Here is a 57,463-nt window from a genome sequence, read left to right as displayed (position 1 = left end):
ACGAGCTGATCCGGCTGCAGCACGAGCTGCACAAGACGATCGTGTTCGTCACGCACGACTTCGACGAGGCGATCAAGCTGGGCGACCGGATCGCCGTCCTGCGGGAGCGGTCGCACATCGCGCAGTTCGACACCCCGGAGGCGATCCTCACCAACCCGGCGGACGACTTCGTGTCGGGCTTCGTGGGCGCGGGGGCCGCGCTGAAGCGGCTCAACCTCACCCGGGTCGGGGAGGTCGAGATCACCGACGTGCCGACGGTGACCGTGGACGACCCGCTGCAGAACATCTTCAACCGCTTCCGCGGCAGCGGCATCAACGAGATCCTGCTGCTCGACCGGCGCGGACGGCCGTACAAGTGGCTGCGGCGCGGCGACCTCATGCGAGCCCGCGGGTCCCTCGCCCGGGCGGGGACACCGGTCGTCGACACCGTGACCCGGGACGCCACCCTGCACGACGCCCTGGAGGCCGTGCTCACGGACGCCGGAGGGCGCGTGGCGGTGACGGGGCGGCGCGGACAGTACGAAGGCGTGGTCGACATGGAGACGCTGATGAACTCCGTGCACGAACTGCTGGAGGCCGACCGGCTGGACGCGCTGGCCCACCAGCACGACCTGGAGGAGGCGCGGACCCAGCAGACGCACACCGAGCAGGAGGGCTCGGCGGGCGGGGACAGCGGGGAGGCGAGGGCGTGAGCGACGACCCGAGAAGCCCCGGCAGACCCGGGACCTCGACGGACACCGAGCCGGAGGACACGTCGGGAGGCACGCCGGGAGACACGTCGGCGGAGGACACCGAGATGGCGGAGACCCGCCCGGCCGCGGCCCGGCCGCCCCGGGTGACCTGGCGGAAGCTGACCCTGCTGCCCGCGGTGCTGGTGGTCCTGCTGCTGGTCACCTGGCTGTGGTTCCGGCAGGCGGACCTGGACGCCATCTCCCGCAACGCGCTGTCGGGCGGCCAGGTGGCGAAGGCGCTGCGCCAGCACGTCGAACTGACCGTGATCTCCACCTTCTTCGTGCTGGTCATCGCCATTCCGCTGGGCGTGCTGCTGACCCGCCCGGCCTTCCGCCGGGCGGGCCCGGTGGCGATGGCGTTCGCCAACACGGGGCAGGCGACGCCCGCGATCGGGCTGCTGTCCCTGCTGGTGATCTGGCTCGGCACCGGCCGGACGGCGGCCCTCGTCGGGATCATCGCCTACGCGGTGCTGCCGGTCCTCTCCAACACCATCGCCGGTCTGAAGGCCAACGACCCGACGCTCCTGGAGGCCGCCCGCGGCATCGGCATGTCCCCGGCCGGCGTCCTGACCCGGGTCGAGCTCCCCCTCGCCGTCCCGCTGATCCTGGCGGGCGTGCGGACGGCGCTGGTGCTGAACGTGGGCACGGCGACACTGGCCACCTTCGGCGGGGGCGGCGGGCTCGGCGTACTGATCACCACCGGGATCACCAACCAGCGCATGCCCGTGCTGGTGCTCGGCTCGATCCTGACCGTCGCCCTCGCGCTGCTGGTGGACTGGCTGGCCTCGCTGGCCGAGGTGCTGCTGCGGCCCCGGGGGCTGGAGGCGGGCGCGTGAGACGGCGGTACGCGTCGCTCACCGCCGCCGCGGCATCCCTGGTGGTCCTGGCGGCCGGCGGGGGCTGCGGGCTGCGGAGCGGCTCCCCGATGACGGACGACGTGCGGCCGGGAACCGTCGGGCGCGGCGAGCCGCTGAAGGGCGCCGATCTGACGGTGTCGTCGAAGGCGTTCACCGAGAGCCTGATCCTCGGCGCGATCATGGGCATCGCGTTCCAGGCGGCGGGCGCGGAGGTCCTGGACCGAACGGGCATCCAGGGGTCGATCGGCGCGCGGGAGGCCGTGCGGACCGGGGACGCGGACGCCCTGTACGAGTACACGGGCACGGCGTGGATCACGTACCTGGGCCACAGCGAGCCCATCGCCGATCCGCGCCGGCAGTGGGAGGCGGTGCGCGACGCGGACGCGAAGGAGGGCCTGACCTGGCTGGCGCCCGCGGCCCTGAACAACACCTACGCGCTCGCCATGAACCGGTCCCACTTCGAGAAGTACGGCACGCGGACGCTCTCGGACGTGGCCGCGCTCGCGGAGTCGGACCCCGGCGCCGTGACCCTGTGCGTGGAGAGCGAGTTCGCCAACCGCGCGGACGGGCTGCCGGGCCTGGAGGAGGCGTACGGGATGGACCTGCCCGCCCGCAACCGCACCCAGATGGACACCGGCATCGTCTACACGCAGGCCGCCAAGGGCAGTTGCACCTACGGGGAGGTCTACACGACGGACGGGCGGATCAGCTCGATGGACCTGGTGGTCATGGAGGACGACAAGAAGTTCTTCCCCAACTACAACGCCTCCCCCATGATCAACTCAAAGACCTACGAGCGGTATCCGGAGATGGCCGCCGTCCTGGCCCCCGTCACCGGCAGGCTCGACAACGACGTGGCCCGGAGGCTGAACGCCCGGGTGGACGTGGACGGCGAGGACCCGCATCAGGTGGCGCTGGAGTGGATGGTGGAGGAGGGGTTCGTGGTGGAGGAGGACTGAGCCGGGAGCGCCATGACGGGCGCCGGCCGCGTGTCGGCGGCGATGCGCAGGGCCTCCACCAGTTCCCGGTACAGGGCGTCCGTCCTCAGCAGTTCGTCGTGGCGGCCCTGGGCGCGGACCCGGCCCGCCTCCATCAGCACGATGGCGTCCGCGTCGATCACGGTCGACAGCCGGTGGGCGATCGTGACGACGGCCCCGGTGGCGGCGCGGGCGCTGATGCAGTCGTGCACGGCGGCCTCGGTCAGCCCGTCGAGCTGGGCGGTCGCCTCGTCCAGGAGCAGCACGTCGGGGGTGCGCAGCAGGGCGCGGGCCAGGGCGATGCGCTGGCGTTCGCCGCCGGAGACGGTCGTGACCGACAGCGGTGTGTCGAGCCCCTCCTCGAGCGAGTCGATCTTCTCGTCGAGCCGGACGTCCCGCAGGACGCGGGCCAGTTCCTCGTCGCTCGCGTCGGGGCGGGAGAGCAGCAGGTTGTCGCGGACGGTGCCGGGCAGGACCGGGGTGTCCTGCTCCACGTAGGCCAGCCGGGCCCGGACCTCGTCGTACGAGCGGTCGCGGTACGGGCGGCCGTCCAGGAGCAGTTCGCCCTCGGTGGGCTCCAGGAACCGCAGGATCAGCGAGAAGAGGGTCGTCTTGCCCGCTCCCGACGGGCCGACGATCGCGATGTGCCCGCGCCGGGGGACCGTCAGGTCGACGCCCCGGACGGCGGGTGCGGCGTCCGGGCCGTACGCCGCGGTGACGCCGCGGAGTTCGAGGACGGGGAGGGTGTCGTCGCCGTCACCGTCACCGTCGGCGGTGGCGGCGGCGGCGGTGTGCGAGGCGGAGGCCGGTGAGCCGGCCGCCGGCGCCGTGGGGTCCTCGGTCCGCTGGCCGTCCTCGGTCCGCTGGCCGTCCTCGATCCGCTGGCCGTCCTCGATCCGCTGGCCGTCCTCGATCCGCTGGCCGTCCTCGATCCGCTGGCCGTCCTCGATCCGCTGGCCGTCCTCGATCCGCTGGTCGTCCTCGATGCGGAGGTCGTCGGTCTCCCGTATGCGTTCCGCGGCCGCCATGCCGGCCTGCAGTGCGGTGGCGTTCTGGCCGAGCTCGGCGATCGGGCCCATCAGCCCGAACGCGTACAGCAGGAACGCGATCAGGGTCGAGACGTCCAGCCGGCCCTCGGCGACCCGCCAGGCACCCACACCGAGGATCACGATGATCGCCACCTGGATGCCGGACCAGGTGATGGTCCCGGCCAGCGCCTGGCGCCGGATCGCGCGGATCCCGTACTCGGCGGAGGACCGCGCGTCGGCCACGATCCGCTCGGCGGTACGCTCCTCGGCCCGGCTCACCTTCACCGTGCGTATCGCGCGCAACGTGCCCTCCAGCACGCCGCCGAGCTGCCCGAGATGCTCCTGGGCCTGCCGCTGCGCCCTGGCGATGCCCGGCATCAGCGCCGCGAACAGCGCGCCGACCACGACCACCGCGGCCACGGTGGTGCCGAACAGCACCAGGTCGAGCACGGCCATCAGGACCAGGGTGCCCACCAGCATGACCGTGCCGTTGATCAGACCGACCGGGGCGCTGGTCGCGGCCTGGCGCAGCAGTACGGTGTCCGAGGTGACGCGGGTGACGAGCTCGCCGGTCGGGCGGCGGGTCACGGCGGGCACCGTGCCGCGCAGGAAGCGCCGCACCATCGACTCGCGCGCCCGGAACACCACGCGCTCCCCCAGCGCGCCCATCATGGTCCACTGCCAGTACGTGACGGCGCCGCCCACCACGGCCAGCGCCAGCAGCGCGAGCACGGGGCGGGCCAGCGACGAGGACTCGCCGAGCGCGTCGAGCACCCACTTGGTGACCAAGGGCGTGGCGAGCCCGAGCGCCGACCCCAGCAGGGCCAGCGCCAGTGCCCCCAGGAGCGCGCGCCGGTGCGGCCGGGCGAACGACCATACGATCCGCAGCCGCGGCGCACGCGCTGCACGAGGAGCGGAAGAGGCGGGATCGGAGGAGGGGGCGGTGCGGCTTCCGGCATCAGTCATGACTGGAGTGGAACACGAGTTCTGACGCCGCCGCATCCCTGTTCTGACGGGCGCCGGCCGCCCTGCTCAGCAGCTGGGCACCGAGCCCTTGCCCTGCTCCAGCGCCACCAGCGAGCTCACGGCACCCTTCAGGGTCGTCACCGGGATCAGGCGGAGCCCCTTCGGCAGTTCGGACTGCGCGTCGGCGCACTCCGCCCGCGGCACCAGGAAGACGGTGGCGCCGTCGCGGTGGGCGGCCTGCGTCTTGAGGGCGACCCCGCCGACCGCGCCGACGTTCCCGGCGGTGTCGATCGTGCCCGTACCGGCGATGACGCGGCCGCCCGTGAGGTCGCCGCCGCGGCCGTCGCCGTCCAGCTTGTCGATGATGCCGAGCGCGAAGAGGAGACCGGCGCTGGGGCCCCCGACGTCGGACAGCTTCAGGTCCACCTCGACCGCGTCCTCGTCCTCGCCCAGGTACGACAGCGCCGCCCGCGTCGCCAGGTCCTGGGACTTGTCCATCTCCGCCTGGTTGTACCGCTCGATCTCGGCGATGTCGCCGCCGCTGGGGTAGACCGAGTCGCGCGGCATCACGGCCTGGTCCGTACGGAACCAGGCGTCGACCACGTCCGTGACGCCCACGCGCGTGTCGTACGTGGTCGCCTCGATCGTCGTCATCCGGAGCTGCCCGCTCGTCCCCCGCGTCGCCGCGCCGTTGATCGTGATCACCGGATCGCCCTTGTTCTCGCCGAGGACGTCCACCGTCAGGCCGGGCTGCGCCACGGAGAACGGCAGCGGCGCGAACGCGGCCGTGGCGAGCAGGGCCACGACCGGCAGGAAGCAGACGGCGACGGCCTTCGGACGCGGAAGGCGGGAGAGGCGAGACAGCACGGGATCAATCTAACGCGAGGGCGCGGGGGCGCCGCCTGCCGGTGGGCACCTCGGACACCGACGACACGGTCCGGCGGCGCACGGCGGGCACAGCGGGTGCACCGGCACGGCCCGGCTCAGCGCAGCGCCTCGGCCACTTCCCGGGCCGCGTCGACCACGCGTCGGCCCACCCGCTCCGGTACGGCGTCCGCCAGCATGACCACGCCGACGCTGCCCTCGACGCCCGTCACCCCCAGCAGCGGGGCGGCGGCCCCGCTCGCACCGGCCTCCAGTTCGCCCTGCGTCAGCGTGTAGCCGGGCTCGGCGACCGGCTGCCGCCGGGCCTCCAGGATGGCGCGGCCCGCGGCGCCCCGGTCCAGGGGGTGGCGGAAGCCGGGGCGGTAGGCCACGTGGTAGTCGGTCCAGGTCGGCTCGACGACCGCGACGGCCAGCGCCTCGGCGCCGTCGACGAGGGTGAGGTGCGCCGTCGCCCCTATGTCCTCGGCCAGCGCGCGCAGCGCGGGCAGCGCGGCCTCGCGGACGAGGGGGTGCACCTGGCGGCCCAGGCGCAGGACACCGAGGCCGACCCGGGCGCGGCCACCCAGGTCACGGCGGACGAGCGCGTGCTGCTCCAGGGTCGCCAGCAACCGGTAGACGACGGTCCGGTTCACACCGAGGCGGTGCGAGAGCTCGGTGACGGTCAGTCCGTGGTCGGTGTCGGCGAGCAGTTTCAAAACGCGCAGTCCCCGGTCGAGGGTCTGGGAGGTCTCCGCGGTCACGACGCCCACTCCTTCGTGGTGAGGGCGGCGGCCCCCTCCGCGGCGGATGCGCCGCCGGTCCCTTCGGTGACGCGCGTCAGAGGCCGCCGGTCGGCTGAACCCGGAGGTGGTGCTCCGGGCGGAGTCGCTTCACGGCTGCGCTTCGCGGCGGCGCTGCCACGTAGCGTTAGCGTGTGGGGACAGTAGCGAGCCGGTCCGCTCAGCGGAAGTCACCGTCCAGAATCCGGTCATCGACCGGTACGGATCATCGATGTTTGTCCCGAAATAGCACAGGGCGCGCGGCACTCGCCGCGCGCCCCATTCACCACTTCTCACACGCCGTACGCCCCGACGCGACGGCCGTCACCGCATCCGGGTCGCCCACTCCTGCACCTTGGCGATCCGCTGGCTCAGCTGTCCCGCCGTGGCCTCCGCGCTCGGCGGTCCGCCGCACACGCGGCGCACCTCGTTGTGGATCACGCCGTGCGGTTTGCCGGACTGGTGCGAGTAGGCGCTGACCATGGTGTTGAGCTTCTTGCGCAGCTCCATCAGTTCCTTGTGGGTGACGACGGGCCGCCGCTCGGCCGGCAGCTCCATCAGGTCGGCCTCGGCGGCGGGCTTCTTCCTGCTGTGGGCGATCTGCCGGGCCTGCCGCTTCTGCAGCAGCATCTGCACCTGGTCGGGCTCCAGCAGTCCCGGGATGCCGAGGTAGTCCTGCTCCTCCTCGCTGCCCGGGTGGGCCTGCATGCCGAACTCGGCACCGTTGTACATCACCCGGTCGAAGACGGCGTCGGACTCCAGCGCCTCGAAGGGCAGCATGTCCTGCTCGCCGGTGTCCTCGTCCTTCTGCTGCTCCGCCTCCTTGAGGAGCTTCTCCTCCTCGGCGTACGGGTCCTCCTCCTCGCCGGCCTTCTTGGGCTTGTCGAGGACGTGGTCCCGTTCCCGCTCCATCTCGTTGGCGAAGGAGAGGAGATCGGGCACGGTCGGCAGGAACACCGACGCGGTCTCGCCGCGCCGCCGGGACCGTACGAAACGGCCCACGGCCTGGGCGAAGAACAACGGCGTGGAGATGGTGGTGGCATACACCCCGACCGCGAGCCGCGGCACGTCGACGCCCTCGGACACCATGCGGACGGCGACCATCCACCGGTCGTCGTTGTTGCTGAACTGGTCGATACGGTCCGAGGCCCCGGCGTCGTCGGACAGCACCAGGGTCGCGCTGTGCCCGGTGATCTCCCGGATGAGTTTGGCGTACGCGCGCGCCGAGTCCTGGTCCGAGGCGATCACGAGCGCGCCGGCGTCCGGTATGGCCTTCCTGACCTCGGTCAGCCGCTGGTCGGCGGCGCGCAGCACGCTGGGCATCCACTCGCCGCGCGGGTCGAGCGCCGTACGCCACGCCTGGCTGATGGCGTCCTTGGTCATGGGCTCGCCGAGCCGGGCCTCGATCTCGTCGCCCGCCTTGGTGCGCCAGCGCATGTTGCCGCTGTAGGAGAGGAAGATCACGGGGCGGACGACGTTGTCGGCGAGGGCGGACCCGTAGCCGTACGTGTAGTCGGCGGCGGACCGCCGGATCCCGTCGGACCCCTCCTCGTACGTGACGAAGGGGATCGGGTTGGTGTCCGACCGGAAGGGCGTACCGGTGAGGGCGAGCCTCCGGGTGGCGGGCTCGAACGCCTCCAGACACGCCTCGCCCCACGACTTGGAGTCACCGGCGTGGTGGATCTCGTCCAGGATCACGAGGGTCTTGCGCTGCTCGACCCGGTTGCGGTGCAGCATGGGCCGGACGCCGACACCCGCGTACGTCACGGCGACGCCGTGGTACTCCTTGCCGAGCGGTCCCGCGCTGTACTCGGGGTCCAGCTTGATCCCCACCCGCGCGGCGGCCTCCGCCCACTGCTTCTTCAGGTGCTCGGTCGGCGCGACCACGGTCACCTGCTGCACGACGTGGTGGTGCAGCAGCCAGGACGCCAGCGTGAGCGCGAAGGTCGTCTTGCCGGCGCCGGGCGTCGCCACGGCGAGGAAGTCACGCGGCTGCTGCTGGATGTACTTCTCCATCGCCCCCTGCTGCCAGGCACGCAGCCTGCTGGCGGTACCCCAGGGCGCGCGGCCCGGGAACGCGGGCGACAGATGGTGGGAGGAGGGCGTTGAGCTGGCGGCGGTGGTAGTCACGGTCTCCGGCTATGGGGGTAGAGCGGCCTGGTCACGTATGACAACCGGGCCACCTTACCGGCGCGGCGGGGACGCCTCCGTGCGAACGGCACGGGGGGTGAGGTGGATGGGATTCAGCTCACACACGGGGCCGTCAGCGCGCGAACCGTGGCAGCTGGGCAGCGATCTTGGGTACGTCCAGGGCTCCCTGGCAGACATCCAGTACGAATGCCTCGGCCTCGTCCACGTCGAAATCCGCGTCCAACGGGTGTCCGTTCAGGTGCAGGAACACCCAGGTCGCGTACCAGGAGAGGCGCTTGTTCCCGTCTACGAGGGCGTGGTTGCGTGCGAGGGACTCCATAAGGGCCGCAGCCTTCTGCCACACGTCCGGATAGGCGTCCTGCCCGAACACGCTCGACTGCGGCCGGGCGAGAGCCGAGTCCAGGAGCCCGTAGTCCCGCACCTCGGCCGCCCCGAGCCGCTCGGCGAGGTTCAGCAGCTGGGGCAGCGTGAGGTAGTGCATCAGGCGAGCCTCTTGTTCAGCTCGGCGCTGGCCTTCAGCACGTGGTCGGCCGCCTCGTCGAACAGTCGTGAGTGCTCGTTTATGGCCGCCATCACCGCGTCGTGCGCGAAGGTCTGCATACTGCGCCCCTCCGCTGCCGCACGCTCACGCAGCGCGTCCAGTTCTTCGTCCGTGAATCGCAGGTTCAATCCGGCCATAGCGTAACGGTACCGCGCGGTACCACCCGGTGTCAGCGAGAGTCCGCCCGCAGCCGCGTCGTCACCCACGCCCCCACCAGCGCCACCGCCGCCATCGGCAGGAACACCGCCGCGAACGCCTCCGGGTGGGAGCCCGTCGTGGCGGTGGCGGTGGTGACCGCGTGGCCCGCCGCGCCGCCACCGAGGGCCGCGAAGGCGGCGCCGCCCGCGGCGAGGAGCAGGACGTTGGACAGCCCGTCGGAGATCTGCAGCGCGGCGGAGTTCGCGCCCGCCTGCTCCGGCGCCGACAGCTTCAGCAGCAGCACGCTGGTGGAGGAGATGTTCAGCCCCATCCCCAAGCAGCCGAAGCCCCAGGCCACGGCCACGGTCCACACCGGCACCGCCTCGATCAGCACGCTCGGCGCGGTCGCGATCGCGGCGGCGACCAGGACCATGCCGGCCGTCATCAGCCGCTCCCGGTACGGCTCCACGCGCGGCCGCGACTGGAGGTACGACCCCAGCGCCCAGGTGGCCCCGCCCGCCGCCAGCGACAGCCCGGCGAGCGTGGGCGACAGCCCCCGCTGGGTGACCAGCATCAGCGGTACGAACGACTCCGCCGCGATGAACGACCCGGCCGCCAGCCCGCGCAGCAGCACCACGGACGGCAGCCCGCGCGCCGCCCGCCAGGTACCGCGCGGCAGCAGCCCCAGCACCGCGGGTACGAGCAGCGCGGCACCCGCCACGCCCGGCAGCACGGACAGCCACCGCAGGTCCTGCGCGGCGTACTGGAGCAGCCCGGCGCCGATCGAGATCGCGAAGGCGAGACGGATGCGGCGCCGGTCGAGGGCGGCGGGCACGGCGCCCTCGGGAGGCCCGGCCGCCAGCCGCCGTATCCGCGGCAGCGCGAGCGCCAGCGGGAGGAGCACGAGTACCGGTATGCCGAGGAACACCCACCGCCACCCCAGGTGCTCGGTCACCGCGCCCGAGGCGAGCGGCCCGATCACGGACGGCAGCACCCAGCACGCCGCGAAGGCCGCCATGATCGAGGGCTGGAGCCGTGGCGGGTACGCCCGTCCGACGACCACGTACAGCGCGACGATGACGAGTCCGCCGCCGAGTCCCTGCACGGCGCGCCCGAGGATGAACAGCCACATGGTCGAGGCGGTGCCGGACAGCAGCAGTCCCGCCCCGAAGGCGGCGATACCGGTCGCCAGCGGCCCGAGCGGCCCGCGCCGGTCGGACCACTGCCCGGCGAGCACCATCCCGAACAGGCTCGTCGTGAAGTACCCCGAGAACGCGAACGCGTACAGCGACACCCCGTCCAGCTCCCGCGCGGCCACCGGCATCGCGGTCCCCACAGCCGTCGCCTCGAACGCGATCAGCAGCACGACGGAGACGATGCCGATGCTGAGGGAACGGTAGGACCGGCCGAGCACGCCTTCGAGCCCGGAGGTCGCGGGCGCGGGATCAGGCGTGGGATCGGACGGGGGTTCGGCCTTGTCCGCGACGTCTGTGTCGCGCGGTTCGCGGGTGCTCATAGCCGTCAGGGTAAGGGGCGCCCAAGGGATTGACTCCTGTCGGAGGTCGGCGTTCCCCCGGGACCTTGGTCGTACGACCGCCGCGGCCCCGTCCGCTCGTCCGCGAACGGCGCGCCGAGCCGCATGTGCACGAGTTGCCCGGAACGCTCCGCGTCCCGGGCGGCGTACGTGGGCGCAGCCGCGAGCTCCTGAAGTGATCGCGAGCCTCGGCCGTATCAGCTCGCGGCCGTGGGCTTCCCCGACTCGGCGGCGCGGCGGTATTCGGCGTTTATGCGCCGGGCTTCTTCGAGCTGGTCCTCGAGGATGATGATGCGGCAGGCGGCTTCGATGGGGGTGCCCTGGTCGACGAGCTCACGGGCGCGGGCCGCGATGCGCAACTGGTAACGGGAGTAGCGGCGATGTCCGCCCTTGGACCGGAGCGGGGTGATGAGGCGGGCCTCTCCTATGGCACGGAGAAAACCCTGGGTGGTGCCGAGCATCTCGGCGGCCCGGCCCATCGTGTAGGCGGGGAAGTCGTCGTCATCAAGACGGTCGTACGAGTCATCTGCTGTCATTCGCACCTCTCTGTGAAACGCGTGGAGGGGCCTTGGTGCCGTACGGCACCAAGGCCCCGAAGGAACTGCTAGACCATCTGTCGGCCTCGGTACTGCGCCGACTTCCTGTTTCCGCCGGCCCGACCGTTCTTCTGCCGGGCGTGCGGGGATCGCGGTTGCTTGACCGGAGACCACCTCACTGTCGATGTCCTGCGGTACCCGGGCCCAGGACTTCGGCCCGGGCGATCCCGATGGCGCGGGTTCCTCCGTCCTTCCCTCAGTGATCAACTACTTACCGAACGGGTTACTGCGTACTGCTGGTGCTGCGGTACTGCTCACGGCGGCCCCTGATCACCGCGGGCCACCCGGTGCGGCCGTCAGCCCCGTCGCCGTCATGAAACAGCCCTGGCTCCGGAACTCCACCGCCGCACCGTCCTGCGTGCGAACTGCACGTGCGTGTACTGCTGCCCGGCAGTTCGTCTCTGCCGGGCCCTGTATCTCCCTGGGGTACGTAAGAAACCATAACCGTGCCATCTACGAATGTCTACTCCGGCCACCATAGATTTTCTCGTGTGTCCGGAGCTGGCCGCGCGAGCCGCGGGCGGAGGTGACGCTGCAGCCGGTTCATTCATGAACGGTGTATGGCAGTCGCATTGCAGCGCGGCCCGCACCCTTGAGCGGCCGGGCGGCCCCGCCTACGGTCGTGACATCGAGTTCGAGAGCGGAACGATCGGCTTCGCTCCCGGCCCGGCCGTGTGCCCGAGTGGTTCAGGGGCTCGCCTGCGCTGCATCCGACAGCGGGCTCCGCCCGCGGGGAGTTACGTGGGTCCGATCCCCGCCACGGCGACGAGACGGGGTCGGACTTGATACGGCCGTGTGCCCGAGTGGTTCAGGGGCTCGCCTGCAAAGCGAGTTACGTGGGTTCGATTCCCGCCACGGCCTCCACTGTCTGACCAGAGGCGAAAGAGCGGGGCGGCGGCCGGAACCCTCCGGGCGTCCCTCGCCTCCGCCGAACGCCGCCACCCTCGCCATCACTCCGCCGGTCGCCGGACCAGGAACTGGCGCAGCAGACCGGGCGTCGCCCCCTCGGCGAAGCGCAGTCCCTCGGGCAGCAGGACGTCCTTGACGTGGTACGCGCCGCGCCCTCCCGCCGTGGTCGCGGTGACCCGGCTCAGACCCGACCGGCGGTGCCACGCCCACCGGGTCACCTTCCAGCCGATGACCCCGTCCCGGCGGAGCGCGATCGTGCGGCGCTTGAGTGAGCCGTGCCGGGTGACCAGGTAGCGGCCGGTGATGCCGTGGCCGAGGGCGCGGAAGGCGTTGACGGCGAACAGCGCGCCCACTGCCCAGACGGCGAGCGCGGACACCCAGCCGACGTGGAGCAGCGGCACCTCGGCCAGCCACACGCCCAGCCCGACCGGTACCCCCGCGACCAGCGCACCCATGAGGAACGCCAGACGCAGTCGCCGGACCAGCGCGTGCCGGGTGTGCGGCACGAGCCGTACCGACACCGTGGGGCAGACCTCCTCGCGCAGCACCTCGGCCGTGACCCGGTGCGCCTCGCCGAGTGGGGCGGGCGGCAGCAGGGCGCTCCTGTCGGCGGAGCCGGCCTCCTCCTCGGCCGTTCCCGTCCCGGTGGCCACGGCGTAGGTGTACGCGCCGCCGCCCCCGCGCAGCAGCAGCGGCTCGGCCAGCTCCACGCCGCGCAGCCGCTCCTCCTCCAGGGTCACCGACCGTGTGACGACCAGCCCCCGCGTGACGCGCAGCGCACCGCCCGGCTCACGGACCAGCCGGAAGCCCCACCACATCTCGGCGTAGAGGCCGAGTGACCCGATCGCCCCCACCAGCAGCAGGGCCAGCGCGGACAGCACGACCACGGGGAGCGGGTCCGCCGTGGACAACCAGTCCCACAGCCGGGGGATCAGTACGGTGTCCGGCTGGGCGCCGACGAGGTCGAGCAGGTTGTAGAGCCCGCCCACGGCGGCGCCGCCCAGCAACGGCACCGAGGCCGACAGGACGGCGAACCGCAGCCATCTCCAGTCGATCCGCGCGAGGGTGTCGTACGCGTGCGTGCCCTCCTCCCCGCCGCGCACACGGCCCAGCAGCTCCTCGCGGAGGGACGCGGCGTCACCGGCGGCCAGCGCGTCCAGGGTGAGCGTGGCGTCGTCCGGGGAACCGGCCCGGTGCCCCGTGCCCACCCTCACGGTGGCGATGCCGAAGACCCGGTGCATCGGCTCGGCCGTGATGTCCACGCTGCGCACGCGCTCGCGCGAGACGAACCGGTGGCTGCGCACCAGCACACCCGTCCTGACCTCGATGCGTTCCGGGGTGAGCCGGTAGTGGGTCCTGTGCCAGCGGAGCCGTTCGTAGCCCAGCGCGCCGAGGACCGGCACCGGGACGGACGCGTGCAGCCACCACGGTGCCCCGCGCCACCACATGACGGCGGCGGCTGCGACGATCACCAGGGCGCACCAGGCGCCGAAGGCGCGGACGACGCGCGGATCGAGCCGCAGCCATGCGCCCTCCGTCTCCGTTCCGGCTGGTTCGGCCACCTCGCGCGTACTCATGTCGCGTCACCGGCAGTGGCCTGGGTGACCTTGGTCAGCTCGTCCACCAGATCGCGTGCGAACCCGTGCTCCAGGCCGTCGATTCTCACGGCGCCGGCCGCCGAGGCGGTGGTGACGGTCACGGTGGCCAGCCCGAACAGCTGTTGCAGCGGCCCTCGTACGGTGTCCACCGTCTGTATCCGCGACAGGGGCGCGATCCGCCACTCCTGACGCACCCACCCGGCGCGTGTATACACCGCGTCGCCCGTCGTCTCCCACCGGTGCACCCGGTACCGCCACACGGGCATGACCACCGCGGTCACCGCACCCGGCACCCCCACGATCGCCGCCGACAGCAGCAGCCACGGCCGTGCGGGCTCGATCAGCAGGGCCAACAGCACCAGCACGAACACCGGCGGCACCACGACCCCCACGGCCTGCGCGGCCCACCAGCCGATCGACCGGCGCTCCACCCGGTTGCTCGGCGGGCGCAGCACCAGCTCATCGGCGGTGGGGCGGGGAAAAGCCATCATCAGCTCCGGAGTCGGTTCACGGGTGGACGAGCTCACACCTTTACAATGCAGCTGCACTGTAACCGGGCTCGGACCCCGAAGCAATGCGTCCGCATGGCAAAAGTTCAGAGGGAGGCCCCATGCCCAGGATCGTGGATCACGAGGAACGCAGGAAGCGCCTGGTCGAGGCCGTCTGGGCGCTGTCGTTCCGGGGCGGCATCGAGCAGGTGACGCTGCGCAAGGTCGCCGACGAGGCCGGTGTCTCCATGGGGCAGGTGCAGCACTACTACCCCTCGATGCAGGCGCTGGTCCGCGACGCACTCGAACGTGCCGTGCAGGCGGTGAACGCGACCATCGAGGACGCGGTCCGGGCGGCCGGCGCGACGGACCCGGAGACCTTGCTCCGCGCGTGCCTCTACGCGCTGGTCAGCCCGGCCGAGGAGAGTCTGCGGCTCATGCGGTTCGGCCTGGCCGCGGCCGGGCGGGCGGCCTCCGACCCGACGATGGCCAGGCTCCTGGCTCCGGGCGACGACGACCTGATCACCTTCACCGCCGGTCTCCTCAGCGAGGCCCGCCGGGAGCGAGGGGGTGAGCCCCGGGGCACCGAGCACCTCGACGCCGACATCTGCTGGTCCGTCACCCTCGCCCTCGGCGTGGACATCGCCCTCGGGCACCGCTCACCGGACGCGGCGAAGGCCCTGCTGGACCATCACATCGAGCAGGTCCTGGACCCCGAGCGCCCCGCACAACACGCGGCAGCCGACTGCGGGAAATAAACCGGGAGATGAGCGACCGCATCCCCTGTTATGGTGCGCCGATGTCATCGGTCAAGCAGGTTCAGGTCACCTTCGACTGCGCGGAACCCGAGCGTGTCGCCCGCTTCTGGTGCGAGGTGCTGGGGTACGTCGTGCCGCCGCCGCCCGAGGGGTTCGCCTCGTGGGACGAGTTCGATCGTTCGCTGCCGCCTGAGCGGCAGGGTTCGGCGTTCGCCTGCGTCGATCCCACAGGTGTGGGTCCGCGGCTGTTCTTCCAGCGCGTTCCCGAGGGCAAGGTCGTCAAGAACCGGGTGCACCTCGACGTGCGGGCCGGCACCGGTCTCGTGGGGAAGGAGCGTCTCGCCGCGCTCGAAGCCGAGTGCGCGCGGCTGGTCGCGCTCGGCGCGACCCAGGTGCTGGTGCAGCATGCCGATGGGTTCAACGAGTCGTGCATCTGGATGCAGGACGTCGAGGGCAACGACTTCTGTCTCGACTGAGCGGCCTCCGTACGAGACTCCGTACGAGACAGAAGGGCGGCACCCGTACTCGGGTGCCGCCCTTCTGTGACGGGTCAGGCGCTCGGGACCTTCTCCGCCTCGTCGGCGGGAGCGACCGTGCCGTCCGTCGCCGTCGCCGGTGTCTCGTGCGAGACCACGTACCGGCCCAGCTTCTTCTTGCCCGGCATCAGGGCGCCGCTGACCAGGGCCGCGACCAGGCTGATGGCGGCCGAGACGACCAGGGCCGTGGACAGGCCGTCCATCCAGGCGGAACGGGCCACGTGGAGGAAGGAGTTCGCCGCCTCGCCGCCCGCCGACTGCTGCAGGGCCGGGAAGACGCCCTGCAGGGCGCCGGCCAGGCTGCTGTCGGCCACCTCACCGAGCTGCGCCGGGAGTGCGCGGACCGTGTCGGCGATCCCGTCGGAGTAGCCAGAGGAGAGCAGGGCGCCGAGGACGGCGATACCGATGGCGCCGCCCAGTTCGCGGGAGGTGTCGTTCATGGCCGAGCCCATGCCGGAACGGTTGCGCGGCACGCTTCCCATGACCAGCTCGGTGGCCGGGGGCATGGCCAGCGACATGCCGAGCGCGATCACGATCATCGGCAGCATCACGGCCCAGTAGCTCACCCCGGCGTCCCAGAAGGAGGCCAGGAAGAAGCCGGCGGCCATGAGGGCGAGACCCGCGGTGATGGTCCAGCGGGCGCCCCATGCCTTGACGATCACCGGGACCAGCGGGGCCAGCAGCATCATCGGGATCATCATCGGCAGCGACAGCACGGCCGCCTTCAGGGTGCCGTAGCCCAGGACGAGCTGGAAGAGCTGGCTGATCGCGTACATCGAGCCGATCAGGGCGAAGAACGCGATCAGGCAGGCGATCGTGGAGATGCTGAAGACGGGGTTCTTGAACAGCGTGAGGTCGAGCATCGGGTGCTTGACCTTGGTCTGCCACCACAGGAACAGGCCGAGGCCGACGACGCCCGCGATCAGGCCGGTGAGGACGAGCGGGTCGGAGATGCCGTGGGACGGGCCCTCGGTGATCGCGTAGACGACGCCGAGGATGCCGATCGTGGTCAGGAGGCCGCCCAGCCAGTCGACCGGGGTCTCGTGCTCGTCCCGGGACTCCGGCGCCAGCAGCTGGTTGGCCACGAAGGCAGCGAGGCCAAGGACGGCGCTGAAGACGAAGACCGAGTGCCAGGAGTAGTGCTCCAGCAGGACGCCGGAGAGGACCGAGCCCAGCCCGGCGCCGGCGCCGGCGACACCGGTCCAGATCGCGATGGCGCGGGCCCGCTCGCGGCGCGGGAAGACGTTGTTGATGACCGACAGCGTGGTCGGCATGACCAGCGCCGCCGCGATGCCCATCAGGCCGCGGGCGAAGATGACCTCGCCGCCGGAGTCCGCGAAGAAGCCCGCGTAGACGGACGCCACGGTGAAGCCGGCGAGACCGGCCTGCATGAGGATCTTGCGGCCGTAGCGGTCGCCGACCGAGCCGCAGGTGAACAGCAGCGCGGCGAACGTCAGCGCGTACAGGTGCATCGCCCACGTCTGCTGCAGCGTGGTGAGCCCGAGGTCGGCGCTCATGCCGGGCAGGGCGAGGGTGAGGCTGCCGTTGGCGAGCATGACGGTCAGCAGGCTGACGCACATCGCGCCGAGGATGCGCCAGCGGCGGTGGAAGACGTGCGGCGCGATGCCGTCCATGTTCTCGGCGTGCTCGGTCGTGGCGGTGCCGCCCCGGCCGGGCGGCTGCCCGTTTCCGGATATGTCGGTGGCGCTCAAGGGTGGTGCTCCTATGGAGGGGGAAACGAAAGCACCGGGTCCGGCGCGCTCTTCGTCGTAACGCGTCGGTCCCGGCTGGGCGGTGGCGCCGGCCTTATGCCAGCAAGGTGGTGCGCAGGGTGGTGAGTGCTTCGCTCATCGAGGCGGCCAGATCGGACGGCTTGCCGCCGCTGTCCGGCCCGTCCGGTGCGTGCAGCCAGCGCTGCAACGCGACCCGGACCACGGCCGTCACCACGGCGGCGACCAGTTCGGCGTCCAGGCTGTGCCCGACCCGTTCCGCCCGCGCCTCGATCACCGTGATCAGGCACCGGTCGAACTCCTCGAACCGTTGCAGCAGGACGGGCAGCAGCTCGGGGTTGCCCTCGACCAGCCGGTGCGACCGGACGATCTCGGCCCGCTCCGTCATGACCTGCCGCACGTGCCGGAGCATCAGCCACTTCAGCGCGTCGAGCCAGGACGACTCGGTGTCCGCGGCGAACGCTGCCGCGTCCTCCGGGGCGAGGGGCGGGGGGCCGTGGACGAGGGCGTCCTCCTTGGCGTGGAAGTAGTTGAAGAACGTACGCCGTGACACGCCCGCGGCGGCCGCGATCCGGTCGACGGTGACCGCCGCGGCTCCACGCTCCAGGGCCAGCCCGACGGCCGCCTCGGTGATCGCCGCACGCGTCTGCCTGCGGCGCACGGCCCGCAGATCCTCGCGTACGACATCCGTCGGCATGACCGTTCTCCTCGCTTCGCCCCGGTTCTGCTTGCACTCAGTGCAACCCCTGCACGGTGGGCAACGACTCCGTCGGGTATCCACATTCCCGGACGGTTCAGTTGTGTCGCACGTCACTACACCAGGGGAGCGCGCGTCTCGGCGCCGACGAGAGGGGTGGGCTACTTCTCCGCGACGAACGAACCCTGCCCGAGGACGGTGTACAGCAGCCCCTCTTTGCGCAGAGCGACCACGGCCTTCTGGGCCGTGGACTGGCTGACCTTGAATTCGGCGGCGATGTCCACCGTGCCCGGGAAACGCTCACCGGCCGCGTACCGCCCCGCGTCCAGCCTTCGGCGCAGTTCATCCGCCACCTGAGGCCACACAGGCACTGAGCGATCGATGTTCATGGAACAAGGTTCCGCGCTTACACGATTCTGAGCTACCGCGCTAGTGCGGTAGTGCGCTATCGCGGTAGCGCGTAAGCTGCAGCAGACAGAACCCCGGCGACAGCGCCAACTGTCCCGGGGCGTGGCCGATCACCTCAGGAGTGACCGACAAGTGCGAACCCTACTCACTTTCCTCCTCGCGTGGCTCCTGCCCTCGACCGGCAGGCACCGCGCCCCCAGCCACCCACCCCTCACCGCTCCACGACACGCGCGCCGTCCCCTCCCCACCCCGTGCTCCCCGTACTCCCTCGACCTGGACACAGTGATCCACGCCGACGGCCTCCCCCTCGTACGGCCCTACCTCACCCACCGGGCGGCAGCCGCATGAACCACTCCCCCACGCACCTCCGCCTCCTCCCCTGGACCGGCCCGGAGGGCAAACCCGCTCATCTGGTCACCGACGGCACAGCCACCCCGCTCGCCCTGCTGGCGGACGACATCGAAGAACAGCAGATCGAGACGGCTGTCGTCGTCCTCGGCCTGGCGCGGCCGATGCTCGAGGAGACGGCGAGCCTCACGACCGGCGAACTGCGCTTCGTCGTCCGGCGGCTCTGCGAGTCGCTGACGGACGTGCTCAACGTCGCCGAGAGCCGGGGGCAGCGCGTTCCGCCGTACGAACCGGACGGCGGTGCCGTGGTGTGATGTCGGGCCGTCAGGTCGTGTCGTCGCCGATGTCCGCCTCGGGGGTGATGGTTCCGGCGAGGACCTGTTCGGCCACGTGGAGGAGGGGGGCGTCGTGGGCGTAGGCGTAGGCGCGCAGGCAGGCGCTGGCGGTTGCGATGTCGGTGTCCAGACGGGCGGAGAGCGCGCCGATGGCCTGGTGGACCAGGACGGGGAAGCCGTGGGGACGCGGGGAGGCGGGGGGAGTGGTGGTGGGCAGGGATCGGTGCAGTAGCACGGTGCCGTGTTCGCACAGTGCGGCCAGGGTGAACAGCTGCGTGTACGCTGCGGCGTTCCCGCGATCCCCGTCGCTGAAGGGGCCGGGTTCGTGCCGGTAGTAGGAGACACAGCCGATGCGCGCCGGGCCGATGCCCAGTGGACAGGACAGCGTGGCACGTGCGTCGAGCGGGGCGGCCAGGGTGAGGTAGGCGGGCCAGCGGTCCCGTTCCTGGGCCAGGTCGGGGACCATGACCTGCCGGTTCTGGCCGAACGCATCGGTGCACGGGCCTTCGCCGGCGATGAGCTGGGCGTCCTCCAGGCGGTGACCGAGGTCGTCGGTGGCGAAGGCGACCTCGCGGATCTCCGCAGCATTGATCAATGTCACCACGACGCTGTCGGCCGGCAGCATCTGGGCGGCGACGTGGCAGGCCAGGCCAACGGTGAAAGCCGAGCCGTCCTGTTGGGCGGCCTCGGTCAGTAACAGGCGCCACAAGCGCATGGCTCGGTTGTTGTCGTCCATCTCGGGCTCCGGTGGCTCGCGCGGGTTCCGGGGCGTGCCGGGCGGTGCTCCCACGAGGAACGAATCAACTACGACCAGGGGGTCAGTGATCGCGGTGGTACACGCGCATGTCGCGACAGTGAACCGGTGAGCACAGTACGAACCGTCCGTTGCCCGACGATTCTCCGCTCTTCGTGTCAGACCCAGTCTACGGCGACGACAGGGATGGCGGATGGCCGGAGAAGCGAGTAGAAGAGGTGGGAGGGTCAGTGCGTGGCCGGGTGGTCTCCACCCAGTCCCCGTGCGTGCTTCCGGTCTCGGTCGCTGACACCGATGACGTGAAGGCGCTCCTCTCATGCCCGGATCCACGCCCGGCCCGCCGGAAGGGCAAGAGTCCGCGGAACTGCCGCGTGTGCGGCGGGTGGCTGACGCACTGATCGATCTGGCCGATGTCCTGGCCGCCGACTTCGATCAGGCGGATTTCCTGTACCGCGTCGCCGGGCACTGCATGGACCTGCTCGACATCAGTGACGCCGGAGTGATGCTCGCCGCGCCCGGTGAGCGCCTGCGGCTGGTCGCCGCGTCCTCGGAGCGCATGCGGCCGGTGGAGCTGTTCGAACTGGACGCGGGTGAAGGGCCCTGCTGCACCGCCTATCACGACGCCACGCCCGTCGACCACACGATCAGCGACGCGCCGCAGCCCCGCTGGCCCCGTTTCACCAGTCGCGCCCACCGGGCCGGTTACCTCTCCGTGCACGCCGTCCCGATCCGGCGGCGCGAGGACGTCATCGGCGTGCTGAACCTCTTCCGCGCACTGCCGGGCGCCCTGCCCGAGGAGGACCGGCACCTGGCCCGGACGCTGGCCGACGCCACCGCCATCTCCCTGACCCAGCGGGCCGCCCTCGACCACCACCGCACCCTGAACCGCCAGCTCCAGCACGCCCTGGACAGCCGTACCACCATCGAGCAGGCCAAGGGCTTCCTCGCCGCCACAGCCGGCACCGACGTCGATGCCGCCTTCCAGCGGATGCGCGCCCATGCCCGTCGGCACCAGATGCGCCTGGCCGACCTGGCCCGTGCGATCGTCGCCGGAACCATCATCCTGTCCCCGCCCGGCGCGGCCGGTGATCAGCCGTCCGGGCCCACAGGGGAGGTATAGATCATGGGCGGTGGTGTACGCGTCCGGCCTGCGAACATTGACGGAGCGCGCCGTCCGGGCGGACCGTGCGGCAGGGTGGTGGCGCGTGCGCGCTGTCGGGGCGCTGTGGGGGCTTCTTTCTGGGCGTGCCGGTCCAAGTGCAGTGCCGGCGGCGCGTGGATGGCAGGCACTCGCTGTTCAGCCGGGCTCGCGGGAAAGTGTCCGGACATCCTGTGTTTGGGAGCGGCGGCTTCGGGGAAGCCGCCGAGTGGAACCGTGAGGCCGTCCAGTGCCGGGGTGGAGCCGACCGCGCGATGGTCTCGGACGGGCGAGCCAAGAGAGGGGGCGAGCCGGAGCACCCTCCCGTCAGCGGACACGATCTTGCCTTCGGGTGAAGGCCGGTTCACTTTTTTCATTCCGCCGCCGCCTGGCGGAGTTGCCCGGACCCTGCGACCGTCACGGAGACGGACCCAGCGATGGGCGGTCCCCCCATGCACAACACCGAGCGCGACGCGCGTATCGCGCGAGCCGTCTACGACCTCGCTCACCGTCCGGCGGACTTCGATCCGCTGGAGTTGCTGCACGACCTGACCTCCCAGGCGGTGGAACTGCTCCCGGTGCGCAGCGCGAGCATCACCGTTCTGGACAACGACCGGATCAGCTACATCACCGCCTCCGACGAGATGACCCGCGAGCTGACCGAGGACCAGGTCGAACTGAACGAGGGCCCCTGTCTGGACAGTGCCCGTACCCGAAAGGCACTGGTCCCGACCGAACTGGACGAACGCTGGCCCAACTTCGCTCCCCGGGCCCACGCGGCCGGCATCACGGCGATAGCCGCGGTGAGCCTGCGCCTGCCCCAGATGCTGCTGGGCGCCCTCAACCTGCTCATGACCCAACCGCCCTACATGGGTACCTCGGACATGGAGTTGGCCCAGACCCTGGCCGACACCACCGGCAGCACTCTGGCCCACCGGCATGAACTGGCCGACAAGAACATTCTTCTGGCTCAGTTGCGCACCGCACTGGACAGCCGCGTGACCATCGAACAGGCCAAGGGCATGCTCGCCGGCCGCTTCGACATCGACATGGACGAGGCCTTCACCCGACTACGCCACCACGCCCGCTCTCAGCGGCGGAAACTGTCCGACCTGGCGGCCCAGATCGCCCGCGGGAACGTGCCCAGCGAGTTTTACTCGGTTCGGTGAGGCCCGGCCCAACCATCGCCGGACTTCTTTCACCCCTTCCTCCACCCGCCGTCTGCCGGAAGCCGTCTCGCCTCCGGTCTCTGCCGCTGCGGGCGAGGAAGCCTACGGCTGCCCGCCGGGGGGCACGATGTCCCGCGATGAGTTCACCCGCCTTCTCAAACGCCTGCGCCAAGCCGCCCATGACGGACACGATCTGTCCACCGTCTCCGCCGTCTACGCCGCCCGCCTGCTGCACCTGCAGGCCCTGACCCTGAACCTGCGCGCCGAGTCGGGCGCGCTGGAACTGCTGTGGGGCACCCTGGCCGACGGTCATCTCGGCGCCGACCTGGAAGACCTGCAGTACACCCTCGGCGAAGGCCCCACCCTGGATGCCGCCCGCACCGGGGAGGCCGTCACCGAGACCGATCTGACCACCCAGGCCGCCGCCGAGCGCTGGCCCGCCTTCACCGCCGCCACCCACGACACATCGGCCCGCGCCGTCATCGCCATCCCCCTGCTCCTGGGCGTGGCCACCACCGGCGTCATGACCGGCTACCGCACCACCACGGGCCTCTTCCCCATGGAGCAGCGCCTCGACCTCGAAACCTTCGCCCACACCGCTTTGCACCTGCTGTTGAACACCCCGCCCAAGGCCCTGGCCGCCGACACCGACCTCGAGCCAGTACCGCGACCGGACCTGTCCCTGCACCACGCCGTAGTCCACCAGGCCGCGGGCTTCCTCAGCAGTCGGCTCGACATCCCCATCGCGGACGCCCTGCTACGGCTGCGCGCCCACGCCTTCAGTCACAACCGTCGCCTGGTCGACGTCGCCCGCGACGTCCTCGACCAGCGCCTCGACCTCACTCCTGACTCCTGACACCACCAGGTCCTCGGCCCGCCGCCCGCCGCGGCCCGCGACCACTCACCCCCGAGTGATCTCAGTCCCGAGTGATCTCAGTTCCGAGTGATCCCGGTGGCGACGGCCGTCAGGTACGACTGGAACGGCGTCAGGTCGTAGTTCACGTCGAGTCCCCGCTCGCGGTGGACCAGCCACACCGTGAAGGCCAGCGTGGATATGTCCGCGTTGAGCGGGCGCAGCGTGCGGTCGGGCTCGCTCCAGCACAGGATCGTTCCTGTCGCCCCGTCGACGACGAGGTGCGTGTCCGGCGTCAGGCGGCCGAGACGAATCAAACGGTCCGCGTGCGCGGGCAGTTCGGTTCGCGGCGGCGGGGCACACGACTCCGCGTAGTACTCGGGGAGCGTCGGCAGCGCCACCTCCGCGTCGAGCTGGAACAGGAAGCCGTCCTCCGGCAGGCCGACCTCCCGGAGGAAACGGCGCGTCGGCTCGTGCGTGAGCGTCGCCGGGAAGTCCAGCTCCTCGAAGCGCACGGTCTCGCCGGCGCCGGGGCCCCCGCCCCCGGTGAAGGGGCGGGTCAGCGTGGCGATACGCCAGTACGGCGCGAGGTCCCCTTCGGGCCGCGCGGTCGTGGCCGCCGCCGCGAGTCGCAACACACCCTCCAGGGACGGGGACAGCGGGAACATGTTCGTCAGGCCGAGCACGCCGCACAAGGGCGCTGCCGGGGGCCGGGGCGCGGTGCGCTCGCCGCGGACCACCGCCTCCAGGTCCCTGTCCAGCGTGCGCAGCGACCCGAGCACCAACTGGTCCCGCAGCTCCCGCGCGAGCTCCCCGGCGCGGTCCACCAGCTCTGCCGCCCGGCGCGGCGCGCCCGGCTCCGAGCGCGTGAATGTCACCGTCCCGGTGCCTGCCACCGTCGTACCCGTGCTCATGGCGCCCCCCGCGCGTGTGCGTGTGATGTCCGTCGTGCCGCCTGCCCCCAGGCCGGGACACTGCGCCGACGCGACTGTCCCCCACTGACCGAAAACCTTACGCCGCCCCACTGACAACGCCGGGGCAGCACACGCCGGGAACCCCCGGCACGTGCGGGTACCTTCGGGCACCCACAAGATCGCGATGCTCGACGGACGCGCCTACGCCCCCGTCACCACCGCCGCCTGCGGCCGGATCGGCAGGCGGTTGACCGGGCGGCCCGTCGCCGCGCGGACCGCCGAGGCGATGGCCGCAGGGGAGGTGACGACCGGTACGGCGCTGACCGCCTTCGCGCCGAAGGGGGCGACCACGTCGCGCTCCTCGACCAGCTTCACGATCCGGATGTCGGGGGCGTCCAGGGCCGTGGGGAGCGAGTAACCGGTCAGGTCCGGGTGGCGGATCAGGCCGCGGGCCGTGCGGAGGTTCTCCGTGAGGGCCACGCCGACGCCCTGCGTGACGCCCGCCTCGATACGGGCGGCGAGCTGGGCGGGGTTGAGGACCCGGCCGACGTCCTGGGCCACGGCCAGCTCCACGACGCGTACCAAGCCCAGTTCGATGTCGACGTCGACCACCGCGCGGATCGCGCAGAACGCCATGCCCACGAACGCGTCGCCCTGGCCCGCCCCGTCGAGCGGTTCGGTCGGGTGGGGGCGGCACTGGGCGGTGGCCCACAGCTCCTTGCCGTCCATCGCCTCGGTGACGGTGGTCGACAGGACTCCGTCGTACGAGGTGATCTTGCCGTCGGCGATCTGGAGGAGCTCCGTGGAGAGGCCGAACTTGTGCGCCAGGGGCTGGAGGAGCTGGGTGCGGACCATCTTGGCCGCCCGCTCCACCGCGCCGCCCGAGACCCAGGTGTGCCGGCCCCGGCTGCCCGCGCCCGCCGGGGGCTGGTCCGTGTCGACGGGGGCCACGTGCACCTCGTCGATGCCGAGGGTCTCCTGGACGATCTGCCGGGCGAGGGTGGCGAAGCCCTGGCCGCTCTCCACGGCCGCGCACAGGACCGTGGCCACGCCGTCCTGGACCTTCACCGTGGCCGTCGAGACCTCGTCCGCGCCCTCGGCGCCCAGCATGTGCACCATGCCGAGCCCGTAGCCGACGCCCCGGCGCACCGCGCCCGGCTCGCCCGCGCCCTCGGGCCCGCCCGGGAGCAGCCAGTCCTCCTCGGGGGTGTCCTTGGGGAGGGCGGGCAGCGGGAAGTCCTGGACGGCCTGGAGGAGTTCGGCGACCGGGGCCGGGCAGGTCACCGTCTGTCCGGTGGGCAGCACGTCGCCGGTGGACATGACGTTGCGCATGCGCAGCTCGGCCGGGTCCGTGCCCAGCTTCTTCGCCAGCTTGTCCATCTGCGCCTCGTAGGCCGCGCAGACCTGCATCGCGCCCTCGCCGCGCACGTGCCCGGAGGGCGGGTTGTTGGTGCGGACGGCCCAGCCCTCGATGAACGCGTTGGGCACGACGTACGGGCCGCAGGCGAACGCCACGGCGGCGGCCAGCGCGTCGGCGGAGGTGTCCGCGTACGCACCCGCGTCCAGCAGGATCTGCGCCTCCACCTTCACCAGCCGGCCCTCGGCGTCCGCGTGGTGGCGGTAGCGCAGCAGGGTGGGGTGCCGGTGGGCGTGGCCGAGGAAGGACTCCTCGCGCGTGGCGGCGAGTTTGACCGGACAGCCCGTCCGCAGCGCGAGGAGGCCGAGCGGGAGCTGGAAGCCCTGGTCCTCGCGGTCGGCGGTGGCCCCGGGGACGCCCGTGACGACGATCTTCACCTGTTCGGGGGCCAGGCCGTAGCAGGCGGCGGCCGTGTCGCGGTCGTTGTGGGGGTCGGTGGAGGCGAGGTACAGCTCGACGCCGCCGTCGGGGCGGGGCACGGCGAGCCCGGCCTCGGCTCCGATGGGCGCCGGGTCCTGGCGGCCGATGCGGTACAGGCCCTCGACGACGATGTCACCGGACGCGGCCGGATCGCCGTGGTGCAACGGGATGTGGCGGATCAGGTTGCCGTCGGGGTGCAGCGGCTCCGCCTCGAAGGCCTGCTCCGGGTCGGTCACCGGGTCGAGCACCTCGTACTCGACGATGACGGCGGCCGCGGCCATCCGCGCGGTGTCGGGGTGGTCGGCGGCCACGGCCGCGATGGGCTCCCCGTGGTGCCGGACGACCTCGGAGGCGAAGACGGGCCGGTCGGCCTTGCCCCGGCCGTGCACCGGCACGCCCGGCACGTCCTCGTGGGTGATGACGGCCCGCACGCCGGGCATCTCGCGCGCGTGGGAGGTGTCGATGGACAGCACGCGCGCGTGCGGGTGCGGCGAGCGCAGGACGGCGGCCCACAGCAGGCCCTCGGCCCACAGGTCGGCCGCGTACGGGAAGGTGCCCTCGGCCTTGGCGCGGGCGTCCGCGGACGGCAGGGAGGCGCCGAGGCCGTGCGGCAGCTGTTCGGGGACCGGTGCGGCCTCCGCGAGATCCGCGGTGGCTGCTTCGTTGCTCACGCCTGGCCTCCTCCGTCCTGGCCGTACGTCTGGTCGCGCTGCGCCGGGTGCTGCGGGGGCTGCCCCTGCGGGTCGTACCCGGACGGGTCCTGGTACGCGGCCGGGTCCTCGTAACCGGACGGCTCGTCGTACCCGGGCTGGTCCTCGTACCCGGCCTGGTCCTCGTACGCGGACTGCTCCTCGTACGCGGCCGGGTTGACGCCGCCCGCGCCCGGGCCCGCCTGGTGCGGGATGCGGGCCTCTTCGGCGTCCTGCGCGGTACCGGACCCGTCGGCGGCGTGCGTGTGCGCCTCGCGCTCGGCGACGACCTCCCGCACGGCCTCCAGGACGCCCCGGTAGCCCGAGCAGCGGCACAGGTTGCCGCACAGGGCCGCGCGCGTCTCCAGCTCGGTCGGCTCGGGGTTGCCCTCCAGCAGGTCGTGCACGGTCATGGCCATGCCCGGCACGCAGAAGCCGCACTGCACGGCACCGCACCGGGCGAGGGCCCGCTGCACGTCCGAGGGCTGCCCGTCCTCGGCGAGCCCCTCCACGGTGCGGACCTCGCTGCCGGCCGCGGTGACGGCGGGCACCAGGCAGGAGGCCACGAGCCGGCCCTCCACCTGCACGTTGCAGGCGCCGCACTCGCCCTGCGAGCAGCCGTCCTTGGCGCCGGCGAGACCGAGGCGCTCGCGCAGCACGTACAGCAGCGACTCGCCGATCCAGGCGTCGGTGACCGGACGGTCCGTGCCGTTCACCCGCAGGACGTACGAGGCGAGGGGGTGGTCGTCGTGCACGGCCACGGGGGACTCGGCCGCCGGCTCGGCGTCGGCCGGGCCCTCCGGCGCGCCGTCCTCGACGGGCTCCGCGGGCTCCACGCCCTCCACGGTCACGGCGGCTTCGGCGACCTCGACGACTTCGCCGGGAGCGTCGGGCGCGGGAGCGTCGGGCACGTCGACGGGCGCCGGTTCGTCCTCGGCCGCGGCGGGGTCGTCGGTGGGGTCGAGCGTCCCGGGTGCCGTGGGCGCGACCTCGGCTTCTTCGGAGGCGTCGGTGACGTCCGCGGTCGCGGTCGCGGCTTCGGGGACCTCCGCGGCATCGGGGGCGTCCGGCAGGGCGTCCGTGGTCTCGGGAGTCCTCGGCGGCAGCTTGGACAGCGCCGGGAACCTCAGCGTCTCCGCGGGATCCGTGCCCGGCGCGAACACGGAGCCCTCAGTGGCCTCCTGAGCGCTTCCGGGACCCTCGCCGGGCATCTCGGCCGGTGCGCCCCCGTACGGCTCGGCAGACGGCTCTCCGGGCGCCTCCCCGGGCGCCGCGGGCGGCGGGGCCGTCCACGCCGTGCCGATCGCCTCCGTCGCCCACGGCGCGGGCGCGCCGCCCGGCAGTGTCGCCGGAGGGGTGCCGCCCCACTGCTCGACCAGCGCCGACTGGGTGAACTCGCCGGACTCGTCCGGCAGCTCGCCGCCGGCCACGGGGATCGACCACTGGCCGGTCACGTCGTGCCCGGGGGCCGGGTCGCCCTCCTGGCCGGTCTCCTCGTACGGGCCGGGCTCCTCGTACTGCCCGGGCCCCGCGTAGGTCCACTGGCCCGCGCCGCCCGGCTGGTACCCGTACGCGTGCTCGTGGTGCTCGTGCCCGCCCGGTTCCTGGGGCACCGCGTGCGGGTCGGGCCACTGCGCGCCCTCGGCCGGCATCGTCCAGCTGCCCGTGGCCGCCGGGTCGGTGCCGGCGGTCGTGGCGGGGGTGACCGTTATGGGCGGGGGCACATAGCCCTGGCCCGGCGCGGCGAGCGGGGTGTTCGCGGCCAGCAGCGCGTCGATGCCCCCTTCGGGCAGCTGGACGAAGGTCGTGGCGCCGTCGTCGTAGTCCCCTTGGGGCAGCCGCTCCCAGCCGCCGTGCCCGCCCTGCCCGGGCGTGCTCTCTCCGTGCTGGTCGTCGGTCACGACAGCGCCCTCCCCAGTGCTCGTCGGGCCAGTACGGCGACGGTGCGCCGCAGTTGCAGTACGGCGGGCGGAAGCGGTGGTACGGAACCGTCCTCGGCGGGGGCCGGGTCGGGGATGCAGGCGGCGGCGACGTACTCGCCGAAGGCTTGCAGCGCCTCGGGCACGAGGGTGCGCCCGCCGTCCCAGTCGATCAGCTGGGCCACCCACGCCTCGGCGTCCAGGGGCCGCAGCGGCATGGGCGCTATGGCGCCGACGGCGCACCGCACCCCGCGCCGGGCGGGGTCGAGGACGAGCGCCACGGACGCGGTGGCCCGCCCGGGTCCGGTGCGTCCGGTGGCCTTCAGGAAGACCTGCGGGGCGTGCAGCAGCGGCACGCGCACGTAGCCGATGAGTTCGCCGGGTCGCAGCATCTCCATGCCGGCCAGCAGGTGGGAGACGGGGATCTCGCGACGGGCGCCTTCCGGGCCCGCGATGACCACCGTGGCCTCCAGTGCGGCCAGCACGGGCAGCGCGTCGCCCGTGGGCGCGGCCGTGGCGATGTTGCCGCCGAGGGTGCCCGCGTTGCGGATCTGCGGCGGGCCCGCGGCCCGGGCGGCGGCGGCGAGCGCGGGGATGAGGGCGGCGAAGTCCGGGCGCCCCATGCGCGCGTGCGTGAGTCCGGCGCCCAGCAGCGCGTGGCCGTCCTGGTACTGCCAGCCGCGGATCTCGCTGATCCGGCCGAGGCCGACCAGCGCCGCGGGCCTGAGCTGCCCGGAGTTGACCGCGGCCATGAGGTCGGTGCCGCCCGCCACGGGGACGGCGGCGGGCATGGCCGCGAGGGCCGCCACGGCGTCGTCCAGAGAGGCGGGCAGCGTGACGGACTGCGCCGCCTGCGGTGCGTGCGTGGTCAAAACCGGCTGCCCCTTCCCGCTGCCCCACCTGGTCCCACCTGTGCTGCCGTACGGTACGTGCTGACAGGGCGGACGTGGCAACTCTGGCACATTCTCGCGGAACCCGAACGCGGGGGTCCGGTAGGAGGCATACGCCCATCTCAGCACGGTGATGGCCGGTTTTCACCCGGCATCTCCCGTGACTTCGGATTGGCACTCTACGGTGATCTTTGAGCGTCCGTTCCCTTGCGGGCCGGTGAATTCCCGGATCACGGGCGGCCGCCGGACGCGCGTCCGGGGCGTCGGGCGCACGTCCGGGTCGTCGGGCGCACGTCCGGGTCGTCGGGCGCACGTCCGGGCCGGACGGGCGTACATGCGGGTTGTACGCCCGGACGTCAGCTCACGGGGCGGGCGGCGGCCCTTCGATCGGGCGACCGGGCACACCGGGGCGCCGCTGCCAGGGCCGGGGTCCCGTGGGCGGCCGGTAGGCCACTCCGAGGGCGTCGAGCCGCCGGTAGTGGACCGCCATCCGCCGCTCGAAGTCCGTGAAGTCCCGGTCGGCGGGGGCCGGCAGCGCGCTCCACGCGACCTCGGCGAAGGCCGCGAGCCGCGGGTACGTCTGGTAGTCCACGCGCGCGGCGTCCTCCATCACCTCGGTCCACACGTTGGCCTGCGCGCCGAGGACGTGCCGCGCCTCCTCGGGGGTCAACTCGGGCGGTACCGGCTCGAAGCGGTAGACGTCCTCCAGGGTGCGCACATAGCCGATGGGCACCGGTTCGTCCGGGCCCGCGTCCTGCCGGTGGTCGAGGTAGACCTCCTGCTCCGGGCACATGACGACGTCGTGGCCCGCGCGGGCCGCCGCGATCCCGCCGCCGTGCCCGCGCCAGGAGGACACCGCGGCGCCCGGCGCCAGGCCGCCCTCCAGGATCTCGTCCCAGCCGATCAGGCGGCGCCCGCGCGCGGCCAGCCAGGTGTCGAAGTGCCGGACGAACCACGACTGCAGCTCGTCCTCGTCCGCGAGCCCGAGCTCCCGTATGCGCGCCTGGGCGGCCGGTGAGCGCCGCCACTGGTCCTTGGGGCACTCGTCGCCGCCGATGTGGACGAACTCCGAGAACGCGGCGGCGTCCGCCGGGAACAGGTCCAGGAGTTCCTCGAACACCCCCTCGTAGAAACGGAGGGTGTTGTCGGTGGGGGCGAGTACGTTGTGGGAGATGCCCCAGGTGTCCCAGACGGTGAGGGAGGTCGTGTCGATGACGTCGGTGTTGCCGAGTTCCGGGTACGCGGCGATGGCCGCCTGCGAGTGTCCCGGGATGTCGATCTCGGGCACGACGCTGATATGCCGCTCGGCGGCGTAGGCGACGATCTCCCGGATGTCGTCCTGGGTGTAGTGACCCCCGTGCGGTTTCTCCTCCCACAGGGGTGAGGCACGGTGGCCGAATTTCGTGCGCGGGCGCCACGAGGCGATCTCCGTGAGCTTCGGGTAACGCTCGATCTCCACACGCCAGCCCTGGTCGTCCGACAAGTGGAAGTGGAGGACGTTGAGTTTGTGCGCGGCCATCAGGTCGAGTTGGCGGAACACCCCCTCCTTGGGCGTGAAGTGCCGCGCGACGTCGAGCATCATGCCGCGCCAGCGGAAGCGCGGGGCGTCCTCGACGGTGCCGGCGGGCACGCGCCAGGCGCGCCGCGCGGTGACCGGCGCCCGCCGGAAGGCGTCGGGGCCGAGGAGCTGGCGGAGCGTCTGGGCGCCGCGGAACACGCCTGCCGCGCTCGCCCCTTCGACCGTCAGGCTCCGGGCGTCGGCGTGCAGGCGGTACGCCTCCGGGCCGCCCGTCCTCTCGGCGAGCCCCGGCACGATCCGCAGCAGCAGAGGGCTCGGGCCGTCGCCGTCGCGGTGCGGCGGCAGCGGCAGTCCCGTCGCGGCGCCGACGGCCGTGCGCAGCCAGCGCGCGACGCCCTCGGTGCCGGATTCCGCCCGGATGCCGGTCGTGTCGTCGAGCACGAAGGCCTCGTCCGCTCCGGATGTCCCGGATGCTGCGGACGGTGCGGACGTCATGCGGCGCGGGGCCGGTATCAGCGCGATTTCTGTCATGTCCTCAGTCCTTCACCGCTCCGCCGAGACCGGAGACCAGTCGTCGCTGTACGAGTACGAAGAACACCAGCACCGGAATCGTCATCACCGTGGACGCCGCCATCACTCCGCCCCAGTCGGGATCGTCCGGCTTGTAGAAGACGAGCAGGGCCATCGGCAGGGTCGACTGGGAGGTGTCGCTGATGATGAACGACTTGGCGAACAGGAAGTCGTTCCAGGCCGAGATGAAGGAGAACACGCTGGTGGCGACCAGCCCCGGGAAGACCAGCGGGAAAAGGATCTGCCACAGGAATCGCGCGCGGCTCGCGCCGTCGAGGTACGCCGCCTCCTCCAGCGCCTCGGGAACGGCCCGCACGAATCCCCGCAGCATCCAGATCGCGAACGGCAGCGAGAAGGCGATGTGCGGCAGGATCAGCGCGCCCAGGGTGTTGAGCTGGCCGGCGTCCCGCAGCAGGAAGAAGAGGGGGATCGCCAGCGCCTCCACGGGCACCATCTGCGCCACCAGAAACATGATCAACAAGGTGGTGCGGAAACGGAAGCGGAATCGGGTCACCGCGGTCGCCGCGAGGAACGCGATGACCGCGGAGACGATCACCACGGTGCCCGCCACGACGAGGCTGTTGAGGAAGTAACGGCCGAATTCCTGCTGCCCGAAGACACGGCGGAAGGAATCCAGCGTCGGCGACAGCGTCCACGGCCGCGGTTCGGACGACTCGATCTCCCCGGCCGGTTTGAACGCGCTGAGCACCATCCAGTACAGCGGGAACGCCACCACGACGGCGATGACCAGCGCGGACGCCTCCGCGGCGAGCCGCCAAGGACGCCGTACGAAACGCCTTCCGGAACTCGCCCCGGAACTGGCCCCGGAACGTCGTCCGGAATCACGGACAAGTGCCGTGCTCACAGTTCCTCCCCCTGTCTGCGCAGCAGCCGCAAATAGCCGAGCGTGATCGCCAGCAGAATCAGCAGCATCACCACGCCGATCGCCGAACCGAGGCTGTACTCGGAGGACGCGAACGCCTTTTGGTAGGCGTACACGTTGAGCACGAGGTTCTGCCCGGCGATGCCGCCGCCGTTCGTCATGACGTAGATCTGCGTGAAGACCTTGAAGTCCCAGATGACGGACTGGATGGTGACCACGACGAGGATGGGCCGGAGCATCGGCGCGAGCACCGAGCGCCAGATCCGCCACTGCGAGGCGCCGTCCAGCGCGGCGGCCTCCAGCACCTCGTTCGGTACGGCGCGGATGCCGGCGTACACCGTCACCATGACGAACGGGAAGGAGCACCAGACAACTTCGAGCAGGACGAGGGCGAAGGCGCTGAACCGCCCGTACGTCCACGAGTGGTCGCCGAGCCCCAGCACCCGGTTGACCGGCCCGAAGTCGGGGTCAAAGAGCAGCAGCCACACCGTCGAGCCGGTGATCGCGGGGGTCGCCCACGCGCCGAGCGCGGCCAGCATCAGGGCGAGCCGCGGCAGGGCCCGTATCCGGGTGAGCAGGACGGCGAGCGCGCAGCCGACGGCCAGCGTGCTCACCACACAGGCCGCCGCGAACAGGACCGTCGCCAGCAGCACCGGCCAGAACTCCGCGTCCCCGAACAGTTCCGCGTAGTTGCCGAAGCCCCGGAAGGTGGTCGGTTCACCACCGCTGACCTGGGCCTGGGTGTACTCCAGGAAGGAGATCAGACCGAGCTGGTAGATGGGATAGACGAGCAGTCCGGCGAGGACGACGAGGGCGGGCGCGAGATAGAGCCACGGCGTCCAGCCGCCGCGTCCGCGCGACGGCGCACCGTCCGCACCGCCGCGGGGGCGCCCGGCACGCCGCGCCACCGGCGTCACCGGGCCGGCGGCGGGCGGCACGGTGGCCGCCGGCGGGGTCACCGTCGTGGTGCGGTTCTCCATCGGGCTCACTCCGCGGAGCGGAACGCGTCGTCCATCTTCCGCGCCGCGTCCGAGGAGGCGGCCGGGACGTCCTTCTTGCCGGAGACCACCTCCTGGAACATCGTCGGCAGGACGAGGGAGGCGTCGATCCGGGCCCAGGCCGGCGAGGCGGGGACGAACCGGGCGCCCGCGTCGAGCGTCTTCACGAACGGCTCGACGAACGGCTCCCGCTCGGCGGCGTCCGCGCGGACGTCGGTGAACGTCGGCAGGAAGCCCATGGCGTCGAAGAGTTCGCGCTGCGTCTCCTTCGACGCGAGCCGCTTCATCAGGTCGACGGCGAGCGTGCGGTGCGCGGTGCTCTTCAGCACGCCGATGTTGTTGCCGCCCGCGAAGGCCGGGGCGATCTCGCCCTCCTTCACCCCGGGCAGCGGCACGACCGCGTACTTGCCCTTCACCGCGCCGGCCTCGATGGCCGCGTGACTGAAGTCGCCGCCGATCGCCATGCCCGCCTTGCCGGCCGCGAACGCGGTCACCGTGTCGTTGCCGCCCATGCCCGCGCACTTGGCGGCGGGACAGTTGTCGTCGCCGAAGAGGGAGGTGTACGCCTCGATGCCCTTCCGCGCGGCCGGGCCGTCCAGGGCGGAGGTGAACGATCCGCCCTCCTCCTCGGCGAGTTCGCCGCCGTGGGCCCAGAGGAACGGCAGCGCGCCGTAGGTGTAGGCGCCGCCGACGGCGAGGCCGTACAGGTCCGGCTCGGCCGCCCGTATCGCGCGGGCCGTCTCGATCAGTTCGCCCTGCGTCCCCGGGACGTCGAGGCCCAGGTCCTCGAAGACGTCCGTGCGGTAGTACAGGGCGCGGACGCCGACGAAGAGGGGGGCGCCGTAGACGCGGCCGTCGACGGTCACGGACTGCCGGGCCGTCCCGTCCGCGTCCTTCGCCTCGCTCCAGCCGTCGAACTGCTCGGTGACGTCGAGGAGTCCGCCGTCCTTCACATAGCCGGCGGTGTCCGTGTTGCCGTACTCGATGACGTCCGGGGCGCTCTCCGGGTCGTTGAAGGCCGCCTTGATGCGCTGCGCGCGGGTCTCGACCGGGATGTACTCGACGGCGACGTCCACGCCGTCGTGCTCCTTCTCGAAGGCGGCGACCGCGTCGTCGACGACCTTTTCCTTCGGCTCGTTGCCGACCTCCTGGAAGAGCCAGACGCGCAGGGTGCCGGACTTCTCGTCCTTCCCCGAGGAGGAGGTGCCGGAGGTCTGCGGGGCGCAGGCGGTGGCGGTGATCCCCGCGAGGACGAGGGCCGCGAGGGGAGCGGTCAGGCGTGCCCTCAGGCGGGCCCGGACAGTGAGGACGGCAGGCTTCATTCAGCTCTCCTCCGAGCGTTGCAGCATACGCAATGGCGGTTTTGCTCTGCACAACTTGGGAGGAGGCTAGGGACGACCGGAACGTACCCACAAGAGGTCTCGACCAATCTGTGACCCGTCGGCTCCGGCTCCGGCTCCGGCTCCGGCTCCGGCTCCGGCTCCGGCTCCGGCTCCGGCTCCGGCTCCGGGCACAGCGAAGCCGCGGTCCCCGCTCAGCAGGGCCGCGGCCGTGTCCTTCGTCCGGTTCGGGCGCCGTGGCGGCGCGGCGGCGTTACTTCTTGCCGCCGCCGTTGCCGCCGTTGCCGCCCTTGCCGCCGTCGCCCCCGGCACTCATGGACTCGTAGATCTCCTTGCACATGGGGCACACCGGGTACTTCTTCGGGTCGCGGCCCGGGACCCACACCTTGCCGCAGAGGGCCACGACGGGCGTACCGTCGAGGGCGCTGGCCATGATCTTGTCCTTCTGGACATAGTGGGCGAAGCGCTCGTGGTCACCGTCGCCGTGCGACACCTGCGGTGTCGGCTCCACGAGGGTTCCCGTACCGGTACCGCGCTCGGGCTCGAGAGTGCTCATAGCGCCAAGGGTACTGAAGCCCGCGCAGATCAGTTGAGCGTAGGGTCGTCCGGGTACGTCGCCACCATCGCGAGTTCGCTGCGCTGGCGGCGGAGCACCTCGCGCCACAGCCGCTCGGGTGCCGGCGAGGAGACGTCCCCCGGCTCCGACTCCACCACGTACCAGGCGCCCTCCGTGAGCTCGTCCTGGAGCTGACCCGGCCCCCAGCCCGCGTAACCGGCGAAGATCCGCAGCGAGCCCAGCGCCGAGGCGAGCAGTTCCGGCGGGGCCTCCAGGTCGACCAGCCCGATCGCCCCGTGCACGCGCCGCCAGCCCAGCGGCGCCCGCTCGACGGACGCCCCGCCCGGGATCACCGCGACACCGAGCGCCGAGTCGAGCTGGACCGGTCCGCCCTGGAAGACGACGCCGGGCTCGCCCGCCAGCTCCGCCCAGCCCTCAAGGATGTCGCCGACGCCCACCGGGGTCGGCCGGTTGAGGACGACGCCGAGCGAGCCCTTCTCGTCGTGGTCGAGGAGGAGCACCACCGCGCGGTCGAAATTGGGGTCCGCCAGAGCGGGCGTGGCCACGAGCAGCCGCCCTGTCAGCGAGGACACCTCGGTCATGCCTGACATGATCCCGCATCTTCCCCGTGCGTGGGGAGCCAATGCGCGGGGAGCCAATCACCGTACCCACGGGTAGGCGGAGCGGGACGCGCGGGCCGTGACGAAGGGTGTCCGGCGGGGAACGGTTCGTGTTGTGGCGAAACCATGACGTACGTCGTACCTGCGCGGGCTTACTTGACAGGTGCGGGAGGCCATTACGCTTGCTCTTCGGCTCACGCCGCTTCGGCCCGCCCCACGGGCCGTTCGGGTGCCGACACCCCCTGCCCGACCCCACGGAACGCGAGATCCATGACCGTCAACGGCTCTGACGACGTACTGCTTGTCCACGGCGGAACCCCGCTGGAGGGCGAGATCCGGGTCCGCGGTGCGAAGAACCTCGTACCCAAGGCAATGGTCGCCGCGCTGCTCGGGAGCGCTCCGAGCCGACTGCGCAACGTCCCCGAGATCCGGGACGTGCGCGTCGTACGCGGCCTGCTGCAGCTGCACGGGGTGACGGTCCGCCCGGGTGAGGAACCGGGCGAACTGGTGCTCGACCCGACCCACGTGGAGAGCGCCAACGTCGCCGACATCGACGCCCACGCCGGTTCCTCCCGCATCCCGATCCTCTTCTGCGGCCCTCTGCTGCACCGTCTCGGCCACGCCTTCATCCCGGGTCTCGGCGGCTGCGACATCGGCGGCCGGCCCATCGACTTCCACTTCGACGTGCTGCGGCAGTTCGGCGCGAAGATCGACAAGCGGGCGGACGGCCAGTACCTGGAGGCCCCGCAGCGGCTGCGCGGCACCAAGATCCGACTGCCGTACCCGTCGGTCGGCGCGACCGAGCAGGTGCTGCTGACGGCGGTGCTCGCGGAGGGCGTCACCGAGCTGTCGAACGCCGCGGTGGAGCCCGAGATCGAGGACCTCATCTGCGTCCTGCAGAAGATGGGCGCCATCATCGCGATGGACACCGACCGCACCATCCGCATCACGGGCGTCGACAGCCTCGGCGGGTACAACCACCAGGCGATCCCGGACCGCCTGGAGGCCGCCTCCTGGGCGTCCGCCGCGCTGGCGACCGAGGGCAACATCTATGTGCGCGGCGCCCAGCAGCGCTCGATGATGACCTTCCTGAACACCTACCGGAAGGTCGGCGGCGCCTTCGACATCGACGACGAGGGCATCCGCTTCTGGCACCCCGGCGGCCAGCTGAAGTCCATCGCGCTGGAGACGGACGTCCACCCCGGCTTCCAGACCGACTGGCAGCAGCCGCTGGTGGTGGCGCTCACGCAGGCCACGGGCCTGTCGATCATCCACGAGACGGTGTACGAGTCCCGGCTCGGCTTCACCTCGGCGCTCAACCAGATGGGCGCCCACATCCAGCTGTACCGCGAGTGCCTGGGCGGTTCCGACTGCCGCTTCGGCCAGCGCAACTTCCTGCACTCCGCGGTCGTCTCCGGGCCGACCCGGCTCCAGGGCGCCGACCTGGTCATCCCCGACCTGCGCGGCGGCTTCTCGTACCTGATCGCGGCGCTCGCGGCGCAGGGCACGTCCCGGGTCCACGGCATCGACCTGATCAACCGGGGCTACGAGAACTTCATGGAGAAGCTCGTGGAGCTGGGCGCGAAGGTGGAGCTGCCGGGCAAGGCCCTGGGCTGAGCCCTGTCGCCCACGACGAGGGGGCGGCCACCCGGTCCGGGTGGCCGCCCCCTCTGGCGTCACTGCGCCCCGTACGCCCCGCGACGGCGGCGGCGTACGCACGGCAAGGTCACTTGCCCTTGGCGGCTTCCTTGAGCTTGGAGCCCGCGGAGACCTTCACGCTGTAGCCGGCCGGGATCTCGATCGGGTCGCCGGTCTGCGGGTTGCGCGCGGTGCGAGCGGCACGGTGGGTGCGCTCGAAGGTGAGGAAGCCGGGGATGGTGACCTTCTCGTCGCCCTTGGCGACGATCTCGCCGACGGTCTCGGCGAACGCGGCCAGCACGGCGTCGGCGTCCTTGCGGGTCACCTCGGCACGGTCGGCCAGCGCGGCCACCAGCTCACTGCGGTTCATGTTGTTACTCCCGTGTTCTTCTTGCCGTTGAGGCGTGCCACGCGGCGGAGCCGCATGTCGGGCACGGCGAAGCCGATGCTGTCAGGGCCCTCGGTGAGGTCCCGGCCCCGGGTCCGTCGTCAGACCCTTGCGCCCAGGGAGGCATCCTGCCCCTACCTGCGGCGGGAAAGCCAATCCGGCACCCGGGGGAGTCACACGAACACCCAAGGGAGTCACACGAAAAGCGCCACGCGCACGCAACGGTGACGCTGCGCTCGCGGAGGGTGCGCAGTCGTATGTCCTGACAGATACGATCCGGCCGCCACACTAGAGGACGCCGGACCCCCGAACTCGCCACGACGCGCCGATGAGCCGCCCCGCCGTGGCCACCGTCACACCTCGAAGCCCCTGGTGCGAGGGCCTCTGGGGCCGGTGTCCCCGGCCCCGCGCGCCTAATGCGCCCCGCTGCCCCGTACACCGCTTTCCGGCCACGCGACACCCCACAAGCCCGCGACTGGTGCCAGGGCGTCGGCAGGGCGCGAGCACACGGGCGGCGCGCCCGGCTCAGGCCGCCCGGCGCGGGGCGGATCCGAAGCGCCGGGCAGAGCGCGGCACGGGCCGCCGTGCGACCAGGGTCCTGTGGCGCCCGCTCAGCCGGACAACCGACCACCCGACACGGAACCACCACACGCCACCCGGCACGGGACGAACCCGAACCACCGGGCCCTGCCCGGGTACGGGCCGCCCCGCACGGCCGGAGTCCCATGGCGCCCGCTCAGCCGGACAACCGACCACCCGACACGGAACCACCACACGCCACCCGGCACGGGACGGACCCGAACCGCCGGGCCCTGCCCGGGTACGGGCCGCCCCGCACGGCCGGAGTCCCATAAGCGTCCGCTCAGCCGGACAACCGGCCCCGCGGCGCGCCGTGGCCCCGGGCGCGCCGGGTCCGGGGACGGTTCCCCGGGCTCAGCGCGGCCCGGAACCCGCTCAGCTCGACGCAGTCGCCCCCGCGGACTTGGCCGCGTCGCGGACCGCGCCGGCCACGGCGCCCGCGACCTTGTCGTTGAAGACGCTGGGGATGATGTAGTTCGGGTTGAGCTCGTCCTCCGTCACCACGTCCGCGAGGGCCGCCGCCGCGGCCAGCATCATGTCCGTGTTGACCGTGCGGGACTGGGCGTCCAGCAGGCCGCGGAAGACGCCCGGGAAGACCAGCACGTTGTTGATCTGGTTCGGGAAGTCGGAGCGGCCCGTGGCCACGACCGCCGCCGTCTGGCGGGCGACCGTGGGGTCGACCTCCGGGTCGGGGTTCGCCAGCGCGAACACGATCGCCCCGTCGGCCATGGCCGCCACGTCGTCGCCGTCGAGCACGTTCGGGGCCGAGACGCCGATGAAGACGTCGGCGCCGCGCACGGCCTCCTTCAGCGTGCCGGTGAGGTTCTCCGGGTTGGTGTTGTCGGCGATCCAGCGCAGCGGCGAGTCCGGCGTGAGGTCCACCAGGTCCTCGCGGCCCGCGTGCACCACACCGCGGATGTCGGCGACGACCGCGTTCTTCACCCCGGCGGCGAGCAGCAGCTTCAGGATCGCCGTGCCCGCGGCGCCCGCGCCGGACATCACCACGCGGATGTTCTCGATCGCCTTGCCGGTGCAGCGCAGGGCGTTGGTGAGGGCGGCGAGGACGACGATGGCCGTGCCGTGCTGGTCGTCGTGGAAGACCGGGATGTCCAGGGCCTCGCGCAGCCGGGCCTCGATCTCGAAGCAGCGGGGCGCGGAGATGTCCTCCAGGTTGATGCCCGCGAAGCCGGGGGCGATCGCCTTGACGATCTCCACGATCGCGTCGGTGTCCTGGGTGTCCAGGCAGATCGGCCAGGCGTCGATGCCGGCGAACCGCTTGAAGAGCGCCGCCTTGCCCTCCATCACGGGGAGGGCGGCCTTCGGGCCGATGTTGCCCAGGCCCAGCACCGCCGAGCCGTCCGTCACGACCGCGACGGAGTTGCGCTTGATGGTCAGGCGGCGCGCGTCCTCGGGGTTCTCCGCGATCGCCATGCACACCCGGGCCACGCCCGGCGTGTAGACCATGGACAGGTCGTCACGGTTGCGGATGGGATGCTTCGACGCCATCTCGATCTTGCCGCCGAGGTGCATCAGGAACGTACGGTCGGACACCTTGCCGAGCGTCACGCCCTCGATGCCGCGCAGCTGCTCGACGATCTCGTCGGCGTGCGCGGTCGAGCTGGCGGCGATGGTGACGTCGATACGGAGCTTCTCGTGACCGGAGGCCGTGACGTCGAGGCCGGTCACCGAGCCTCCGGAGGACTCCACCGCGGTGGTGAGCTGCGATACGGCCGTTCCGCTCGCAGGCACTTCCAGCCGGATGGTCATCGAGTAGGAGACGCTGGGCGCCGTTGCCATGGCCGACTTCCTCTGCTTTCACCGTGTCTTGCTGTGTCGCGCCGGGCGCGATCGTGCCGTCCGATCGTCGCACCTACCGCCGAGTACGCGGTAGCCGCCCCGGATTGCGAACGTTTTGTTCGTGTCGCTCCGTGTCGTACGGACGCGCCCGGCACCCTTCCGGGTTCCGGCAGCGTACCGGCGTCGGCGGGCCGAATCCCCGGCGGGAGCGGGATGAACCTCCGGGACGGGAATTGCCTTGCGGGGATCGTTTGTTACCTTGGATGTGGCACCGGCCCGATCCAAGCCCCCGGGCCCAACCTTCGTCGCTACGAGCGACCACTTGCCGCGAGGCGAGCATGGCGGGTCGGTGTCACTCAAACGGAAGAGGCGGGGCCCCGCACCGGCTGGTGCGGGGCCCCGCCTCTTCGGTGTCTCCCTCAGTCGCGCGGAGCAGGCCGATCAGTCGCGGAGCAGGTCCGGCACCCCTGCCGCGTCCGGCTCGTCCCGCTCGCCCGAGACCACGGTGAGCTGCTGGGTCGCCCGGGTCAGCGCCACGTACAGCACGCGCAGCCCCGCCGGGGACTCGTCGGCGATCTCCGCGGGCGAGACGACGACCGTGGCGTCGTACTCCAGGCCCTTGGCCTCCAGGCTGCCGAGCGCCACCACGCGGTCGCCGAGCCCGGCGAGCCAGCGGGCGGCCTCCTCGCGCCGGTCCATGGCGACGACGACGCCGACCGTGCCGTCGACGAGGTCCAGCAGCCGCGCGGCCTCCCGCCGGACCGTACGGCCGAGCGCGCCCTTGCCGCGGTCCTCGCCGCGGCCGTCGCCGTCACCCGTCGTCACGAACCGTGGCCGTACGCCCGTGGAGCGCACCGCCGACGGGGGTTCGGAACCGGGCATCGCCAGCGCCAGCACCTTGGCCGCCAGCTCGGCGATCTCGGAGGGGTTGCGGTAGTTGACGGTGAGGGTGAAGCGGCGGCGGGGGCGGGTGCCGAGGGCCTCCTCGCGGGCCTCGGCCGCCTCGTCGGGGTCGGACCAGGAGGACTGGGCGGGGTCGCCGACCACGGTCCAGGTGGCGTGCCGGCCGCGGCGGCCCACCATCCGCCACTGCATGGGGGTGAGGTCCTGGGCCTCGTCGACGATGACGTGCGCGTACTCGGTGCGCTCCCGGGCCAGGCGCTCGGCGCGCTCCCGCTGCGACTCCTCGCGGACCGGCATCAGCTCGTCCAGGCCGGTGAGCTGGTCGAGGGGGTCCAGCTCGCGCTTCTTCCGCGGGCGGGCGGGCAGGCCGAGGATCGCGTGGAGCTCGTCGAGCAGGGCCACGTCGTGCACGGTGAGCCCGTCCCGCCGCAGCGACCGCGCGACCCTGCGGACCTCCCCGGGGTTCAGGGTGCGCCGGGCCCAGCGGCCCAGCCGCTTCTCGTCGGCCATGGCGGTGAGGACCTCGCGCGGGGTGAGCTCGGGCCACCAGGCGTCGAGGAACGCCGTGAAGTCGTCCTCGCCCGTCACGTCCTCGTCGAAGGAGGAGCGCAGTTCGGCGGCCAGCTCCGGGTCGGAGTGGCGGCCGGCCGCGCCGGAGCGGGCCCACAGGGCGTCCAGGAGCAGCTTGCGGGCGCGCGGGCGCAGCAGGTTGACGGGGGCTGTTCCGGAGAGCGCGGTCTGCCGGATCCGGTCCAGTTCGCCGGCCTCCAGCTCCAGCCGGCGGCCCATGGCGACGACCCGCAGCCGGGACGGCGAATCGGTTCGCTCCAGTGCTCCGCGGGCGGCCTTGCGCAGCACCTTCAGCATGCGGGAGGAGCCCTTGACGCGGGCCGCCGCCGGGGAGTCGTACAGCGTGGCCTCCATGCCGTCGGCCAGGGAGCCGAGGGCGCGGATGGCGACCTGCCCCTCCTCGCCCAGCGACGGCAGGACGCCCTCGGTGTACGCGACGAGCAGCGGGGTCGGGGAGACGACGAGGATGCCGCCCGCGTACCGGCGGCGGTCCTGGTAGAGCAGGTAGGCGGCGCGGTGCAGGGCGACGGCGGTCTTGCCGGTGCCGGGGCCGCCCTCCACGTACGTCACCGAGGCGGCGGGCGCCCGGATGACCATGTCCTGCTCGGCCTGGATGGAGGAGACGATGTCCCGCATGGAGTGGCTGCGGGCCCGGCCGAGCGCGGCCATCAGGGCGCCGTCGCCGACCACGGCCAGCTCGTGCCCGTCCAGGGAGGCCGTCAGCTCGGGGCGCATCAGGTCGTCCTCGACGCCGAGCACCCGGCGGCCTTTGGAGCGGATGACGCGGCGGCGGACCACCCGGCCCGGGGCGACGGGGGTGGAGCGGTAGAAGGGGGCGGCCGCCGGTGCCCGCCAGTCGATGACCAGCGGCGCGTAGTCCTCGTCCAGGACGCCCATGCGCCCGATGTGCAGGGTCTCGGCGATGTCGGCGGTGGCGTCGTCGCGTACGGCGCCCTCCGCGGGCTCCACCGCGGTGTACGCGCCGTCCGGGCCCTTCTCGCCGTCCTTGCCGAGCAGCAGGTCGATGCGGCCGAAGAGGAAGTCCTCGTACTCGTTGTTCAGCCGGTTGAGGTGGATGCCCGCCCGGTACACCTGGGCGTCCCGCTCGGCGAGGGCGCCGGGCGTGCCGACCTGGCCGCGCTTGACGGCGTCGTCCATCAGGAACTCCGCCTCGTGGATCTTCTCCTCGAGGCGGTGGTACACCCGGTCCAGGTGTTCCTGTTCGATGCCGATCTCCCGCTCACGAACCGAATCGTGAGCCGGGCCGACCGCGGCCTCCTGCTGAACCTGAGCGGCCACCGGGCCCCCTTCTGACGTGCTGGGCAGCCGTCAACCGTACGCGAAGGGAGCCCCGGGAGGCTACGCGTCCTCCCGGGGCGTGTTCACCGGCCCGCCGCGGAATGCCGACACCGTGCCCACGGGGCGCACACGTCCCGCCTACATGTCCACCTCGACGAGCTTCTCGCCGTCGAAGGTCATCACCTCGAAGTGGTCGATGTCGTTCGGCTCCATGGCGACGCCGCCCTGCACGTAGAGCGGGTCCCTGGCCGGTTCGTCGGTGGCGCCCGGGATGCCGTAGCCCCAGGCCGGGACCGACCAGGTGGTCGCGGTCTCGCGCTCGCCGTTCTTGCCGACGGCGATCAGGGAGCACTTCTCGGGGCCCTTGACGTTCTTCAGCTCCAGGACGGTGTCGGTGCCCCAGGCCTTGGGCTCCACGGCGACCGTGGCGCTGACCCGGGTGCCCGTGTCGGTGGCGGTGACCCTGTCGTCCCGGTTGAGGAACGCGTCCTTGGCCGGGCTGGTGGCGTTGAGCGTCTCCCCCGCCCGGACGTTGCGCGGGTCCTCGTTCCCGCCGGTGACCGCGATCGCGGTGACGGGGCCGCCGACGATGAGGGCGGCCGCGGCGGCGACCATGTAGAGGTTGCGACGACGTTTCTGCGCGCGGCGCTCGGCCACCTCGTCGACGAGGCGCTCGGTGAGCCGCGGGCTCGGCCGGGCGGCGAGGATCTCCCCGACGGCCGGGCTGCCCTGGGAGCCGGGCAGGTCCGCGAGCGCGGCCAGCATCGGCTCCATCCCGGCGAGTTCGTCGAGTTGCTGCGCGCACCACTCGCAGCCGGCGAGGTGCGTCTCGAAGCGGGTCGCCTCGGCGTCGTCGAGGATGCCGAGGGCGTAGGCGCCCACGGTCTCGTGGATGTCGCCGGGGCCGTCGCCCGGCTGTACGCCCCTGAGCGGGCCGGAACCGCCACCGGTCCCGTATCCCCCGTACCCGTCTCCCCCGTACCCGTTGCTCATGCCGTCACCCCGCGCTCCTCGAGAGCCAGCTTCATCGACCGCAGGGCGTAGAACACCCGTGAGCGAACCGTGCCGCTGGGGATGCCGAGCGTCTGGGCCGCCTCATTGACGGTACGTCCTTTGAAGTACGTTTCCACCAGGACCTCCCGGTGGGCAGGGGTCAGGTCGTCCAGTGCGTCCGAGAGTGTCATCAGCCACAGCGCCTTGTCGATCTCGTCCTCCGCGGGGATGACCTCCAGCGGCGACGGGTCGACCTCCTGCGGCCGGGCCTGCCGGCTGCGGTGGCCGTCGATGACGATGCGCCGGGCGACCGTCACCAGCCAGGGGCGTACCGAACCGGTCGCTCGATTGAGCTGACCGGCGTTCTTCCAGGCACGGATGAGCGTTTCCTGCACCACGTCCTCGGCGCGTTGCCGGTCTCCCGCGACCAGCCGCAGCACGTACGCGAGCAAGGGTCCCGCGTGTTCCCGGTAGAGCGCGCGCATCAGGTCCTCATCGGGCTCGCCCGAGGACTGTGACGCTCGATGTCGGGCCCTGTGCGGGCGTTCATCGGCCACAGCGGAATCCTTGCGCACGGCTACCTCCGGTGTCCCCGATTCGACCGGGGTCCCCCAGTCGGTCGCTCAACCCGAGGTACGTGGACGACCGGCCGTGTGTTCAAAGAGAGCGCACAAATCTGTGATCCGTCCGAGACCTAAGGGGGACAATGGCGCCTATTTCCTACGTTGGAACCCTGCGTGACCAGGGGATCCGTGATTGGTTTCCTTCACATCAGCAGATGCCGACCGAGTCGAATGCCCCGTTGTCGCGGACTTCGAGCGAAAAGCACGCACCGCCCGGAACGAATACCCTTCACGCCTTTTCGAGAAAGAGCACGGACGGTCAAATCACGAGCAAGAACGGCATTCTCACGCGCGCGCCAGAGCGGCCCGCCTACGGTGCCGCGCCACCCGCTCCCGGTTGCCGCACGTCTCGCTGGAGCACCACCGGCGGCGCCGCCCCCGGGACGTGTCGACGTACACGAGGGGGCAGTTGTCCCCCGCGCACTGCCGCAGCCGCGCGCACGCCACCGGATCGGTCAGCAGTTCCACGGCGTCCCGGGCGACCACCGCCAGCAGCGCCGCGCAGCCCGGCGGTTCCTCCAGCACCCGGACCAGCGTGCCCTCGTCGGTCCGTACGGCGAGGGGCGTCGGCGTCGCGGCCCTGGTGAAGGCGTTGACCCGGGCGAGCGCCGTCTCGTACGGACGGGAGTCCCGCGCGTTCGGGCCGGGCGCCCCGCCCGGTACCAACAGGCCGACGCAGGTCCGCAGTTCGCGGAAGCCCGCCAGCCAGGACGTGTCGGTCTCCGCCAGCGGTGTCCCCTCCGGGACCAGGCCGGCCCCGACGATCCACGCCCGCAACCGGTCCGGCGAGTGGAGCTGTTCGGCGGGGTGCGTGGTGGCGAGGAGGTCCAGACAGAGCCTCCCGCAGTCGAACCGCGGCTCGTAGGGCTCCGTGGCCCTGGCCGTGCCGGTTGCCATGCGCCTGTCACCGCCTTCGGCGAAGTGCCGGTGAGTGCCGTGCGAGGTCCTGCCCGAGGTTCTGTCCGAGGTTCTGCCCGAGGTTCTGTCCGAGGGGCCGTCCCCTCTACAGTGCCCGCAGGCGCAGCGGACCGGAAGGCCGCGCACTCACTTCGGCCGTGCACCGCCCCGTGCCCGGCCCCTCGCCCGTACGCCCCTCAACCGTCCGCGTACTTGGCGTCCGCGGCGGGGTCCAGTGCCAGCCGGTACCCCCGCTTCACCACCGTCTGGATCAGCTTCGGCGTGCCGAGCGCCGTCCGCAGCCGGGCCATCGCCGTCTCCACGGCGTGCTCGTCGCGCCCCGCCCCCGGCAGCGATCGCAGCAGGTCCGCACGGGACACCACCCACCCCGGACGCCTGCACAGCGCCCGCAGCAGCGACATCCCGGCGGGCGGCACGGGCCGCAGCGCCCCGTCCACGAGCACCGCGTGGCCGCGGATCTCCAGCCGGTGGCCGGCGACGGGCAGCGTACGGGCCCGCCCGGGCAGTTCCTGGCAGAGCAGCTGCACCAGCGGCCCGAGCCGGAACCGCTCGGGCTGCACCGTGTCGACACCCCGGGCCTGCAGGGGCAGCGCCGTGACCGGGCCCACGCACGCGGGCAGCACGTCGTGGTGGAGCGCGGCGAGCAGTTCGGGCAGCAGCCCCCGGTCCTCGGCCCGGGAGAGCAGGGAGGCCGCCGCGGGCGCGCTGGTGAAGGTGACCGCGTCCAGACCGCGGGCGACCGTCGTGTCGAGGAGCCGGTCGACGGGGCCGAGGTCCTCCGGGGGCATCCAGCGGTAGACGGGGACGCCCACCACCTCCGCTCCCCCGGCCCGGAGCGACTCGACGAAGCCGGGCAGCGGCTCACCGTGCAGCTGGACGGCCACGCGCCGGCCCTCGACGCCCTCCTCCAGCAGCCGGTCGAGCACCTCCGCCATGGACTCCGACGAGGGCGACCACTCCTCCGTCAGCCCGGCGGCCCGGATGGCGCCCTTGACCTTGGGTCCGCGGGCGAGCAGTTCCACCTCGCCGAGCCGGCCGAGCAGGGCCTCGCCGAGCCCCCAGCCCTCGGCGGCCTCGATCCAGCCGCGGAAGCCGATGGCCGTGGTCGCGACGACGACGTCCGGTGCCCGGTCGAGGAGGTCCTTGGTGGCGGCGAGCAGTTCCCCGTCGTCGGCGAGCGGCACGATGCGCAGGGCGGGGGCGTGGAGGACGGACGCGCCGCGCCGCTGGAGCAGTGCTCCGAGCTCGTCGGCCCGCCGGGCGGCCGTCACACCGACGGTGAATCCGGCGAGAGGCCCGTGGTCTGGTCGCTGCTGTTCGTCGTGCATGCCTCGTCCCGCGGTCGACTTCCTGCGCCTGCGTCCTGCCTGCGCTGCTCCTGCCCTACGCCTGTGTACCGGAACCGAGCCTGTCAACGGCGCGTGACGGACTCGGTTCCGGTTCATGTCGGCGGCGTTACAGCAGGAGCCGGGCCCCTTCCGTACCTCTCACACCTCGGCATAACTGAGCTGCGGCTTCGCCTCGGTGGTCGCCGTGGCCTCCGGACGTGCCCCCACCGGCCGGCGAAGGTATACGGCCCAGGTCACGGCGAGGCAGACCGCGTAGAAGGCGAGGAAGGCGACGAAGGCGCCGGTGCCGGAGCCGTAGGAGAGGAAGGACTGGCGGAAGGCCAGGTTGATGCCGACGCCGCCGAGCGCGCCCACCGCGCCGATCAGTCCCATCGAGGCACCGGAGAGCCGGCGGCCGTGGGCGGCGGCCTCCTCGCCCGTGAGCCCCTTGGCGAGCGCCTTGGTGTGGAAGATGCCCGGGATCATCTTGTACGTCGAGCCGTTGCCGACCCCCGTGAGCACGAACAGCACCACGAAGGCGGCGACGAACAGCGGCAGCGACTCCCGCATCCCGGCCACGATCAGGACGGCGGTCGCGACGGCCATGCCGACGTAGTTGAGGAGGGTGATCCGCGCGCCGCCGTGGCGGTCGGCGAGCCGGCCGCCCAGGGGCCGGACGAGGGAGCCGAGCAGCGGCCCGATGAAGGTGAGGTACGCGGCCTGCAGCGGCGTCCGCCCGAACTGGTTCTGCAGCACCATCCCGAAGGCGAAGCTGTAGCCGATGAACGATCCGAAGGTGCCGACGTAGAGGAAGGACATGATCCAGGTGTGCGCGTCCTTCGCGGCGTCCCTGGCGGCTCCGGTGTCGTTCCTCACGGACGTGAGGTTGTCCATGTACAGCGCGGCGAGGGTCGCGGCCACGACGATCAGCGGGATGTAGATGCCGAGCAGCAGGCGCGGACCGCCGCCGGCGCCGATGATGGCGAGCGCGATCAGCTGGATGACGGGGACGCCGATGTTGCCGCCGCCCGCGTTGAGCCCGAGGGCCCAGCCCTTCCTCCGCAGCGGGAAGAAGGCGTTGATGTTGGTCATGGAGGAGGCGAAGTTGCCGCCGCCGATGCCGGCCAGCAGGCCGACCAGGAGGAAGGTGGAGAAGGAGGTGCCCGGCTCCATCACGGCGAAGGCGGCGACGGTCGGGACGAGCAGCAGACCGGCGGAGACGATGGTCCAGTTGCGCCCGCCGAAGACCGCGACGGCGAAGGTGTAGGGCACCCGGACGACCGCGCCGACGAGCGTCACCATCGACGTCAGCAGGAACTTGTCGGCCGGTGTCAGCCCGTACTCCGGCCCCATGAAGAGCACCAGCACGGACCACAGGGTCCAGACCGAGAACCCGATGTGCTCGGACAGGACGGAGAAGAGGAGGTTGCGGTTGGCGATCCGCTCGCCCTTCTCCTTCCAGAACGTCTCGTCCTCGGGATCCCAGTGCTCGATCCAGCGGCCTCCCCTGCTCGGTGCGGGGGTCGTGCTCGGGGCTGTCATGACGCCTCCACGGTGCTCCGGTGCTCGCCTGTACTCGGGTCGAGGGGTGACGAGTCCCGAAGGTAGGGAGGCCGCGTTTCGGCACTGTGGCTGTGGGTGACCGGAAGGGAACGTTGCTCTCACCGGCGCGCGGGGACGGCGGTGAGGTGACTCCTACGGCCGCTCCACGGCTGCTACGACACCGACCCGAGGTAGGCGAGGGTGTTGCTGCCCCCGTCCTCCCAGGTGATGACCACGTCGTCGCCGTCGCGGCGCACCGTGCCGTAGACCAGGCCGGACTCGTCCTCGCTCTTCGAGCCCATGGGTTCGAGGGCGATGCGGAAGGAGTCGTCGTCGAGGTAGGCGCCGAGACCGGTCATGATCCCCTTGCCGCCGAGGGCGTCTATGTAGGAGAGCGCGTACTTGCCCTTCAGGTCGCCGGACTCGTACTTGGAGCCGATGGTGAGCGTCCTGGCCTGCTCGTCCTGCCACTGGCCCTCGACGCCCTTCGCGGGCGGGGTGCCGGCCGCCTCGTCGTCGTTGTCGTCCGCGATGCCGCCGGAGCCGTACGGAGCGTCCGTGGTCCTCCCGGCCCCGGCCGAAGGGGCGTCGACCGGCTCCTCGCTGCCGCTCGCGGACACGCTCGGCGGGGCGGAGGCGCTGCTGTCGGCGCCGGGTGCGCCGCCGTCGCTCCCGCCCTGGGTGGCGAGGAGGATGCCGCCGCCGCACAGGGCCACGATCACCGCGGCGGCCACGACCACGAGGGCCGTCTTCTTCCGGCCCGAGCCGTCCCCGGGCGGCGGGGGCGGGTAACTCCCGTAACCGCCCGCGCCGTACCCGGGCGCGCCGTACGGAGCCGGAGGCGGGGCCTGGCCCGGGTACGCAGGCGGTACGGGTGCGCCGCCGTAGGGCTGGGGCGGCTGCTGCCCGGCGTACGGCGCCGGGTACGGCGGCTGCTGCGCGGACTGCGGCGGTTGCGGCTGCTGAGGCGACTGGGGCTGTGGAGGCTGGAGGTTGTAGTCGTCCTGCGGCGGGCCGGGCGGGCCGGGGGGCTGGGTCATCGGCGGGTGTCACTCCTCGGGTACGTCGGCACACGTCGGCGGCAGTTGCCGTAACACCCGCCCCGGACGATCCAAACAATCACCACGCCGAACGCGCACGCAAGTGCGTCCCGTACTCGGTTACACGCTCGCTACCTGCCGTGGGGCGCGCCGGCGCGTCAGGGCCGCGCGTCGAGTTCGGAGGGGACGGCCCCCTGTGCGACGCGGGCGGCGAGTTCGCTGAGTTTCTGCCGCCGGGAGCGGGCGTGGGAACGCAGCAGGACGAACGACTCCTCCACGCCGATGCCCAGGCGGGCCGCCAGCGCGCCCTTGGCCTGTTCGATCACCACACGGGTGTTCAGGGCCGTCTGCAGCTGTTCGAGCACCTCGTCCTTGGTACGCAGCACCTTCCGCTGCCGCAGCCAGGCACCGGCGGCGTCGGCCAGCGACTGGGCCAGGCGCAGGTCGCGCCGGGTCGGCGGGAAGGGGCCGGCGCCCATCAGGTCGACGGCCCCGACCGTGTGCTCGCCGACGCGCAGCGGCACGGCGGCGACGCTGGTGATGCCGACGCGCAGCGCCCGGGGGGCGAACCGGGGCCAGCGCCGCAGCCCGGTGCCCGGGGGGTGCAGCACGACCGGTGTCAGGACGGCGCCGCTGCGCGTGCTGTCCACGCACGGACCCTCGTCCAGTGCGAGCTGGCCCTCCTCCAGCCGCCGGAAGTCCTCGTCGGAGGCGGCGAGGTGGTCCACCTGTCCGGCCCCGTTCATGATCATCGCTCCGGCGGCGCGGATGCCCAGCAGGGTGACCAGATGTGCCGTGAGATCCTGCAGGAGGTCCAGGACGTCGCAGTCGCCCGTACGGGCCGCCAGGTCGAGCACCGCCTCGGCGACCAGCGTTTCGCGTTCCGTGCTTGGCATGCGAGTTCCTCCGGCCCGGCTTGTTCCGCACACCGTGCAGTCAAGTCCGGTACCGGGCGGCCGTGACATGCCGAGAACGCAGCGGGGCCGCCGGGCGTACAGAAAACGCAACGCGCCGTGTGCCGTGTCAGGGACCGCGGTGCAGCAGGGTCTCGTGCGGGGTGGTGCCGTAGGCGGCGCGGTGGGCGGCGGCGAACCGGCCGGGCTGGAAGAAGCCCCACCGGTTGGCGACGGCGGTGACCGTGACGCCGGTGGTGGGGTCGGCGGCGAGCAGCTCGGCGTGGGCGTGGGCGAGGCGGACCCGGCGCAGGTAGCGCATCGGCGTCGTGTCGAGGTGCCGGCGGAAGGCGCACTGCAGGGTGCGGATGCTGACGTGGACCGCCGCGGCGATGTCGGCCACGCAGAGGTCCGTGTGGGCGTGCTCGTCGATGTAGGCGACGGCGCGGCGCAGGGTCGCCGGGTGCGCGTCGTTGCGGTCGCCTGCGGTGGGGTCGGTGAGCGCGGTGTTGGGGAAGGTGCTCAGCACGCCGGCGGCGACGTACTGGGTGGCGGTGGAGACGAGCAGCGGCTTACCGGGCAGGTCGGGGTCGGCGCGGACGGCGTTGCGCAGGTGGCCGATGGTGTGCCGCAGGTGCCGGGCGGCGGCCGCCGAGACCGGCCGGTCGCCGGTCAGCCGCACCGGTACGGGCCTGCGGCCGGGGACGCCGGCGGCCACCCTGTTCAGCAGGTGGGGTTCCAGCATGAGCAGGTTGTAGCGGGACCGGTGGATGACGCCCGCGTAGGACTGGTCGTGGGGGGTGTACAGAAACACGTCACCGGGTCCGAAACGGCCCTCGTCCCCGTCGGGGAAGTACTGCCGGACTATGGCGCCGGACTGCACGCTGCACACGCAGATCCGGCCCATGACGTCCGCGTCGTGACTCACGTCGAAGCTGAACTCGAGCTGGTCGACGCCGACCGGCCCCAGGACGTCGCGGGTGACGTGCGCCCGGGTCCGCTCGCCCTCGCCACCGAGCCGCATTCTGGTGTAGGCCCTGCTGAGGACCTCCTCGGTCAGCTCCAGGTCGTCGCTGTCGAAGTCAAGCGGTTCCATGGCGGTTCCCGTCGATCGGTCACGATTACGGCTGGGGCGGGACACTCCCGCCCGCAGGACCAGGACCCACCGGCCCGTCCGCGCCACTGGCCGAATCGAACCGGCGTCCCCACGCTACTCCGGCCCGGACGGCCGGGCGGCGCCTTTCGGGGATCCGGCGGGAGCGGCGGGCGTGTCACCGCACGGCCACGCCCCGCCCGGCCGGATCAGCCGTCCGGTCCAGTCCCGACACGGGTGCCCGCCTCCCTCAGCCCCTGCGCCGCCCGGTTCCCCGCCGCGACCCGTCCGGCCACAGCCTCGGCCTCCGCTTCGCGGCGATGTCCTCGACCCAGCCCACCGTCACGATCGCCAGCCCGATCAGCGGCCAGGTCAGGATGAACATCCACATCGTGTACGTCGTGGACAGCGCGTCCATCATCCGCTCGTCCATGAACGGCAGCTCGTAGAACTTGTCGACGATCAGGACCGTGCACGCGATCAGCAGGTTGTGCCAGAGGTAGATCGTGACCGCCCGGTTGTTGGCGAGCGTCACCAGCCTGTCCCACTTGGCGAGCCGGCCGGGCAGCTCCTGCCAGGACGGCGAGTACAGCAGCAGGATGACCACGAAGCCGAAGGACCAGGTCGCCTGGGCGAGCGGGATGCTGTTCAGGTCCCAGCCGTCGGCGGTGAGGTGGCCGGACGCCCACCACAGGCCGAAGGCCATGACCAGCGCCGCGAGCGAGACGGCGAGGTAGCGGGGCACCTTCGTGAGCATGCCCTCCTGGTGGGCGAAGCCCAGCACCCAGCAGCTGCCGTAGACGGCGAAGTCGGTGACGGCGTTGCCGGTCTCGCCGGGGATCCTCACCAGTCCGGTGCCCACGACCGCCGTCAGCGCCATCGGCGCGAGCAGCGTCACCCACGGCGCCCGCCGGAACGCCCACAGCAGCAGCGGGGACGCGAGCACGAACCACAGGTAGGTGCGCAGGTACCACAGCACCTCCGCCGCCTGCGCCGCCCAGGTCCCGTCCAGCAGCCCGCCCGGGAAGCCGGCCTCCTCGGGGTAGGGCGGGGCGCCGAGCGGGAACACGTAGTTCAGCACGCTCGCCAGGCTCCAGGTGCCCCCGTCGGCGGGGTTCCAGCCGCCCACGAACAGCAGCGTCAGCACCAGCGCGCCGAACGCCCACAGCGGGGGCAGCAGCCGGCGGATCCTGCCCCGGATCACACCCCACGCCGGGCGGCTCAGCGAGCGCGCCATCAGCGAGCCCGCCAGCGCGAACATCACGCCCATGGACGGGAACACGATCGACAGCCACGCCCAGCCGAAGACGTGGTAGACCACGACACGGACCAGCGCGATGCCGCGCAGCAGGTCGAGGTAGCGGTCGCGGCCGGGCTTCGCGGGCTTTCCGGACTGCGGCGGCGCGGCGGGTCCGTCCTCCGCCCGCGTCCCGGTGTCCTCGGGCAGCGGCGGCTCCTCCGTCCGCTGCCGGGGGAGGCCGTACTGGCTCGCGTACGACCGCGCGTACGGGTTCTCCGTACCGGCGGCCCCCTGGCCGCCCTGTGCACCCTGGTGCTGCTGTGTCATCCCACCGGCCTCCGTTCACCAGCGCTCTGCGTCCGCTGTGCCGGCATCGACGCCTCCGGCGGGGGCGCCCCCACCACGCCCGTACGGCGGAGCTTCTGCCAGCGCAGGCGGCCGCCGGTGAGCGCGGTGATCCAGGACTGGAGCAGGACGACGTACATCAGCTGCCGGTAGAGGACCTGCTGGAGCGGGAGCGAGATGAGGTGGGTCATGCGTTCCCGGTCGAGGCGGAAGGCGTAGGCCGCGCAGACCGCCTGGACGGCGAGGACGCCCAGCCAGGCGCCGATCGTCTTGCCGGTCGGGCCGAAGATCAGGCCGTAGACGAGAAAGACGTCGATCAGCGGGGCCAGCAGGGGGGCCACCACCATGAACAGCGACACGAACGGCAGGCCCACCCGCCCGAAGCGGCCCGACGGACCCTTCTCGACGAGCGCCTTGCGGTGCTTCCAGATCGCCTGCATCGTGCCGTACGACCAGCGGTAGCGCTGCGACCAGAGCTGCTGGACGGTCTCGGGGGCCTCGGTCCAGGCGCGGGCGTTCTCCGCGTAGACGACGCGCCAGCCGTCGCGGTGCATCGCCATCGTGATGTCGGTGTCCTCGGCGAGCGTGTCGTCGCTCATGCCGCCCACCCGTTGCAGGGCCGACCGCCGGAACGCGCCGACCGCGCCCGGGATCGTCGGCATGCAGCGCAGCACGTCGTACATCCGGCGGTCCAGGTTGAAGCCCATCACGTACTCGATGTGCTGCCAGGCGCCGATCAGGGAGTCCTTGTTGCCCACCTTGGCGTTGCCCGCGACCGCGCCCACGCTCGGGTCGGCGAAGGGCTGCACCAGCTCGCGGACGGTGGACGGCTCGAAGACCGTGTCGCCGTCCATCATCACGATCAGGTCGTAGCGGGCGTTGGCGACGCCCCGGTTGAGCGCGGCCGGCTTGCCCGCGTTGAGCTGGCGCACGACGCGGACGTTCGGCAGGCGCAGGTTCTCCACGATGCGCGCGGTGCCGTCGGTCGAGCCGTCGTCGATGACGATGACCTCGACGGGGTGGTCGCTCGCCATCAGCGAACGCACCGTGTTCTCAATGCACTTGGCCTCGTTGTACGCGGGCACCAGCACCGACACCGGTTCGGTGACCGGGCCCCTCGGCCCCCAGCGGAAGTTCTTCTTCCGTACCCGGCGCGCGTGGATGCCGGACAGCACGAGCATCAGGCCGAAACGGGCGAAGACCAGGACGCCGATCACAGCTAGCCCCACCGTCAGGACGTCGGTGACCCGCATCGACGCCTGGACCAGCACGACCCACGCCTTGCCCTTGACCGCCTCCAGCCCCGCCACCTTCGTGTGCGCGCTGGGCGCGCCGAGGGCCTCGGTGAGGTTGTCGAACTCGTAGCCCTGGTCCGCGAGGTCGGGCAGGAACCGGTCGAGCGCCGCGACGGTCTGGCTGCGGTCGCCGCCGGAGTCGTGCATGAGGACGATGGCGCCTTCGCCGTTCTCCGGCGTGGCCCGGCGGATGATCTCGCCGACGCCCGGCCGCTTCCAGTCCTCGCTGTCGGTGTTGTTGACGACGGTGAGGTAGCCGAGGCTGCCGATGTACTCCGTGACCGGCCACGACTTGTTGTCCATGGCGTCGGAGAACGACGAGTACGGCGGCCGGAACAGCGAGGTGCGGATACCGGCGGCGCCCGCGAGCGCGAGCTGGTTCTGGGACAGCTCCCAGTCGATGCGCGCCTGCGACTGGTACGACAGGTCAGGGTGGTTGAAGGTGTGCAGGCCGATCTCGTGGCCCTCGTCGACCATGCGCTGGACGAGGTCCGGATGGCGCGAGGCCATGGCACCGGTGATGAAGAACACCGCGTGCGCGTCGTGCTTCTTGAGGACGTCCAGGACCTTGGGCGTCCAGGTGGGGTCCGGGCCGTCGTCGAAGGTCAGGACGAGCCGGCCGTCCGGCACGCTCAGGGTGCTGGGCGTGCCGTCGCGGGTGTCGATGACCGGGCCGCCCTCCAGGACCTCCTGCGGCACCTGGTCGGTGGCGGCCGGGGGCCGGACACGGTGGTCGGCGAGGATCTCGCTGTGCACGTACCCGCGCAGCATCAGCATTGCCATCAGGGCGGTGAGGACGAGGACGGGCAGCAGGTAGCGCAGGGGGAGCCGACGGCGCCGGACACGTGGTGCGGCGCCGTGACGGGAGGAGCGGGCCATCAGATGACGTTCTCCGGGGGCGTTGAGTCAGGGGAGGCGGCGGGGTGGGCGAGGGTGCGCGGCTCGTAGGGCGCGCGGGATGCGGGACCGCCGGCGGCGGTGCGGGACCGGTCCCCTGCGGCGAGTTCGTCGGCCGGCGCCTCGTCGGCGGGCAGGCCGTCCGTGGTGCCGGGCGAACTGACGGGTGAGCCGGCCGGGTCCGGCGGCTCGGCGGTCGACGGGCCGGTGGGCAGTACGCCGGTGACCGGCGCGCTGTCGGTGGGCTGCGGGTCGGTCTCCTCGCCGGCCGACGGCACGAGGCCGGTGGGCACCTGCGGGTCCGGGACGCTGTCCGACGGGGCCACCACGACGGCACTGGACCTGGGTGCCGGTACGGTGCCGGCGGTCTCGGCCGGGTCGGTGCGCGGCGAGACGTCCTCCGCCGCGGTGGGGTCGGCCGGCTCGGTGGGCTGCGGGGAGGTGTCCGCCTGGCCGGCGGGCCGGTCGCCGTCCTGGCCCTCCACCGGCAGCCAGGGTGCGTTGGAGTCGCCCGACATGAGGGTGGCGACGATGACGACGGCGAAGACCGCGCAGGCGACGCCGACGAGTATGCCCAGCCGCCGCAGCACACCGCGTCGGCGGCCGGACTCGTCCACGAAGACCGGACCGTCGGAGTCGCCCCCACCGGGCGCCCCCTTGGCCTGCCGGACGAGCCAGTCCTCCATCTGGGGGCCCACTACGTCCATCTGGACGGTGACCTCGTGGGGGTCGTGGGTGTGACCGGCATCCCCGGCTCCGGTGCCGTTCCCGGGCTGCTCGCCCAGGTCCGCGTCCAGGGGGCTCCTGGGGGCGGTCGGGCGCAGCCGCAGCTGCCGGGTGTCCGGGTCCACGAAGGCCCGCCCGGCCGCCGCCCGGCCCGCCCGCGCGTCCGCCCTCTTGCCCTTGGGCACGTCCGGCCACCCGCTGGGCTGCGGGGCCGACTTGCCGGCGGAGGGTGCGGAGGGGGTCTCGGCCCGGTGCGGGGCCGGAGAACCCGCCCGGTGCGCGGTCGGCGTCTCGGCGCCGTGCGCGGTCGGCCCGTCGGCCCGGTGCGGGGCCGGAGAACCCGCCCGGTGCGCGGTCGGCGTCTCGGCGCCGTGCGCGGTCGGCCCGTCGGCCCGGTGCGGGGCCGGGGAACCCGCGCGGTGCGCGGTCGGCCCGTCGGCCCGGTGCGCGGCCGGGGAACCCGCCCGGTGCGGGTCCGGCGTTCCGGGTCGCCCGGTGTCCGGCGCCTCGGCCCGGTGCCTGCCGGGGTTACGGGGCGACTCGGCCTCGGCGAAGGGCTGGAGGGGGCTCGTCTCCGGGAGGGGGAGGGGGCGCGTCTCGGCGGCCGGGAGCGGACGTGTCTCCGGTGCCGGTGCGGGGCGTGGCCCCGAGGTCTGGACGGGGCGGGTCCCGGCGGCCGGGAACGGCCGGGTCCCGGGCTCCGCTATTCGGCGTGGCTCCGCCTCCGGTATCAGCCGCGTCTTCGCCGCCGGGTCGTACGACGGCTCCTCGGCCCGCGGCCTGCCGGTGGCCCAGGAAGGGCCGGGCCCGGAAGGTTCGGCAGCGGGCAGCGGCCGGGCCCCGGGCTCCGCCGTCAGCCGGGTCTCCGCCTCCGGTATCAGCCGCGTCTCCGCCGCCGGGTCGTACGACGGACCCTCGACCCGCGGTCCTCCTGGCCTCTGGGGCGCACGGGGCGGCCGGGCCTCCGGCCAGGTCACGCTCCGGCCGTCCCGTTCGGGACGGCCGCCGGGCCCGTCGTCGCCGCGGTTCGCGGAACCGTCACTGCGCCCAGCGGACGGCCAACCGCCATCGGGCCGCTCCGGTTGGGTGTCTTTTCGCCAGTTCTCCACACGCACGCACATCCCCCCAAGGGACACCGTAGGGCGCGCGTACGATTCCGGGCACTTCGCACCTTGTTGTCCGGATCGAGACCCCCACCCGATCCGAGCGCCCCTTCACATCCCACGCGCCCGGCCCACGAATGTAGCGCACGTGAGGGGAGTGTGCGTGCGGTGCCCTAGGTGCGACCCGCCATGACGAGGGCGTCGATGGCCGGAATCCATCCCCCGGCGGGTCTCCGCAGCCACCCCTCCCCGGCCGCCAGCTCCCCCGCCGCACGTCTGAGCGCCTCAAGACCCGGGTGCGCCAACTCCCGCCGCCACACCAGCGATACGGGCGACAGCGGCACCGGGTCGACCAGCGGCCGGATCACCGCCCCCGGCATGGCCGGAAAGTCCACGACGGCGAGCACGGGCGTCCTGGACTTGGCCATGATCCGCTGGAACTCCTCGACCCCGACGGCGAGCGGCGCGGGCGGCGCGAGGGCGATGCCGCGCCCCTCGAAGAGCAGGCGGGCCAGGTCCGTCCACTCCGGCGTCCGGGGGTTCCCCGCGCCCGCGTACACGGTCTCACCGGCGAGCGCGGCCAGCGGAACCTCGTCCCGGGCGGCCAGCCGGTGGTCCGCGGGCAGCACGACCGC

49 protein-coding genes and 2 tRNA genes (2 of these 51 only partly in view) are annotated in these 57,463 nt (G+C 72.3%); 12 read left to right on the top strand and 39 right to left on the bottom strand.

Features of this window, described 5'->3' with window-relative positions; all coding sequences use genetic code 11:
* The 3 genes from IEZ04_RS11860 to IEZ04_RS11850 form a co-directional block, all read left to right on the top strand.
* Positions 1-692, top strand: the 3' portion of a protein-coding gene (locus IEZ04_RS11860) for a betaine/proline/choline family ABC transporter ATP-binding protein (RefSeq protein WP_229820990.1). It extends 595 nt beyond the left edge of the window; the window shows 692 of its 1,287 coding nt (coding positions 596-1,287); the start codon falls outside the window, past its left edge; the stop codon is at positions 690-692.
* A 104-nt stretch (positions 693-796) separates the two neighbouring features.
* Complete coding sequence (locus IEZ04_RS11855; protein ID WP_189217125.1) at positions 797-1,567, top strand: ABC transporter permease; 771 nt, start codon at positions 797-799, stop codon at positions 1,565-1,567.
* Complete coding sequence (locus IEZ04_RS11850; protein WP_229820989.1) at positions 1,564-2,547, top strand: glycine betaine ABC transporter substrate-binding protein; 984 nt, start codon at positions 1,564-1,566, stop codon at positions 2,545-2,547. The genes IEZ04_RS11855 and IEZ04_RS11850 overlap by 4 nt, the downstream gene beginning before the upstream one ends.
* Here IEZ04_RS11850 and IEZ04_RS11845 read toward each other — a convergent pair.
* The 8 genes from IEZ04_RS11845 to IEZ04_RS11810 form a co-directional block, all read right to left on the bottom strand.
* The gene (locus tag IEZ04_RS11845; protein WP_189216754.1) at positions 2,493-4,559 is read right to left on the bottom strand and encodes an ABC transporter ATP-binding protein; all 2,067 of its coding nucleotides are present in this window, start codon (positions 4,557-4,559) and stop codon (positions 2,493-2,495) included. The two genes, IEZ04_RS11850 and IEZ04_RS11845, sit on opposite strands and share 55 nt — an antisense overlap.
* Before the next feature lie 66 nt (positions 4,560-4,625).
* Positions 4,626-5,426, bottom strand: coding sequence for a S16 family serine protease (locus IEZ04_RS11840; RefSeq protein WP_189216753.1), 801 nt, complete (start codon positions 5,424-5,426; stop codon positions 4,626-4,628).
* Positions 5,427-5,542: 116 nt separating this feature from the next.
* Positions 5,543-6,184 carry an IclR family transcriptional regulator gene (locus IEZ04_RS11835; RefSeq protein WP_189216752.1) on the bottom strand — a complete coding sequence of 214 codons (642 nt, stop codon included), beginning with the start codon at positions 6,182-6,184 and terminating at the stop codon, positions 5,543-5,545.
* A gap of 342 nt (positions 6,185-6,526) precedes the next feature.
* A complete protein-coding gene (locus IEZ04_RS11830; protein WP_189216751.1) occupies positions 6,527-8,332 on the bottom strand; it encodes a DEAD/DEAH box helicase in 1,806 nt (601 codons plus the stop codon).
* Positions 8,333-8,465: 133 nt separating this feature from the next.
* The gene (locus tag IEZ04_RS11825; protein ID WP_189216750.1) at positions 8,466-8,834 is read right to left on the bottom strand and encodes a type II toxin-antitoxin system death-on-curing family toxin; all 369 of its coding nucleotides are present in this window, start codon (positions 8,832-8,834) and stop codon (positions 8,466-8,468) included.
* Positions 8,834-9,031 carry a hypothetical protein gene (locus IEZ04_RS11820; protein ID WP_189216749.1) on the bottom strand — a complete coding sequence of 66 codons (198 nt, stop codon included), beginning with the start codon at positions 9,029-9,031 and terminating at the stop codon, positions 8,834-8,836. The genes IEZ04_RS11825 and IEZ04_RS11820 overlap by 1 nt, the downstream gene beginning before the upstream one ends.
* A gap of 32 nt (positions 9,032-9,063) precedes the next feature.
* Positions 9,064-10,548 carry an MFS transporter gene (locus IEZ04_RS11815; RefSeq protein ID WP_189216748.1) on the bottom strand — a complete coding sequence of 495 codons (1,485 nt, stop codon included), beginning with the start codon at positions 10,546-10,548 and terminating at the stop codon, positions 9,064-9,066.
* Positions 10,549-10,763: 215 nt separating this feature from the next.
* Complete coding sequence (locus IEZ04_RS11810) at positions 10,764-11,102, bottom strand: MerR family transcriptional regulator (RefSeq protein ID WP_189216747.1); 339 nt, start codon at positions 11,100-11,102, stop codon at positions 10,764-10,766.
* Positions 11,103-11,830: 728 nt separating this feature from the next.
* Here IEZ04_RS11810 and IEZ04_RS11805 point away from each other — a divergent pair.
* Together IEZ04_RS11805 and IEZ04_RS11800 are read left to right on the top strand one after the other, a co-directional pair.
* Positions 11,831-11,928, top strand: a tRNA-OTHER gene (locus tag IEZ04_RS11805).
* 23 nt (positions 11,929-11,951) lie between these two features.
* Positions 11,952-12,026, top strand: a tRNA-Cys gene (locus tag IEZ04_RS11800).
* Between the two features lie 86 nt (positions 12,027-12,112).
* Here the strand turns inward: IEZ04_RS11800 and IEZ04_RS11795 are convergent.
* Together IEZ04_RS11795 and IEZ04_RS11790 are read right to left on the bottom strand one after the other, a co-directional pair.
* Positions 12,113-13,648: a PH domain-containing protein gene (locus IEZ04_RS11795; protein ID WP_189216746.1), complete on the bottom strand. Its 1,536-nt coding sequence runs from the start codon at positions 13,646-13,648 to the stop codon at positions 12,113-12,115.
* Positions 13,645-14,157 (bottom strand): PH domain-containing protein, encoded by a 513-nt coding sequence (locus tag IEZ04_RS11790; protein WP_189217124.1) that lies wholly within the window; start codon positions 14,155-14,157, stop codon positions 13,645-13,647. Before IEZ04_RS11790 ends, IEZ04_RS11795 begins: the two co-directional genes overlap by 4 nt.
* 122 nt (positions 14,158-14,279) lie before the next feature.
* Here IEZ04_RS11790 and IEZ04_RS11785 point away from each other — a divergent pair, with 122 nt between their 5' ends.
* Positions 14,280-14,915 carry a TetR/AcrR family transcriptional regulator gene (locus IEZ04_RS11785; RefSeq protein WP_189216745.1) on the top strand — a complete coding sequence of 212 codons (636 nt, stop codon included), beginning with the start codon at positions 14,280-14,282 and terminating at the stop codon, positions 14,913-14,915.
* A 41-nt stretch (positions 14,916-14,956) separates the two neighbouring features.
* Positions 14,957-15,391: a VOC family protein gene (locus IEZ04_RS11780; protein WP_189217123.1), complete on the top strand. Its 435-nt coding sequence runs from the start codon at positions 14,957-14,959 to the stop codon at positions 15,389-15,391.
* Positions 15,392-15,465: 74 nt separating this feature from the next.
* Here IEZ04_RS11780 and IEZ04_RS11775 read toward each other — a convergent pair whose 3' ends face one another.
* From IEZ04_RS11775 to IEZ04_RS11765, 3 genes are all read right to left on the bottom strand, one after another.
* The gene (locus IEZ04_RS11775; RefSeq protein WP_229820988.1) at positions 15,466-17,163 is read right to left on the bottom strand and encodes an MFS transporter; all 1,698 of its coding nucleotides are present in this window, start codon (positions 17,161-17,163) and stop codon (positions 15,466-15,468) included.
* A 94-nt stretch (positions 17,164-17,257) separates the two neighbouring features.
* Entirely contained in the window at positions 17,258-17,878 is a 621-nt protein-coding gene (locus tag IEZ04_RS11770) for a TetR/AcrR family transcriptional regulator (RefSeq protein ID WP_189216744.1), read from the bottom strand.
* 161 nt (positions 17,879-18,039) lie between these two features.
* A complete protein-coding gene (locus tag IEZ04_RS11765; protein WP_229820987.1) occupies positions 18,040-18,249 on the bottom strand; it encodes a GntR family transcriptional regulator in 210 nt (69 codons plus the stop codon).
* Between the two features lie 381 nt (positions 18,250-18,630).
* On the opposite strand from IEZ04_RS11765, the gene IEZ04_RS11760 reads away from it, so the two are divergent.
* Positions 18,631-18,948 (top strand): hypothetical protein, encoded by a 318-nt coding sequence (locus IEZ04_RS11760; protein WP_189216742.1) that lies wholly within the window; start codon positions 18,631-18,633, stop codon positions 18,946-18,948.
* 10 nt (positions 18,949-18,958) lie between these two features.
* On the opposite strand, the gene IEZ04_RS11755 is transcribed toward IEZ04_RS11760, so the two are convergent.
* Complete coding sequence (locus IEZ04_RS11755; RefSeq protein WP_189216741.1) at positions 18,959-19,705, bottom strand: GAF and ANTAR domain-containing protein; 747 nt, start codon at positions 19,703-19,705, stop codon at positions 18,959-18,961.
* A 400-nt stretch (positions 19,706-20,105) separates the two neighbouring features.
* Between IEZ04_RS11755 and IEZ04_RS11750 the strand changes: the two genes are divergently transcribed.
* From IEZ04_RS11750 to IEZ04_RS11740, 3 genes are all read left to right on the top strand, one after another.
* Entirely contained in the window at positions 20,106-20,843 is a 738-nt protein-coding gene (locus IEZ04_RS11750; protein WP_229820986.1) for a GAF and ANTAR domain-containing protein, read from the top strand.
* Between the two features lie 470 nt (positions 20,844-21,313).
* Complete coding sequence (locus IEZ04_RS11745; protein WP_189216739.1) at positions 21,314-22,030, top strand: GAF and ANTAR domain-containing protein; 717 nt, start codon at positions 21,314-21,316, stop codon at positions 22,028-22,030.
* A gap of 127 nt (positions 22,031-22,157) precedes the next feature.
* A complete protein-coding gene (locus IEZ04_RS11740; RefSeq protein WP_189216738.1) occupies positions 22,158-22,886 on the top strand; it encodes an ANTAR domain-containing protein in 729 nt (242 codons plus the stop codon).
* Between the two features lie 77 nt (positions 22,887-22,963).
* Here the strand turns inward: IEZ04_RS11740 and IEZ04_RS11735 are convergent, their stop codons facing one another.
* The 10 genes from IEZ04_RS11735 to IEZ04_RS11690 form a co-directional block, all read right to left on the bottom strand.
* Entirely contained in the window at positions 22,964-23,797 is an 834-nt protein-coding gene (locus IEZ04_RS11735; protein ID WP_189216737.1) for an SUKH-4 family immunity protein, read from the bottom strand.
* Between the two features lie 201 nt (positions 23,798-23,998).
* Positions 23,999-26,305 carry a xanthine dehydrogenase family protein molybdopterin-binding subunit gene (locus IEZ04_RS11730; protein WP_189216736.1) on the bottom strand — a complete coding sequence of 769 codons (2,307 nt, stop codon included), beginning with the start codon at positions 26,303-26,305 and terminating at the stop codon, positions 23,999-24,001.
* On the bottom strand, positions 26,302-28,224 hold the full coding sequence (locus IEZ04_RS11725) for a 2Fe-2S iron-sulfur cluster-binding protein (RefSeq protein ID WP_189216735.1): 1,923 nt from the start codon (positions 28,222-28,224) through the stop codon (positions 26,302-26,304). The genes IEZ04_RS11730 and IEZ04_RS11725 overlap by 4 nt, the downstream gene beginning before the upstream one ends.
* Positions 28,221-29,114 carry an FAD binding domain-containing protein gene (locus IEZ04_RS11720; RefSeq protein ID WP_189216734.1) on the bottom strand — a complete coding sequence of 298 codons (894 nt, stop codon included), beginning with the start codon at positions 29,112-29,114 and terminating at the stop codon, positions 28,221-28,223. Before IEZ04_RS11720 ends, IEZ04_RS11725 begins: the two co-directional genes overlap by 4 nt.
* A gap of 379 nt (positions 29,115-29,493) precedes the next feature.
* Positions 29,494-31,182 carry a beta-N-acetylhexosaminidase gene (locus IEZ04_RS11715; protein WP_189216733.1) on the bottom strand — a complete coding sequence of 563 codons (1,689 nt, stop codon included), beginning with the start codon at positions 31,180-31,182 and terminating at the stop codon, positions 29,494-29,496.
* Between the two features lie 4 nt (positions 31,183-31,186).
* A complete protein-coding gene (locus IEZ04_RS11710; RefSeq protein ID WP_189217121.1) occupies positions 31,187-31,972 on the bottom strand; it encodes a carbohydrate ABC transporter permease in 786 nt (261 codons plus the stop codon).
* Positions 31,973-32,082: 110 nt separating this feature from the next.
* Positions 32,083-33,084 carry a carbohydrate ABC transporter permease gene (locus IEZ04_RS11705; protein WP_189216732.1) on the bottom strand — a complete coding sequence of 334 codons (1,002 nt, stop codon included), beginning with the start codon at positions 33,082-33,084 and terminating at the stop codon, positions 32,083-32,085.
* 5 nt (positions 33,085-33,089) lie between these two features.
* On the bottom strand, positions 33,090-34,424 hold the full coding sequence (locus IEZ04_RS11700; protein WP_189216731.1) for an extracellular solute-binding protein: 1,335 nt from the start codon (positions 34,422-34,424) through the stop codon (positions 33,090-33,092).
* 271 nt (positions 34,425-34,695) lie between these two features.
* Positions 34,696-34,998, bottom strand: a complete 303-nt coding sequence (locus IEZ04_RS11695; RefSeq protein ID WP_189216730.1) for a DUF3039 domain-containing protein — start codon at positions 34,996-34,998, stop codon at positions 34,696-34,698.
* Positions 34,999-35,027: 29 nt separating this feature from the next.
* Positions 35,028-35,600: a YqgE/AlgH family protein gene (locus tag IEZ04_RS11690; protein WP_189216729.1), complete on the bottom strand. Its 573-nt coding sequence runs from the start codon at positions 35,598-35,600 to the stop codon at positions 35,028-35,030.
* Positions 35,601-35,888: 288 nt separating this feature from the next.
* On the opposite strand from IEZ04_RS11690, the gene murA reads away from it, so the two are divergent.
* Positions 35,889-37,235, top strand: coding sequence for a UDP-N-acetylglucosamine 1-carboxyvinyltransferase (gene murA, locus IEZ04_RS11685; protein ID WP_189216728.1), 1,347 nt, complete (start codon positions 35,889-35,891; stop codon positions 37,233-37,235).
* Positions 37,236-37,344: 109 nt separating this feature from the next.
* Here the strand turns inward: murA and IEZ04_RS11680 are convergent, their stop codons facing one another.
* The 15 genes from IEZ04_RS11680 to IEZ04_RS11610 all read right to left on the bottom strand — a co-directional run.
* Entirely contained in the window at positions 37,345-37,626 is a 282-nt protein-coding gene (locus IEZ04_RS11680; RefSeq protein WP_189216727.1) for an HU family DNA-binding protein, read from the bottom strand.
* 972 nt (positions 37,627-38,598) lie between these two features.
* A complete protein-coding gene (locus tag IEZ04_RS11675; RefSeq protein ID WP_189216726.1) occupies positions 38,599-40,020 on the bottom strand; it encodes an NAD-dependent malic enzyme in 1,422 nt (473 codons plus the stop codon).
* Between the two features lie 441 nt (positions 40,021-40,461).
* Positions 40,462-42,792, bottom strand: coding sequence for a HelD family protein (locus IEZ04_RS11670; protein WP_189216725.1), 2,331 nt, complete (start codon positions 42,790-42,792; stop codon positions 40,462-40,464).
* A 138-nt stretch (positions 42,793-42,930) separates the two neighbouring features.
* A complete protein-coding gene (locus IEZ04_RS11665) occupies positions 42,931-43,785 on the bottom strand; it encodes a zf-HC2 domain-containing protein (RefSeq protein WP_189216724.1) in 855 nt (284 codons plus the stop codon).
* Complete coding sequence (locus IEZ04_RS11660) at positions 43,782-44,360, bottom strand: sigma-70 family RNA polymerase sigma factor (RefSeq protein ID WP_189216723.1); 579 nt, start codon at positions 44,358-44,360, stop codon at positions 43,782-43,784. Before IEZ04_RS11660 ends, IEZ04_RS11665 begins: the two co-directional genes overlap by 4 nt.
* A 333-nt stretch (positions 44,361-44,693) precedes the next feature.
* Positions 44,694-45,305 carry a CGNR zinc finger domain-containing protein gene (locus tag IEZ04_RS11655; protein ID WP_189216722.1) on the bottom strand — a complete coding sequence of 204 codons (612 nt, stop codon included), beginning with the start codon at positions 45,303-45,305 and terminating at the stop codon, positions 44,694-44,696.
* Positions 45,306-45,502: 197 nt separating this feature from the next.
* Positions 45,503-46,654 carry a uroporphyrinogen-III synthase gene (locus IEZ04_RS11650; RefSeq protein ID WP_189216721.1) on the bottom strand — a complete coding sequence of 384 codons (1,152 nt, stop codon included), beginning with the start codon at positions 46,652-46,654 and terminating at the stop codon, positions 45,503-45,505.
* Positions 46,655-46,813: 159 nt separating this feature from the next.
* A complete protein-coding gene (locus tag IEZ04_RS11645; protein WP_189216720.1) occupies positions 46,814-48,196 on the bottom strand; it encodes a nitrate/nitrite transporter in 1,383 nt (460 codons plus the stop codon).
* 173 nt (positions 48,197-48,369) lie between these two features.
* Entirely contained in the window at positions 48,370-49,236 is an 867-nt protein-coding gene (locus tag IEZ04_RS11640) for a hypothetical protein (RefSeq protein WP_189216719.1), read from the bottom strand.
* A gap of 158 nt (positions 49,237-49,394) precedes the next feature.
* On the bottom strand, positions 49,395-50,132 hold the full coding sequence (locus IEZ04_RS11635; RefSeq protein WP_189216718.1) for a GAF and ANTAR domain-containing protein: 738 nt from the start codon (positions 50,130-50,132) through the stop codon (positions 49,395-49,397).
* A 127-nt stretch (positions 50,133-50,259) separates the two neighbouring features.
* Positions 50,260-51,225: a helix-turn-helix transcriptional regulator gene (locus tag IEZ04_RS11630; RefSeq protein ID WP_189216717.1), complete on the bottom strand. Its 966-nt coding sequence runs from the start codon at positions 51,223-51,225 to the stop codon at positions 50,260-50,262.
* A 247-nt stretch (positions 51,226-51,472) separates the two neighbouring features.
* A complete protein-coding gene (locus IEZ04_RS11625) occupies positions 51,473-52,789 on the bottom strand; it encodes an acyltransferase family protein (RefSeq protein WP_189216716.1) in 1,317 nt (438 codons plus the stop codon).
* Positions 52,786-54,981 (bottom strand): bifunctional polysaccharide deacetylase/glycosyltransferase family 2 protein, encoded by a 2,196-nt coding sequence (locus IEZ04_RS11620; protein WP_189216715.1) that lies wholly within the window; start codon positions 54,979-54,981, stop codon positions 52,786-52,788. The genes IEZ04_RS11625 and IEZ04_RS11620 overlap by 4 nt, the downstream gene beginning before the upstream one ends.
* Entirely contained in the window at positions 54,981-56,702 is a 1,722-nt protein-coding gene (locus tag IEZ04_RS11615) for a hypothetical protein (RefSeq protein WP_189216714.1), read from the bottom strand. Before IEZ04_RS11615 ends, IEZ04_RS11620 begins: the two co-directional genes overlap by 1 nt.
* Positions 56,703-57,001: 299 nt before the next feature.
* On the bottom strand, positions 57,002-57,463 hold the 3' portion of the coding sequence (locus IEZ04_RS11610; protein ID WP_189216713.1) for a LysR family transcriptional regulator. Its footprint extends 549 nt past the window's final position; 462 of the gene's 1,011 nt are visible here — the last part of the coding sequence; the start codon falls outside the window, past its right edge; the stop codon is at positions 57,002-57,004.

It is taken from the genome of Streptomyces ruber (assembly GCF_014648075.1).
Classification (GTDB): domain Bacteria; phylum Actinomycetota; class Actinomycetes; order Streptomycetales; family Streptomycetaceae; genus Streptomyces; species Streptomyces ruber.
This window is presented reverse-complemented; position numbering and strand designations above follow the sequence as displayed.

Excerpts from the sequence above, each read along its gene's own strand:
- IEZ04_RS11855 (WP_189217125.1), top strand. The coding sequence starts at position 797 with ATGGCGGAGACCCGCCCGGCCGCGGCCCGGCCGCCCCGGGTGACCTGG.
- IEZ04_RS11845 (WP_189216754.1), bottom strand. The coding sequence starts at position 4,559 with ATGACTGATGCCGGAAGCCGCACCGCCCCCTCCTCCGATCCCGCCTCT.
- IEZ04_RS11825 (WP_189216750.1), bottom strand. The coding sequence starts at position 8,834 with ATGCACTACCTCACGCTGCCCCAGCTGCTGAACCTCGCCGAGCGGCTC.
- IEZ04_RS11820 (WP_189216749.1), bottom strand. The coding sequence starts at position 9,031 with ATGGCCGGATTGAACCTGCGATTCACGGACGAAGAACTGGACGCGCTG.
- IEZ04_RS11815 (WP_189216748.1), bottom strand. The coding sequence starts at position 10,548 with ATGAGCACCCGCGAACCGCGCGACACAGACGTCGCGGACAAGGCCGAA.
- IEZ04_RS11810 (WP_189216747.1), bottom strand. The coding sequence starts at position 11,102 with ATGACAGCAGATGACTCGTACGACCGTCTTGATGACGACGACTTCCCC.
- IEZ04_RS11795 (WP_189216746.1), bottom strand. The coding sequence starts at position 13,648 with ATGAGTACGCGCGAGGTGGCCGAACCAGCCGGAACGGAGACGGAGGGC.
- IEZ04_RS11790 (WP_189217124.1), bottom strand. The coding sequence starts at position 14,157 with ATGGCTTTTCCCCGCCCCACCGCCGATGAGCTGGTGCTGCGCCCGCCG.
- IEZ04_RS11785 (WP_189216745.1), top strand. The coding sequence starts at position 14,280 with ATGCCCAGGATCGTGGATCACGAGGAACGCAGGAAGCGCCTGGTCGAG.
- IEZ04_RS11780 (WP_189217123.1), top strand. The coding sequence starts at position 14,957 with ATGTCATCGGTCAAGCAGGTTCAGGTCACCTTCGACTGCGCGGAACCC.
- IEZ04_RS11770 (WP_189216744.1), bottom strand. The coding sequence starts at position 17,878 with ATGCCGACGGATGTCGTACGCGAGGATCTGCGGGCCGTGCGCCGCAGG.
- IEZ04_RS11760 (WP_189216742.1), top strand. The coding sequence starts at position 18,631 with ATGAACCACTCCCCCACGCACCTCCGCCTCCTCCCCTGGACCGGCCCG.
- IEZ04_RS11755 (WP_189216741.1), bottom strand. The coding sequence starts at position 19,705 with ATGGACGACAACAACCGAGCCATGCGCTTGTGGCGCCTGTTACTGACC.
- IEZ04_RS11745 (WP_189216739.1), top strand. The coding sequence starts at position 21,314 with ATGCACAACACCGAGCGCGACGCGCGTATCGCGCGAGCCGTCTACGAC.
- IEZ04_RS11740 (WP_189216738.1), top strand. The coding sequence starts at position 22,158 with ATGTCCCGCGATGAGTTCACCCGCCTTCTCAAACGCCTGCGCCAAGCC.
- IEZ04_RS11735 (WP_189216737.1), bottom strand. The coding sequence starts at position 23,797 with ATGAGCACGGGTACGACGGTGGCAGGCACCGGGACGGTGACATTCACG.
- IEZ04_RS11715 (WP_189216733.1), bottom strand. The coding sequence starts at position 31,182 with ATGACAGAAATCGCGCTGATACCGGCCCCGCGCCGCATGACGTCCGCA.
- IEZ04_RS11705 (WP_189216732.1), bottom strand. The coding sequence starts at position 33,084 with ATGGAGAACCGCACCACGACGGTGACCCCGCCGGCGGCCACCGTGCCG.
- IEZ04_RS11700 (WP_189216731.1), bottom strand. The coding sequence starts at position 34,424 with ATGAAGCCTGCCGTCCTCACTGTCCGGGCCCGCCTGAGGGCACGCCTG.
- IEZ04_RS11695 (WP_189216730.1), bottom strand. The coding sequence starts at position 34,998 with ATGAGCACTCTCGAGCCCGAGCGCGGTACCGGTACGGGAACCCTCGTG.
- IEZ04_RS11690 (WP_189216729.1), bottom strand. The coding sequence starts at position 35,600 with ATGACCGAGGTGTCCTCGCTGACAGGGCGGCTGCTCGTGGCCACGCCC.
- murA (WP_189216728.1), top strand. The coding sequence starts at position 35,889 with ATGACCGTCAACGGCTCTGACGACGTACTGCTTGTCCACGGCGGAACC.
- IEZ04_RS11680 (WP_189216727.1), bottom strand. The coding sequence starts at position 37,626 with ATGAACCGCAGTGAGCTGGTGGCCGCGCTGGCCGACCGTGCCGAGGTG.
- IEZ04_RS11675 (WP_189216726.1), bottom strand. The coding sequence starts at position 40,020 with ATGGCAACGGCGCCCAGCGTCTCCTACTCGATGACCATCCGGCTGGAA.
- IEZ04_RS11665 (WP_189216724.1), bottom strand. The coding sequence starts at position 43,785 with ATGAGCAACGGGTACGGGGGAGACGGGTACGGGGGATACGGGACCGGT.
- IEZ04_RS11655 (WP_189216722.1), bottom strand. The coding sequence starts at position 45,305 with ATGGCAACCGGCACGGCCAGGGCCACGGAGCCCTACGAGCCGCGGTTC.
- IEZ04_RS11650 (WP_189216721.1), bottom strand. The coding sequence starts at position 46,654 with ATGCACGACGAACAGCAGCGACCAGACCACGGGCCTCTCGCCGGATTC.
- IEZ04_RS11645 (WP_189216720.1), bottom strand. The coding sequence starts at position 48,196 with ATGACAGCCCCGAGCACGACCCCCGCACCGAGCAGGGGAGGCCGCTGG.
- IEZ04_RS11640 (WP_189216719.1), bottom strand. The coding sequence starts at position 49,236 with ATGACCCAGCCCCCCGGCCCGCCCGGCCCGCCGCAGGACGACTACAAC.
- IEZ04_RS11635 (WP_189216718.1), bottom strand. The coding sequence starts at position 50,132 with ATGCCAAGCACGGAACGCGAAACGCTGGTCGCCGAGGCGGTGCTCGAC.
- IEZ04_RS11630 (WP_189216717.1), bottom strand. The coding sequence starts at position 51,225 with ATGGAACCGCTTGACTTCGACAGCGACGACCTGGAGCTGACCGAGGAG.
- IEZ04_RS11625 (WP_189216716.1), bottom strand. The coding sequence starts at position 52,789 with ATGACACAGCAGCACCAGGGTGCACAGGGCGGCCAGGGGGCCGCCGGT.
- IEZ04_RS11620 (WP_189216715.1), bottom strand. The coding sequence starts at position 54,981 with ATGGCCCGCTCCTCCCGTCACGGCGCCGCACCACGTGTCCGGCGCCGT.